Genomic DNA, 57,671 nt, shown 5'->3' on the forward strand with positions numbered 1-57,671 from the left:
TAAGCGTTTTTGGACCATTGTCCAGTTCACCTATGTTTTTGCGATGTACCTTAGAAAGGCTGCCTTTAACCTAGCCATTCAGTGCATAAGAAAACAAAAAATCGGCAGTATCATTGAGTTTGTGTATCGTGAAACCACAAATGGAACGTCACTTGAGCAAATTAAAAATGAGCTCCAAGTGGCATAGGGTACCTATCATTTCTAATCGAATGGAAATATTTGTATCGGAAAATGCTCATTATCAGTAAAATATGAGGACTTCATATAAAAATATCATCTTTTAGAACATACTTAAAGAAATCCGATAAAAAGGGTTGCTATTTTGAAAAAATTAGTGTTTAATGAACATAGAACGAAAAGGAAATGATTTCATAAAGTTAAGATTGTAAGCGATTTCAGTTTGGTTTGTATAAAGTTGTTTGGGGAGATGACTTTATACAATAATAGCGCGTTTTGAGGTTTATAAAGGGGAGAATAAGCCTTAAACTAATGGTCAAAAAAGGGTTTTCCATTATAAAGATGCAATCATTTTATCCTTTTCATAAAATGGGCGATGAACGCAAAATTCATCGTCTTTTTTATGTCATTTTTTACTGAGCTGTATACCCGCCGTCCATTACAATGGCTTTGGCTTGTCACTCCTTTCGCTTTATCGCTTGCTAGGAAAAGTGCATAATCAGCAATTTCATCAACTGTTAGCAAACGCTGATGTGGAACGAGGGGGTAGATTACTTGTTCTAATACTTTCTCAAGTGAGATGTTACGTGTTTTAGCTAAGTCTTGAAGTTGGTTACGAACAAGTGGCGTATCTACATAACCAGGACAAAGCGCATTTACTGTAATGACATCCTTCTCCAGTCATAAAAAGATGGTAGTATATTACCTGGGGGAATTGAGATATGTATTTATTTCAATAAATGAAAATGAAGCACGCCCACAGGGCGTGCTTCATTACAGGGAAGACTAACTATTTCTAACATTGTACACTTATATATTTCAAATCTAGGGAAGTTAATTCTAAACATAACGTTTAAACTTGTCAAGGGTTATAAGTTTAAATGTTAAAAAATCCCGCTTATGCCCATGTGAACTGAATAAGGAAATATATGCAATATCGTATAACATGATTTTTAAAGAAAAGGAGTGAGCTGTGGTTCACTTCTTTTCCTGTTTTAAAGGAAAAAAGAATAAAAAAAGCGAATATCATACATGACGTCAGAAAAAGTCGAATAAGGGGGAACTTCTATGAAACACATAGTTGGTTTTTTTAATGGGATTATGCAAAGGTATTTACCAGATCCATTTTTATTTGTCATTATCCTAACATTTGCAGTGTTTGGATTTGGACTTATCTTTACAGATAGTACCCCAATAAATCTAGTGCAGTACTGGGGAGAAGGTTTCTGGGGGTTATTAGCTTTTTCTATGCAAATGATTCTAGTATTAGTTACGGGGCACGTATTAGCAAGCAGTCCTTTATGTAAAAAAGGATTAACGCGCCTTGCTAGCTTGCCTTCGACTCCAGGACAAGCAGTGGTACTTGTATCGATTATCTCATTACTAGCAAGCTTTATAAACTGGGGATTTGGGCTGGTTGTAGGTGCGTTATTTTCAAAGGAATTAGCGAAACAAGTGAAGTATGTCGACTATCGTTTATTAATTGCGAGTGCATACAGCGGCTTTGTCATTTGGCATGGAGGACTTTCCGGTTCTGTTCCTTTAACGATTGCGACACCTGGTCATTTTGCAGAAGACATGATTGGACTTATTCCAACAAGTCAAACCATTTTTTCTACATTTAACTTAGTGATTGTAGCCGCCTTGTTTGTAGCCGTACCGATTGTGAATAGATTAATGATGCCACCAAAGGAAGAAGCATTTGTAGTAGATCCTGAGCTGTTAAAAGACTTTCAAGCAGCATCGGCTGAGGTTGAGCATATGACGCCCGCAGCACGTTTAGAGAATAGCCGAATTATTTCATTGACAATTGGGGCTGCGGGAATCGTATTTTTAGGTTATTACTTCGTGGAAAAAGGACTTTTATTAAATTTAGATATTGTCAATTTTCTGTTTCTGTTTCTGGGAATTTTATTTCATGGAACGCCTCGTAATTTTTTGAAAGCGGTAACAGAAGCTGTAAAAGGAACAAGTGGCATTATTATTCAATTTCCATTTTATGCAGGGCTGATGGGCATCATGGTATCTTCAGGGTTAGCAACTGTGATTTCAGAAGCATTTGTTTCGATTTCAACTGAAACAACGTTTGCGATGTTTGTTTTTTGGAGTGCTGGAATTGTTAACTTTTTTGTACCGTCCGGAGGAGGGCAGTGGGCAGTTCAGGCTCCGGTAGTTTTAGACGCAGCTCAAGCTTTAGATGTACCAACTGCAAAAGCTGCCATGGCAGTAGCCTGGGGAGATGCTTGGACGAATATGATTCAGCCATTTTGGGCGCTTCCAGCTCTTGCAATCGCTGGGTTAAAAGCAAAAGATATCATGGGATATTGCGTCATGATTTTGTTAGTAAGCGGCGTCATTATTTCATTAGGATTGCTTATTTTTTAATACAGCGATTAGTAAAAGATGTTATCGATAAGCATGCAAAAAATGCCGATACTATAAATGCAGTAGAAGTCGATACTGTAGAAAACGTAAAATTTCTCTTGCAACCGCCACGGATTTTGCTATAATAGCCACGGTGGCTTTTTTAGACACTGGGTGGGTGAGGGATATTGAGAAAAGAAGGAAGAAAATTTGAAAGCGTTATTAGAAAATTTGTTTCAATTGAAACATCATAACACAACGCTTGGAAAAGAAAGCGTTGCGGGCGTTATTTCCTTTTTATCAATTGTATATATCATTGCGATTAATTCAACTATTTTATCAGATGCAGGCATCCCATTAGAAGCAGGTATTTTTGCGACGGTGGCTGTATCGGTCATTGGTTGTTTACTGATGGCGTTTTGGGCAAACGCCCCGCTTATTTTGGTTCCAGGTATGGGAATCAACGCGTTGTTTACGTATACAATGGTACAGTCAATGGGATTAACGTGGCAAGAAGGACTAGCTGCCGTATTTATATCCGGCGTTTTGTTCACTTTACTTGCATTTTCAAGGCTATCTGCAAAGCTTGTGGCTGCGATTCCGCACTCTTTAAAAGAAGCAATTACCGTTGGAGTCGGGTTATTCTTAACATTTATTGGGCTTCAAAAAGGTGGATTGGTTATTCCAAGTGATACAACGTTTGTTGCATTAGGGAATCTATCAGATCCGTTTGTGCTTAGTACGTTGTTGACATTGATGATTACAATTGTGTTATTTATTCGAAATATACGCGGAAACTTTTTGCTCAGCATGATTGCTGGAACGCTTATTGCAATGCTGTTTGGTGTTCAAAATCAATCGAACGGCAGCACCTCTACAAGCTTTCAAGAATTTTTTGCAGGTTTCGGTGCCTTTTCGTTTACAGCGCTTGGACAAATTACGTTTTGGGCTGCGGTGTTCTCGCTAACCATGGTACTTGTATTCGAGAACATTGGATTAATTCATGGCCAATTAGGCATGATGGACCAACAGGAAAAGTTTTCAAAAGCTTTTCAAGCAAACGCTGTTTCTGCCTCTTTGGCAGGTCTCCTTGGCACGAGCCCAACTGTTGCTTCAGTTGAAGGAGCATCAGGTATTGCAGCAGGTGGAAGAACGGGACTTACGTCTTTAATTACAGGCGTGTTATTTTTAAGCTCACTGTTCTTTATTCCATTTATTAAGCTTATTCCAGATAGTGCAATTGCACCGATTTTGATTGTTATTGGTGGTTTGATGATTCAAAATATCAAGAACATCAACCTCCAAGATCTATCAGAAGGTTTCCCAGCGTTTTTAATTATCGCTCTAATTCCGCTCACGTACAGCATTGCTGATGGTATCGCTTTTGGTTTTATTGCATACCCGCTTTTAAAGCTTGCAATCGGCAGAATGCGTGAAGTATCCGCTTTTATGTACGTAATTGCGTTGTTATTTTTCTTGAACTTTGTTTTACATTATATTGCATAAAGTTAAGCAGCTGGATTGCCAGCTGCTTTTTTATTTGAATGGATGATTCTAAGCTCCTAAAAGAAGGAATAAGGTAGACAAAATTCATGCGTGGTTGCATAACTTAGGGCTTCCTATTATGATGATAGGATTATTTTTGATGACTATGCTTAATACGTAAAGCATGACGCTTATTATAGCAGTAGAAGCTACTTTAACAACAGTTGGGGTTTTACTGTTTGTTTATCATGTTTTGGCGCATTTAAAGTCGGAATAGAAGCAAAATATGTCGGCAATTAAAGGGAAAGAGATAAAGGAAAACGCAGTTATTTTATCGAATATCTAATAGTAAAATAACATAAGAAAAGCTTTTTTTATTTATCAAAAGCAGACTAGGCCTAATAAAAGGGGGAGCTCAGCGGTAAGAAGTCTAGTTACTTATTGCGCCTAAAGAGTGGGGTATAAGTTTCTTACTGCGGAAATACTATGAATGAACAGCAGCAGTTTGTACGTGTGAGGGAGTTAGCAAATGAGATTATTCGTTTTAAGCTTCAAGATCGTGCGGTCTATAACGAAGTTGAGCTGCGCAATAGCGTCGAGTTATTAGCTCGCTCCATTGTAGATTTGGCAAATGTTCATTTAAAAGAAGATGCCGACCCAGAAACATCTCTTAAAGCAACAGTGTGTAAGGTGAAGATGGTGTATAACCATATGAATCAAAAAGCAAAACAGCAAGGTTTTGAAGAGGCATATCAAGAAATTCAGGATTTAAAATCGTATGCAGAGAATGAATATGAACAGAAGAATCTTTTAGGATAAGCGATTCAACTAACTCCTTCCTTTGTACAAAAGAAAGGAGAGAGGTAAATTTGTCATCTTTAACAATGCCAGAAACCATTGTAGCATCATTATTAGCGCTATTTGTAATGGGAATTTCCATTCTATTTTTGATGACGCTGATCTTAATGATTGTTAGGAGAGAACGTATTCAGGCTCTTGTAAAAGCAGGCAAGACAGATAATGGTGCTCAGCACAGCCTAGGAGAATACCTCCGGGCAGTTTGGAAGAGACATTAAAAAAGTGCGAGGCAGACGCTTCGCACTTTTTCTTATTTAGTAGGGATGCTATTATTTCGTGCTAAAACAATTTCCGCTGCTTCACTGACGGATGAAACAACAGCAGAAGCGTGTTTTTTCACTTCTTCAGGAGCTGTGGCCATCGCAAAGCTATTCGGCGTTAAGTGAAACATTGGAATATCATTAAAGGAATCACCCACGCATGCTACTTCTTCAGGTTGTAAACCTAAATGATCTAGTAAGATTTGAATAGCATTTCCTTTGCTGATGTGCTTTGGCATGATATCCAAACAGTTTTTGGCAGAAATGTAGGCATCAATTTGCTCTTTAAACTGATGTGTTAAATCAGCTTGAAGAGCTACCAATTCTGAGTGGTCTCCAAGGATTGTAATTTTAGATGGCGAGAGGTTTAATCCAAAAGAGTCGAGCATATTTTCCTGCTCCTCAATTGGGAAAAACATATGCTTTTCAATTTCATTAATGACGTCGGTTTTCGTTTCTACATAGTTCGTATCGTTTGAACAAACTAAGACGACGTGGTTAGGATTTAGCGTTTGTTTGTATAGGCTGGAAGCTAACTCACTTTCAAATACCTTAGCGTGTAGTGAATGATTATCTCTTGTCCAAACAAACGCACCATTTTGACTAATTCGATGAAAGTTATTTTGAATATCAGACGAAATTTTTAGAATTTCACTATCCATTCGTCCTGATGCTAAACAAACATCAATATTGCTTTCTTGAAGCTTTACTAACGCTTCAATATTATGTGTTTCAACATATTTTTCCTGATGAAGCAACGTACCGTCAAGGTCGCTGACAAATAGTTTGATCAACTTAAAAAAGCTCCTTTCAATGAACCGGTCATATTCTTATAAATAGTAGTATACATGCGTATTTATTGTATCAAGAAAACGCTTGTATTTCATATAAAAAGGCTTCCTCGAATCGGAAGCCTTTTTATCATGCTACTTGTGTATTAATGTTTTGATTAGTATAAGTGCGAATCTGTTTAATATACCAACCGCCTACGAATAAAGTAAGAACTGTACCAATACCCATTGATAAACCATAATCTAACCCTAAACCTTCTGGAGCATAGAAGATATAGCAACAAACTACCGCCGTCATAAACATAGATGGAATTCCGCAAATCCAATGGTTTTTAGCATGTTGAAGCAAGTAAATGGTAGCTGTCCATAGCATGACAGTGGCAACGACTTGATTGGTCCAGCCAACGTATCTCCAAAGGAATGAATAATCAATTGTTGATAGATAAAAAGCTGGAACCGCAACGGATAATGTATAAATAAACGTTGCTTTTTTATTTCCTTTTTCTTCTTTATGGTTCTTACTAACAAGATCCTCTAAAATCATACGAGATGAACGTAATGCCGTATCCCCAGTTGTAATTGGTAGAATGATAACACCTAAAATAGCGAGAATGCCTCCTAATGTTCCAAGCCACGATGTTGAGATTTCATTTACTACCGCAGATGGTCCACCAGCAGCAAGTGCTTCTTGAAGGCCACCTGTTCCGTTGAAGAATGTCATTGCAGCTGCTGCCCAAATTAAGGTGATAACTCCTTCTCCAATCATCGCGCCGAAAAATACTTTGCGTCCGTCTTTTTCATTTTTTAGTGTACGAGCAACAATTGGACTTTGCGTACAGTGAAAGCCCGAAATAGCACCACATGAGATAGTTACCATTAATAGAGGCCAAATCGGCAGCTCTTGTGGATGAAGGTTTTCTAATGTTAAATTTGGTACAGATTCTTTTGAAATGAAAATAAGTGCAAATGCAATTGAGACAGCCATGAAAATCAATACTGCACCGAATAAAGGATAAATTCTTCCAATAATTTTATTAACGGGTAGGACCGTCGCTAAAATAAAGTAAGCAAAAATAATAATTAGCGATACGATAAAAGGTAAAGATGTAACGCTTGTAATTAACTGAGCTGGACCAGCTGTGAAAGCTGCCGCTACTAAAATCATAAGCACAAGAGAAACGACATTGATGATCTTTCTCATATTTGCTCCAAGATATTTACCAACTAGCGCTGGGTACTGTGCTCCACCATGGCGAAGAGATAGCATACCAGAGAAGTAATCATGTACAGCTCCTGCAAAGATACAGCCGATGACAATCCAGATGAACGCTACCGGTCCGTATAAAGCGCCCATAACGGCTCCGAAGATGGGGCCAAGACCTGCAATGTTTAAGAGTTGAATTAATGAACCTTTCCACCATTTCATCGGAACGTAGTCTAATGAATCAAACTTTTCATACGCTGGTGTTTGTTTGTTTGGATCTATAACGAAAATTCGCTCAACCACTTTTGAGTAAATGGCATATCCCCCGATTAAAAGGGCAATAGAAGCGAAAAAAGTAACCATGTGAACATCCTCCTAAAAAACAAAAGTTTTAATTATTTGAAAATTTAATATTCTTATCCTAACAAATGTCAGAGGAGGTGACAAGGTATTTTTTTAGAAAAGTTAATTTTTTTAGTTTTTTAATGTTTGAATAGGAAAAATCCACCGTTAGATAACGATGGATTTTTCTTTATTTATTATAGGACGTTAAAATATTTAGCTTCTGGATGAGCGAACACAAGAGCGGTAACGGAAGCCTCAGGCTCCATCATAAAGCCGTCCGTAAGTTGAATACCTATATCTTCAGGCTCAATCAACTTAAATAGCTTGGCTTGATCTTCTAAGTCTGGACATGCCGGGTAGCCAAAAGAGAAGCGTTGTCCTTGATACTTAGCTGAAAATCTTTCTGCCATAGTAAAATCTGGAGAGTCAGGGAAGCCCCAACGGTCTCGAATTTGTTGATGAACACGTTCTGCCAAGCCTTCTGCTAGTTCAAGTGCTAGCGCTTGGAAAACGTGACTCTTTAGAAACTCACCGTTTTCTTTAAACTGAGCGGCACGTTCGCGGATTCCTGTACCGGCTGTAACTGAGAAGAAGCAGACGTAATCCATTTCTTTCTCAACAGGCTTGGCAAAATCAGATAAGCACAAGAACTGTCCTTTCTCTTGACGCGGGAACGTGAAGCGCTCAATTTCTGTCTTCTGGTCAGAAGGGTCATAGATAATTAAATCATTTCCATCTGACTGCGCAGGGAAGAATTGATAGATAACAGCTGGCTTAATTAAGTTTTCCTTTAGAGCTAATTCCAGCAATTCATCTACCGTTTCTTTTAATTGAACGGCTCGTTCATCTTTTTCAGCAAGTAATTTATTAACTTTACCTTTAAGTCCTAGATGATGGCCTAAAAGCATTTGCCAGTTAATGTAGGGTAAAACTTGCGCCAAATCGTAATGCTTCACAACGTGACGTTTTAAATCAGATGGAATAAACACCGGAGCATCCGTTGATACAGCAGACCGTTGTAACACAGCTGTTGCAGTTGTGTTTTCCTGATGTTTTCGCTCTTTAAACGTGACTTTCTTTTCTTGACGAACTTTTAAATCTTCAAGAAGCTGTGTAATCTCTTCTTTGTCCTGAAGCTTATTGGCAAGCGATAAGCCATCCATTGCGTCTTTAGCATATAGAACAGCACCTTCGTATTCAGGTGCAATTTTAAAATCAGTAAACTTACGAGATAGCGCAGCGCCTCCTACCATAATAGGCACGTTGATCTTAGATTGCGTAAGATCCTGAGCTGTTAATACCATCTGCTGAGCTGATTTTACTAGTAGGCCGGATAAGCCAATGATATCAGGCTTTTCCTTTTGCACAGCTTCAATGAGCTGTTGAGGCGTTACTTTAATTCCTAAATCGATCACTTTAAATCCGTTGTTGCTTAAAATAATGTCGACTAAATTTTTACCGATATCATGTACATCACCTTTAACTGTAGCTAAAATCACTTTCCCTTTACCAGAATCGTTTTCTGACGCTTCCATATGCGGCTCTAAAAAGGCAACGGATGCTTTCATGACTTCAGCACTTTGGAGAACTTCGGCGACGATTAGCTGGTTATCATTAAACAAGCGCCCAACCTCTGCCATTCCATTCATTAATGGACCGTTAATAATATCCAATGGGTCATCATATTTAGCAAGCGCTTCTTGCAGATCCGGGAGCAGTCCTTCTTTTGTTCCTTCTACAATATACATAGCTAAACGTTCTTCAAGGTTTAAATTCGATACTTCGATTTTTGACTCTTTCTTTTTATCACGATAAAAGTCTGTAAACGAGCTTAACGTTTCATCGTTAGTAGTAAACAGTAACGCGTCTGCTAGCTTAATTTCTGCTTCAGGGATGGACGCATAGCGCTCTAACTTTTCAGTATTTACAATGGCATAGTCAAGACCAGCTTGCGTACAGTGATAGAGGTATACAGCGTTTAGCACTTCACGCCCAACAGGCGGTAAGCCAAACGATACGTTACTGACGCCGAGAATTGTTTGACAGTCAGGCAATGCTTCTTTAATCATTTTAATTCCTTTTACCGTTTCTTCCGCAGAGCCAATATACTGTTCGTCACCTGTACCAACAGGGAAAACAAGCGGATCAAAAATAATATCTTTAGGGTTGAATCCATGTTTTTGAACCAGTAAATCGTGTGAGCGCTTCGCAATTTCAAGCTTTCGCTCAGCGGTAACCGCCATACCTTCTTCATCAATTGTACCAACCACAAGAGCAGCACCGAATTTTTTTACAAGCGGTAAGATGGCATCGAACCGCTCTTCGCCATCTTCTAAGTTAATGGAGTTAATAATTGCTTTACCCTGTGAGTAGGTGAGGGCACGTTCAATTACGGCTTCGTCCGTTGAATCAATAACAAGAGGGACTTTGACTTTTTTCACAACCTCTTGGATAAACAGTTCCATATCTTCAATTTCATCGCGATCGGGATCGGCTAAGCAAATATCAATAACATGTGCACCATTTTTTACTTGAGCGCGCGCGATTTCAGAAGCTTCTTCAATCTTTCCTTCTGCAATAAGGCGCTTAAATTTACGTGAGCCGATAACGTTGGTACGTTCACCTACAAACAAAGGACGCATGGAGTCATCGTAAATTAATGACTCAATTCCAGAAACAGCATGGTTATGCTCAGGTCGATTTAATGGACGAGGAGAGACGTCTTTCACAGCTTCAGCCAACGCCTTAATGTGAGCAGGCGTAGTACCGCAACAGCCACCAACAAAATTCAACCAACCTTTGTCCGCAAAGCTTTTAATTTTTTGAGCAAGAAGTTCAGGTGATTCATGGTAGTTACCTTCTTCATCTGGAAGGCCAGCATTTGGGTAACAGCTAACAGCAGACGTTGCTAATTCAGATAAAGAGCGAATATGATCCGTCATAAACTCAGGGCCAGTAGCACAATTTAAGCCAACAGATAGAGGCTTGATATGCTCTAATGATAGATAGAAAGATTCAATATCTTGGCCCGCCAGCGTCGTTCCCATCGGTTCGATTGTTCCTGAAATCATAATAGGAAGCTCTTTGCCCGATGCTTCAAATGCAGCTGTAATTCCTAAAAAAGCGGCTTTTACGTTTAGCATATCTTGACACGTCTCCACCAGAAGGAGGTCAACGCCACCGTCTAATAATCCACGAACTTGTTCTTCGTACGACTCGACCAATTCTTGAAAGGTAACTCCGCCCGTTACCGACAATGTTTTTGTTGTAGGACCAATAGCTCCGGCTACAAACCTTGGCCACTCAGGCGTTGAAAACTTATCTCGTGCTGCCACCGCTAGCTTTACAGCTTCGATGTTTAGCTCGTAGGCAAGGTGACCTAAATCGTACTCATCTAATACAATGGAAGTAGAGCCAAACGTATTGGTTTCAATAATATCAGCACCTGCAGCGAAATATTCTTCGTGAATACGCTGAATAACGTGAGGAGCTGTTAGGGTTAAATACTCATTACAACCATCGTACTCTTCGCCACCAAAATCAGCAGCTGTTAAATTTGCGTCTTGAATCATGGTTCCCATTGCACCATCAATAATTAATATTCGCTTTTGTAATTGTTCTTGAATTAATGAGGTCATTTAGTTCTTCCTTTCTGTCGTTACAAGCTGTTTATCGTTGATATAACGAGTTAAAATCTCGGTCATTTCGTAGCGCAAAAACGGTGTAATCAAATAGATACCATTAAATAATTCATAGGCAGTATCGATTAAGTCTTTTGCAATTGCTAATCCTTCAACTTCACCTTTAATTCGATCTTCTCCAGTAGCATCCATGCGTGCTAAAATATCTTCCGACAATTTAATTCCGGGTACTTCATGATGAATGAAGCGAGCGTTACGAGCACTTGTTAGTGGCATGATGCCGATATAAATTGGAGCATCTAAATGTTTCGTTGCTTCGTACACTTCTTCAATTTGTTTTGTTGAGTATAGCGGCTGTGTAATAAAATAGTGAGCACCGTATGAAATTTTCTTTTCAAGTCTGACAACTGCACGGTCTAAATGTCGAACGTTTGGGTTAAATGCCGCTGCGATTGAAAAATTGGTTTTTTGTCCAAGTGGCTTTCCTGAATAGGATAATCCTTCATTAAATTGAGCAATTAAGCTAATTAAATCGAATGAAGAGGCATCATAAACGGATGTAGCTCCAGGGAAATCTCCAATCTTTGATGGATCTCCTGTAATGGCTAATACTTGGTTAATGCCAAGTGTATGAAGTCCCATTAAATGGGATTGAAGTCCGATTAAGTTACGGTCACGACACGTAATATGAACAAGCGGTCGAGCATCCGTTTGCTGCTGCATAAGCGATGCCATTGCTAAGTTGCTTACTCGAGGTGATGCCAGAGAATTATCTGCAAGGGTAACCGCATCAACACCAGCCTTATGAAGAGCTTTTGCACCATCTAAAAATTTTGTTGGTCCGAGCTGTTTTGGTGGATCAAGCTCAACGATAATTGAACGCCTTTCTTTCACAAGATCATGGAGGTGTGGTTCCTTTGTTTGTTCTTGTTCTTTGATTTCTACAACTGGTCTAATCTTTACTTTCTTTTGCGTAATAGGCTTTTCATGCTTCAATGCTTGTGACATCGCTTGAACATGAGCGGGCGTAGTACCGCAGCATCCACCTACTAAACGAACGCCTTGATTGCGAAAAGCTTTGGCGCTTTCAACGAAATACTCTTGATTTGTAGCGTACTCCACTTTTCCTTCTACATAAGCTGGTAAGCTTGCATTTGGATAAGCTGATAAGAAAGCACGATCTAAAAGCGGAACTTCTTCAAGCGATTGAATCATATGAGAAGGGCCTAAACGACAGTTCAGACCGACAACATCTGCACCTAAAGATTCTAACTCTTGAAACGCATCATAAAGGGATGTTCCATTTTGTAATACGCCAATATCATGGAGTGAAACATGCGTAATGATTGGTTTTGATGTCTCTTTTCTAGCCAAGGACAACACCGTTTTTAATTCTTCAAAATCGTAGTAGGTTTCAAATAGCAAGCCGTCAACGCCTTCATTTAACAGCCAAAATAGCTGCTCGCGAATGCTTCGCTTTACTTCTTCTGTTGAGATGGCGTTTTTTTGAAATGAGCGAATGCCCCCTAGTGTACCGACCACGTATGCATCTTTCTTAGCAGCTTGCTTTGCAATTCTGACGGCTGAAATGTTAATATCTTTGACAGCATCTTCTAAACCATATCGTGCAAGCTTTTGATAATTGGCAGCATATGTATTGGTTTGAATGACATCTGCACCTGCTTCTACATATGCACGATGAATGCGCTGAATCTCTTCTTTTTTTGTGATGTTTAGCTCTTCAAAGCAGCTATCAATTCCATGTGAATACAGAAGGGTACCAGTTGCACCATCTCCTATTAAAATGCGTGATTGTAAATCTTCAAGTAACCCCATTTGAAAACCTCCTTAAACGTTCTATTTCATCTGTTATCAGTTGTGTTCAAATAAAAAAAGAAAATGAATTAACAAAAAAAGCCTTCTGTAAGAAGAAGACTTTATTTCTTCTTCTTATCTTCCAAGCGATTTGCTTGCTGGATTTAGCACCATGTCATTTCGACTGGTTGCTGAGGTTTCAAAGGGCCAGTCCCTCCACCTCTCGTGATAAGAATCCATATATGATTATTATTTTAGTTCATTCTGCGATATGTTTACTTAAAAAGAAACGAACGATAAAGATGAAATTTAATCTTATTATCTAATTTATCTGATTTTTGTATATTATACAAGACAATTTCGAAAATTTCACTAATAAATCATAAGAAGAGGGTGGGCATAACAAAACAAATTTCCAAAAATACCAACACTCCCTTTTCTCACCTCTTTACGTTGTCAGAACACGTTCGTTCCATTGCGCTATGGCCACTCGCTTTCCGCGGGGAGGAACCTGAGCTTCCTCCCTGCGCTTTGGGATCTCAGTTTTCCCTCTCTTTCCCGCAGGAGTCGAGTGTCCTACGCTACGCTTCATTCCAGCCTATTTTCAACATTGTTTTCACAATCAATAAAAAACCTGAACGATTAAAAGTGAGGAACTCTCAACCGTTCAGGTTTATCATTGGCTGAATTACTTATTTCTCAGCCTCGGAGTGCATTGAATTAAATTGTTGAAATCTACGTGTTAGAAAAGAAATTATCTAAATAGGTTTAATCAACAGGTCGTCCTTTAGAAGCCTCTAAAATTTGGAACCACTGCATGCGATTCACCTTTAAGTCCAACGCTTGAATAGCTACATCAATGCGGTTCATTTTTCCAGACCCGACAATCGGCATAATAGTAGCTGGGTGAGCTAGTAACCAAGCATAGACAACTTGATCTAACGATTTCGCTCCAATTTCTTCACCGATTTCTGTTAGCTTGTTTCGAACGCGAATGGAACGCTCATCTTCAGCAGTGAAGATGGAGCCGCCACCTAGTGGTGACCAGGCCATCGGCGCTATCTTATGCTGCTGGCATTGTTCAATTGTGCCTTCTTCAAAATGGTTTAAATAAGTAGGCGAGACTTCAATTTGATTCGTAATAAGTGAAAAAGGTAAGAACGATTGAAGTAAATCAAACTGTGAACGTTTAAAGTTCGAGACTCCAAAGTAGCGTACTTTTCCTTCTTCTTTAAGCTGAATAAACGCATCTGCTACTTCTTGTGGATCCATAAAAGGATCTGGACGGTGGAGGAGTAAAACATCTATATAGTCCGTATTTAAATTCTTTAATGACTGGTTGGCGCTGTTGATGATATGTTCTTTGCTCGTATCATAAAAATTAATTTTACGCTCTGGATATTTATCAGACGTTAGCTTAATGCCACATTTTGTAACAAGTTGCATAGACTCGCGTAAAGAAGGCTTTTGCGCTAACGCTTGCCCAAATAACTTTTCACAGCTGTAGTTACCATAAATATCCGCATGGTCAAATGTAGTAATACCTCGATCTAAGCATTGTTCAATTAGAGTTTGCGTATCATTTGTTGATAAGTTCCAATCGGCTAAACGCCATAACCCATGAATAATTCTTGAAAACTTTAAATCTTCCGCTAGCTTTATGTATTGCATACCTTCAACCCTTTCAAAAGAACTAGATAGTAAATTCGCTTTGATTATAACAGATAGATAAAGCGATTACATTTTTAAAGATTCGTCATTTTTACTTTGCCTCTACATATAGTTTAGTACAAGCTGCTTTTCTGAGCGATAAGACATGTTGTCATAAAGAATAAAAAATAGTGAGTTCCAAGAAAATGAGGTGGAGAACTTGAGTAAATGGAAGCTGACGCTACAAGTAGCTGCTACCTATATCGGTACGGTAGTGGGGGCTGGGTTTGCAACGGGTAAAGAAATTGTTCAATTTTTTACTCAGTATGGCTCAATGGGTTTATTCGGAATTTTAATTAGCGGTTTGTTCTTTATTTGGTTAGGGTCAAAAATGATGCTTATTGCACAATCGATTGATGCAACGTCTTATCAAACGTTAAATACGCATCTATTCGGTACATTTATGGGGAAGCTGATTAATGGATTTACCATTATTATTTTGTTTGGAGTCACATCCGTTATGCTAGCGAGTACGGGAGCAATTGCAGCCGAACAGTTTGGACTTTGGCCACAGGTGGGTATGCTTCTTACAATTGGTTTAGCATACATATCAGTGTCCAAAGGAATTAATGGGTTACTATTTGTTAATTCACTTGTAGTGCCAATGATGCTTGCTTTTTCAATTTTAATCTTTATTCCACACGCTCCTGATTTTTCATTTTTACAAGTGTCAACGGTTCATTTTCAAGGGGATTGGAACTGGCTGATTAGTCCTTTTTTGTATGTGGCTCTTAATTTAGCATTAGCACAAGCCGTCCTTGTTCCTTTAGGAAGTGAAGTGAAAGATAGAAAAGTCATTAAAAACGGTGCGGTTTTAGGAGGAATTGGTTTAACATTTATGATGGTGGCAACGCATTTAGCTCTTTCAAACTTGCCGTATGCATACCATTTAGATATTCCAATGAGTGAAGTAGTAAAACATATTGGCCTTTTCGTTAATTGGCTCTTTTTACTAGTAGTTTTTGGAGAGATTTTCACCACACTAATTGGAAATGTATTTGGAATTGCTAGACAGATTCAATCCATATTGCCAATCTCAAATCAGCGAGCTTTTGCCTTTATCTTTGCGCTATGTTTTCTAGTTGCACAGGTTGGGTATGGAGAGTTGTTGAAGGTGCTGTATCCGATTTTCGGCTATATTGGATTAGCACTTTTAGTTATGCTCTGTATCAAAAAAGAAAAAAGTTAACTCTGTAAGTTAAGTGAAAATGTGTTAAAAAGTGTGACAACTGTTTAAAGCTTTGCTATAATAAGGTCAAATTCGACAGATATTGTCGACATAAATATCCTTCGGGGTCGGGTGTAAGTCCCAACCGGCGGTGATAAGGCAATGCCTTTAAGCCCGTGACCCGTTTTCGTATTTTTCGATAACGGTGGATCTAGTTAAAATCTAGAGCCGACAGTAAAAGTCTGGATGGGAGAAGGATCAGGAGCACAGTGGATGTGTAGCGATTACATAGGCGTAATGGCTTTTTTAGAAAACCGTTATATCCAACTGCTTATTTAGTATACCGCAAAGTGAGATGGCTATTAAGTGCTATCTTGTTTGTGGATGCTTTGTATACACTGATTCTAAAAACAACCCCCTTGGACACTTGTTTAAGGGGGCTTTTTGCGTACATTGTATGGGGAAAGAAGGTGAAAGAATGTTTACAGGAATTATTGAAGAAATTGGTCAAGTGAAACAAATTAACAAAGGAAAAGAAGCAATTGTATTAACCATTGAAGCACGTGTTGTCCTACAGGACGTGTCTCTAGGAGACAGTATTGCAGTTAATGGTGTGTGTCTGACAGTGACTTCATTTTCAACTAATCGATTTACCGTTGACGTGATGCCTGAAACAATCAAAGCGAGTACGCTCCAATTATTGACCGTGGGCTCAAAGGTTAATTTAGAGCGTGCGATGAGCGCAAATGGACGGTTTGGTGGTCATTTTGTGAGTGGGCATGTTGATGGTATCGGTACAATTGTGAATAAAGAGCGAAGAGGCAATGCTGTATATTATGAAATTAAGGTAGACCCTAGCCTTCGTCATTATATGATGTTAAAGGGCTCTGTTACTGTTGATGGGACAAGCTTAACGATATTTAATGTTACAGATCATTCTTTTACAATTTCTTTAATTCCGCATACTGCCAAAGAAACAATTATTGGAAGAAAAGAACGAGGAGATGTTGTTAACATTGAATGTGATATGTTAGCCAAATATATTAAAGAAATGATGATGAAACCTTCATCTGCTCCTGCACCGAAACCTTCCAATATGCAAAGTTTACTCGAAAAGCACGGGTTTACAAATTAAAAGAGAGGTGAGAAAAATGTTTCACACAGTAGAAGAAGCAATTGATGATTTAAAAAAAGGTAAAGTGGTTATTGTTTGTGATGATGAAGACCGCGAAAACGAAGGGGATTTTATTTCACTAGCTGAAACGACTACTCCCGAAATCGTTAACTTCATGGCAACGCATGGTCGAGGTTTGATTTGTACACCAATCACAGAAGAAGTTGCTGCTAAATTAGAGCTTAATCCTATGGTAACAACCAATACGGATATGCATGGTACAGCTTTTACTGTTAGTGTTGATCATGTATCAACAACAACGGGAATTAGTGCTCATGAGCGTTCGGCAACCATTCAAGCATTAATTGATGATAAAGCTAAAGCTACAGACTTTCGTAGACCGGGTCACGTATTTCCTTTAATTGCGAAAAAAGGAGGAGTATTACGACGTGCAGGTCATACAGAAGCTGCCGTTGACTTAGCACTTCTTGCTGGAGGTAAGCCTGCGGGTGTTATTTGTGAAATCATGAAAGAAGATGGAACTATGGCACGCGTGGCAGACCTTGCTGTGATCGCAGAGCAATTTGACTTAAAAATGATTACAATTAAAGATCTTATTGCATATCGTCGCAAGCATGATGAGCTTGTAAAGCGCGAGGTAGAAATTCAATTACCAACTGCTTTTGGTGACTTTAAGGCGATTGGATATACAAATAAAATTGATGATAAAGAACATGTAGCTATTGTAAAAGGTAAAATTAATCCCGAAGAACCTGTTCTTGTTCGTGTTCATTCTGAGTGTTTAACTGGCGATATTTTTGGATCCAAACGCTGCGATTGTGGACCACAGCTTCATGCAGCACTGTCAAAAATTGAAGAGGAACAATCGGGAATCCTTCTTTATATGCGTCAAGAAGGAAGAGGTATTGGGTTAATAAATAAATTAAAAGCATATGAACTGCAAGAGCAGGGATATGACACGGTTGAGGCTAATGAAAAATTAGGGTTTGCTGATGACCTTCGTGAATATGGGATTGGTGCGCAAATTTTAAAGGATTTAGGCGTGAAAAAGATGAAGCTTTTAACCAATAACCCGCGTAAAATTACCGGTTTAAAAGGTTATGATCTCGAGGTAGTTGAACGTCTTCCAATTGAAATGCCAAAGGAAGTCGAAAATGAGAAATATTTAAATACAAAAGCGACGAAACTAGGTCACTTATTACATTTTTAATTATTTAATTTACACATAAAACATAAAAAACTAGGAGGAATAGAAAATGAGTCATGTGTTTGAGGGGAATTTAGTTGGTACTGGATTAAAAGTTGCAATTGTAGTCGGGCGTTTTAATGAATTTATTACAAGCCGATTGCTAGGCGGAGCGCAAGACGCGCTAAAACGTCATGGTGTAGCAGAAGCAGATGTGGACATTGCTTGGGTACCTGGCGCATACGAAATTCCGTTAATTGCAAAAAAATTCGCAGAATCAAAAAAGTATGATGCGGTGATTACGTTAGGAACAGTTATTCGCGGCGCAACACCACACTTTGATTTTGTTTGTAACGAAGTAGCAAAAGGCGTTGCTTCACAGAGTCTACAAACGGGCGTACCAATTATCTTTGGTGTACTGACAACGGAAACAATTGAACAAGCGATTGAACGTGCAGGTACAAAAGCCGGTAACAAAGGATGGGAAGCAGCAGCTTCTGCTATTGAGATGGCAAATTTGTCTCGTTTAATTGAAGGGTAATAAAAGCGCTTGTTGCAGTCTAGAACTGTAGCAAGCGTTTTTTAAACTATTTACAAATGTATAATTTACAGGAAAGGTTTTACCCTATATAGTAACTAGTTTATGTTAAGGGAGACTTTCATGCCTCATTATATACCGTTTTTGGTTTTAATTATCATAAGTGTCCTAATCTTTGTTTTTGTTCTATGGAATACAAGGGATAAAAAACTGATTATCTTATTATTCTTTATGATTGGTTTAGCGTACGTGTTGGAGTACTTCATTCTTGTACTATTTAAAAGCTATCAATATAATCCGAATTTTGTACATAAAACAGACCTTGATAATATTTTGGGGTCGTTGGTATCACAAGCCTTTGCATTTCCAGTTATCGCTGTTTTAATTGGGGCTTATCAGCTGAAGTTTCGTTATATTGTACTTATATCGTTTATTTTTATGGGAATTGAAGAATTGTTTATCTCTTTAGGTGTGTATATACAGTATTGGTGGAAAACGATTTACACAGGTATTTTTATGACAATTGGGTTCGTCATTGCAAAGACATGGCATGCGTGGCTGTCTGATCGATTTGAGCGGTGGATTCATGTATTAAACTTATTCTTTAGCTTATTAGCAATTAACACAACCATCATGTTGTTTTTACTTGCCATGTTTAAAACCCACTCTATACATGTGGGGTGGTTTCAATCAGAGACACGGGATGTGCTTAGTTTTAATACACTTTATGTATGGCTTTTAACAGCCCTATATTCTTGGGGAATTTTAAAGCGTTCTCTAACCATGCTAGGCTGCTTTTTTCTTGGTTTTCGAATAGCTGATTTCGTTTTACTGTCTACAGATATATTGGTGTTACCTAAATGGAATTCGTTGGGGTTCTTTGCACTATTAGATGTTGTAGTAATTTTATTTACAGCTAAATATAACCAATTTATTGTCAATGCATGTTATGGAACCGACTCAAAAAAATTCATTGCGTTTATGAGAAATAAGCACTAAGATAGTACGTACAATAAATTATTTTGAAGCTAGTATAAAAAAAGTAAGCTTTTACTTATTAAACATTTAATGAAGGAAAATATTTACTTTCCCAAGAGATACTTCTTTCATGAGGTTATAAAGGTAAAAATGAAACAAAACAAAAGATTTGACGTTCTTTTGCCAGTTTTCGTACAATAAAAAAACGCGTAATTGAAGTCAAGTAGGGGAGTGAAGGATTCGTGAGAGAGTCCTTTTTTGTAAAAAAGGTACTAAATAATAATGTTTTAATTGCTACACACAATGCATACAAAGAGGTTGTTTTAATAGGAAAAGGAATTGGCTTTAATAAAAAGAAAAACGACGAAATAGATGCAGATGCTGTAGAAAAGATGTTTTTGCTTAAAAGCGAGGAAGAGCAGGAACAATATAAGCAGCTTTTACTACAGGTTGACGAAAATGTAATTGAGATGATGAATGATATCATTACACATATACAAGCACGTGTATCTAAACCTTTAAATGAGCACATTCATATCGGATTAACAGATCATATTGCATTTGCTGTAAAGCGTTTTCAACAAGGCCTTGATTTGAAAAATCCTTTTTTAATTGAAACAAAAGCTCTTTACCCAAAAGAATTTGAAATTGCTGAAGAGGTTGTAGCAATGATTCATGAAAAAGTTGGAGTGCAGCTACCGATAGGGGAAGTGGGGTTTATTGCACTGCATATTCACAGCGCGCTAACGGAAAAAAATATTTTAGAAGTAAATCAAGATTCGCAGCTTATTCAAACAATTATTAACGTCATTGAAGAGTCTTTAAACCTTGATGTGAACAAAGAATCTGTTCATTATATGAGGCTAATTCGCCACTTGCATTTTGCAATTGATCGGGTGAAGACAGGGGAAGTCATTGAAGAACCAAAAAAAATTGCTTTACTATTGAAAGAGGAATATCCTCTATGTTACAATGTCTCATGGAAAGTGATTAAAATTATGCAACAAGCTCTACACTTACCAGTTTATGAAGCAGAAGCCGTTTATTTAACGATGCATCTGCAGCGACTTATGACAAAATCGGATTTATAAAATCATTTCATACGTGTTACTGATACGATCAGGCATGAGTGAGAAATGAAACGCATGGACAGGGATAGGTCTATCCTTTTGTTGGTGTTTCAATTTTCACCATGCCTTTTTTGTTGTAAGAAAGCGTAATCATGAACAAACTAATGAAATACTCACTTAGATTCACGTACCCTTTTTTGTTAAAAAGAAAGCGTTTGAATTGAATGTGTATCAAAACATCATCTTGTTGCACAATACAAATATAAAAAGGGGGTAAAACGCCATGTTTAAAAAGCTTTTTGGCGTCTTACAAAAAGTCGGAAAAGCACTTATGTTGCCGGTTGCGATTTTACCGGCAGCAGGTATCCTACTTGGGTTTGGTACTGCTTTTCAAAATGAAACGTTACTTGAAAGATTACCGGCTTTAAATGCTGACTGGTTCCAGATGGTTGCTCATGTTATGTCCAACGCTGGAGACATTATTTTTGGTAACTTACCTTTACTATTTGCTGTAGGGGTAGCAGTTGGGTTAGCTGGAGGAGAAGGCGTAGCCGGACTTGCAGCAATCGTTGGTTATTTAATTATGAACGTAACGATGGGTACAGTAAAAGGGCTGGATGGTTTAAAACCAGCTGAATTTGCTAAGTTATTAGAAGATCCTGCATACGCAAGTGTGTTAGGAATTCCAACGTTACAAACAGGTGTGTTTGGTGGTATTATAATTGGGGTGCTAGCAGCGGCTATGTACAACCGTTTCTTTAACATCGAGCTACCTCCATACTTAGGTTTCTTTGCTGGTAAGCGCTTTGTTCCAATCGCAACAGCGGTATCATCAATTGTTATTGGTTTAATCATGGTAGCAATATGGCCAATCATTCAAAATGCACTAAATGCATTCTCAAACAATATGATTGATGCAAACTTAACGCTATCGGCATTTATCTTCGGGGTTATTGAGCGTTCATTAATTCCATTCGGTTTACACCATATTTTCTATTCACCATTCTGGTATGAGTTTGGGTCTTATGTGAATCAAGCTGGTGAAGTGTTCCGTGGAGACCAACGTATCTTCATGGCACAATTAGCAGATGGTGCTGAATTAACAGCAGGTACGTTCCAAGTTGGTAAATTCCCGTTCATGATGTTCGGTTTACCAGCAGCAGCGCTTGCTATTTATCACGAAGCTCGTCCTGAAAATAAGAAGTATGTAGCTGGTATCATGGGTTCAGCGGCTTTAACATCATTTTTAACAGGTATTACAGAACCACTTGAGTTCTCATTCTTATTCGTAGCACCAGTTTTATTCGCAATTCACGCAGTGTTTGCTGGTCTATCATTTATGATCATGGAGATTTTAAATGTTAAAATTGGTATGACATTCTCCGGTGGGGTTATTGACTATATCCTATTCGGTGTGTTACAAAATAGAACAGATTGGTGGTTAGTAATCCCAGTTGGTCTTGTTCTAGCAGTTATTTATTACTTTGGTTTCCGCTTTGCGATCCGTAAGTTTAATTTAAAAACACCAGGTCGTGAAGAGAAATCGGATGATGCAGATAGTGATAAGGTTGAAGCGGGTGAATTACCACGCAATATCCTAGAAGCATTAGGTGGTCAACCAAACATTACGCACTTAGACGCATGTATTACTCGTTTACGTGTATCAGTTGATGATGTTAAAAATGTTGATAAAGAGCGATTGAAAAAGTTAGGGGCTTCTGGTGTGTTAGAAGTAGGTAACAATATTCAAGCAATCTTTGGTCCTAAATCTGATACGTTAAAGAGTCAGATTAAAGACATTATGGATGGCAAAACGCCTGTTGCACCAAAAGAAGAACCAAAAGCTGTAGAAGAAGCATCGAAAGCTGCGGTAAGCACAAACGGTGGCGACATTGTTTCACCAATTGAAGGAGAATTAGTTCCGTTATCAGAAGTACCGGACCAAGTATTCTCACAAAAATTAATGGGTGACGGTTTTGCGATTATTCCGAAAACAGGCACAGTAGTTGCGCCAGTGGATGGAAAGATAGTAAACTTATTCCCGACGAAGCATGCTTTAGGAATTGAATCAACGACTGGGCAAGAAATTCTAATTCACTTTGGAATTGACACAGTTAACTTAAAAGGTGAAGGTTTTGATGCACTTGTTGCTCAAGGTGACGAAGTGAAGCAAGGCCAACCATTATTACAAGTTGACTTGGATTTTGTAAAATCAAATGCACCATCTACGATTACACCTGTCATCTTTACAAACCTACAAGCAGATGAAAAGGTAAAAATCTTAAAGCAAGGCGAAGTTTCATTGCAAGAACAAAATATTATTACTATTTCAAAGTAAAAAGGAGATTGATTTAACATGGCACAAAAAACATTTACAGTAACAGCAGACTCAGGAATTCACGCACGTCCAGCAACAACATTAGTACAAGCAGCTAGCAAATTTGATTCTGATATCAACTTAGAGTTCAACGGTAAAACTGTAAACTTAAAATCAATCATGGGCGTTATGTCTTTAGGTATCCAAAAAGGAGCTACAATCACAATTTCTGCTGAAGGTTCAGACGAAGCTGATGCAATTGCAGCTCTTGAAGATACAATGAAAAAAGAAGGATTAGGCGAATAATGACAGTGGAAATTCAAGGCATTGCCGCTTCTAGCGGCATTGCTATTGCTAAAGCATTCCGTCTAGAAAATCCAGAGTTAACCGTTGAAAAGAAATCCGTTTCAGACGTTGAAGCTGAAGTAGCTCGTCTAGAAGAAGCACTTGCAACATCTAGATCAGAACTTGAAACGATTAAAGAACATGCGCGTAAAGAACTTGGCGAAGATAAAGCTGAAATCTTTGCAGCACATTTATTAGTATTAAGCGATCCGGAATTAATCAATCCGATTAAAGATAAAATTACTGGTGAAAACGTGAATGCAGAAGTCGCACTAGACGAAGTTGCAGCGATGTTCATCAACATGTTTGAGTCAATGGATAACGAATACATGAAAGAGCGTGCAGCAGATATTCGTGACGTAACGAAGCGTGTATTAGCACATCTTTTAGGTGTAAACGTTTCAAACCCAAGCATGATTTCTGAAGAAGTTGTCATTATTGCAGAAGACTTAACGCCATCTGACACAGCTCAGTTAAATCGTAAATTTGTAAAAGGGTTTACAACTGATATCGGAGGCCGTACTTCTCACTCTGCAATTATGGCCCGTTCAATGGAAATTCCAGCTGTTGTTGGAACAAAAACAGTTATGGAAGACATTGAAAACGATACACTTGTAATCGTTGATGGTCTTGATGGAAACGTTATTGTTAACCCATCAGAAGAAACGATTAAAGCGTATGAGAAAAAGGCAGAAGAATATGCAGCACAAAAAGCTGAATGGGCAAAGCTTGTAAACGAAAAAACAGTTTCAGCGGATGATCACCACGTAGAACTTGCTGCTAATATTGGAACGCCTGAAGATGTTAAAGGTGTATTAGAAAACGGTGGTGAAGGCGTTGGTCTTTACCGTACAGAGTTCTTATATATGGGTCGTGAAGAACTTCCAACAGAGGAAGAACAATTCACATCATACAAAACAGTTTTAGAGCGTATGGAAGGCAAGCCTGTTGTTGTTCGTACTTTAGATATCGGTGGAGATAAAGAGCTTCCTTATCTAAACCTACCTAAAGAAATGAATCCATTCTTAGGTTTCCGTGCAATCCGTCTATGCTTAGAAATGCAAGATATGTTCCGTACACAGCTTCGTGCGTTATTACGTGCTAGCGTATATGGAAACTTAAAAATCATGTTCCCAATGATTGCAACAGTTGACGAGTTCCGCCAAGCAAAAGCCATTCTTTTAGAAGAAAAAGCAAAGCTTGAAGCAGAGGGCGTTAGCGTTTCTGATAACATTGAAGTAGGTATGATGGTTGAAATTCCTTCTTCAGCAGTTATTGCAGATTTATTTGCAAAAGAAGTAGACTTCTTCTCAATTGGAACAAACGATTTAATTCAATACACGCTTGCGGCTGACCGCATGAATGAGCGCGTATCTTACTTATATCAACCGTATAACCCGGCAATCTTACGCTTAGTAAACATGGTTATTAAAGCGGCTCATAAAGAAGGCAAATGGGTTGGTATGTGTGGAGAAATGGCTGGAGATGAAATTGCGATTCCAATTCTTTTAGGCTTAGGCTTAGATGAATTCTCAATGAGCGCAACATCTATCTTAAAAGCACGTTCTCAAATCCGTCAATTATCAAAAGCGGATATTGAACCACACTTAGATGAGATTTTATCAATGTCTTCTACTGAAGAAGTAATTGAATTTGTAAAATCAAAATTCCATATCTAATAAAAGAGGCTGGGACATAAGTAATTCAGCTAATGATAAACCTGAACGATTGAGAGTTTCTCACTTTTAATCGTTCAGGTTTTTTGTTGATTGTGAAAACAATGTTGGAAACAGGGTGGAATGGAGCGTAGGACACTCGACTCCTGCGGGAGATAGAGGAAAGGTTGAGACCCCGCAAGCGCAGCGGGGAGGCTCAGATTCCTCCTCGCGGAAAGCGAGTGTCCGTAGCGCAATGGAACGAACTTGTTGCTATAAATTAACTATTGTAGAAACGTTATGATTCGTCTTTGAGAAGGGAGCATTTCGTTATGTCCCAACCTTGTGTTGTTTAAAAGAGCAAAGGTAAAAAGATATTAGCAAACACCATCGTTAAAAGTGCTGCTACAATCATTCCTAAGCTTGAGAATGTCCCTTCAATTTTACCAAACTCGAATGCACGAGCCGTACCTGTACCGTGTGACGCCACTCCTAAAAGCAAGCCCTTAGCTAGTGAAGAGTGAAGAGCAAGGTATTTGATAAGGGTAGGTGCAATAAACGTTCCAATAATGCCTGACAGCACAACGAATAAAATTGTAATATTCGGGTCTCCTCCAAGCGTTTCTGATACGTTAATGGCAATAGGAATAGTCACAGAACGTGGAATAATACTTTGTACAAGCGTGGCTTTCATATGGAAAAGACCCGCTAAAATCATTGAAGATACCATCGCTACAAGAGTTCCAGTTGCTACGCTTACGGCAATCTCTACACGATGTTTTTTTAGAAGATGAAAATACTTATACATCGGCACAGCAAATGCTACCGTAGCGGGTCCGAGCATGTAGCTAATAAAGTCTGCTCCTTGCTTATACTGATCGTATGAACCATGTGAGAATAATAAAAATATGATGAGCAAGCAGGGAGCTAGTAAAATAGGCGAAACCAAAATGGTTTTATATTTTTTATAAAGCCATTTTGAAAGCGTATAGACAACGAGTGTAAGTGGAAATGCTACAGCTGTTAACCAAGTCATTCGTTTGACACCTCCTTGCGTTTAGAAATAGATTCAGCCATCATTCCGGTAATCGCCATAACTACAATGGTACTTATCGTAACAACAATTAAAATTTGAAGTCCAAATGATTTAAGAACGTCTCCATAATTAATTAGACCTACAACGGCTGGAATAAAAAAGAGTAATAGTTCACCAACAAGCAAATTGCCAGCTCGCTCTACCCAATTTAATTTAATGACCTTCAAATGAAGCAACAAAAACAGCAAACCAAATCCAACAATGCTTCCTGGAATAGGAAGGTTCAGCGCTTGAGAAATCTGTTGACCAACAAAAAAGATTAATATGAAAAAAAGAATTTGAACAAATAATGTTAAAACCTTCATTATGATGTTCCTCCTTTAGCTTATTCATAATAATAGAGCCGCCTAATCGGCGACTCTATTGGGGGAAAAAGAAAGTATTTTTGGCTTATACCGATGAGGTATAAATTGAGAAGATGAATGCTACAAACTTATCTTACCTAAATTTAGCTATAACGTAAAATATATAATAACTATAATTACTATGCCTTTTAACTATAGCTAAAGTGGAATGAAAAAAGCCACCATCTTATAAAAGAGGTGGCTTTTTTGCTATTCTAAATTAGCATGTTTACCGTACATTTTGTGCGTGTCTAAACCTTTCTTTTCCATAAAGCGCAGAATAAGCGCATCGTAAAAAAGCAAGAGCGTTTGTTCAAATAGAGACCCCATTGGCTGTACAGTTTGATAGTCACTATTTGTTTGGTCTTTTTTTGCACCTGGAAGTTTGACAGTAAAATCAGCTAACGTTCCAAGCGTCGATTTAGGAGAGATGGTAACAACGCTAACTTTACCACCAATTTCTTTTGCTTTTTCCACAACTGGAATAAGCATTTTTGTTTCACCAGATCCAGATCCTAAGATAAGCAGGTCATCTTTGGTAAATGTTGAGGTAACGGTTTCGCCGATAACATAAGCATCAATACCCATATGCATCATTCTCATGGCAAATGATTTTCCCATGAAGCCTGAACGACCAGAGCCTGTTACGAAAACGCGCTTTGCTTCAATGATGGCATTAACAAGCTGCTCAGCTTCACTAGATGAAACACGCTCTGTAGTCTGTGTCAGTTCGTCTACAATTTGACGTAAATGGCTGTTAATATTCACGATTCGTTCCTCAGTTTGAAATAAGTTCTTTCATTTTAGCAGCTGTCGCTTTTTTATCGTCTTGACCTGTAATACCGCCACCAACAATAACAAGGTCTGGCTGAGCTTTTACTACTTCTGGTAACGTTTCTAACTTAATGCCACCAGCAACAGCGGTTTTTGCATTTTTAACAACGCTTTTGATCGTTACTAAGTCTTCAAATGAGTTTTGGCCAACAGCTTGTAAATCGTAACCAGTATGAACACAAATATAATCAACGCCAAGCTCATCTAATTCTTGAGCACGACCTTTAATATCTTTAACACCAATCATATCAACAAGGATTTTTTTGTTTTGTTTTTTTGCTTCTTCCACAGCACCTTTAATTGACATATCTTCAGCAACACCTAAAATCGTCACAATGTCAGCGCCAGCTTTTGATGCTTGCTGTACTTCGTAACCGGCAGCATCCATAATTTTAAGGTCAGCTAATACTTTTAAGTTTGGAAATGCTTCTTTAACCTCTTTTACAGCACGCAAGCCTTCGTTAATGACAACGGGCGTCCCGATTTCTACGATATCAATATGATCTTCAACTTCTTTAATAACCTCTTTTGCTTCAGCGATGTTTACTAAATCTAATGCTAATTGTAGTTCCATGCTTTCTTCACTCCTTAGAAATTCTATCTATTCACTGTTATGTAACAAAGCAACAGGTGTAAAAGTAGTATACCCAGTTTTATTTGCTGCTAAAAGTACGCACTTTGTAAACAACTACTATAGAATTTGATAGTATACTAGAGTATACTTTTGGTGATAACAGCTATGTAATCGCTTTATTTACTTGGGAAAATAGAGATGATGCATAATGCATCATCTCTAAAAAAATTTATTTCACAATTCTTATTTGGTGATTGCTTCACTTTTTTCTTGATTTACTAGTACAGTTTCACGGTAACTTTGTCCCCAGCTATACATAGCAGTTAAGACTGGTATCAGGCTTTGACCATGTTTAGTTAGCGAATACTCAACCTTTGGAGGAACGACAGGGTATACCTCTCGGTGGACGATTACATCATCTTCTAGCTCTCGTAGCTGATTTGCCAGCATGCGAGGCGTGATGTCAGGGATTAAGGCTTTTAATTCACCAAAGCGCTTTGTCCCTTCATGACCTAAATGCCATAGAATGAGCATTTTCCACTTTCCGCCGATGATAGCGAGCGTCAATTCTTTCTCACAATTAAATTCTTTATTTAGCTGACTCAATTGGTTCACCTCATTTTTGTTCCATTACTCAGTACCTTTTATTATACTTCTTATATTTCTATTTTTTCAAAAGTTTAGCTTGCAGCGCGTGCGATTATACAGTTTGTTTAATATGATCAATAAATGCTTGAGTGGCGTATGAAATATAGCGATCTTGTTTTGTAATAAGAGCTAGTTCCCAAGGAATCCCGTTTTCTAACTCAACAACTGTGAGCTGTTCTAAATCAATTTTTTCACACAAAGAATAAGGAAACAGCGCAATTCCTAAGTTAGCGGCGACCATTTCGCTAATAAAATCCCACTGTGAGCTTTTATAGCCAATAGTAGGCTCAAAGCCGCTTTTTAAACACTCATTGTAAACCATCTCATACATCGTAAAGTCTTCGTGAAACGAAATAAAGGTCTCATTTTTTAATTCTTGCAACGAAATGCTTTTATGACGAGCAAGAGGGTGGTTTTTATGAACAATGAGCTGCAAGGTTTCTTTTGCTAATGGGGTAAAGGAAAACATGTCCTCGTTTACTGGCAGTAGCACAACTCCTACGTCTACGTCTCCTTGTTCTACGATTTTCTCCATCTTTTTTGCTCCGTACTCAATCATTTGAATTTGAACGTCAGGATATTGCTCTCGAAATGATTTAATAATACGTGGGAAAAACAATGTACCGATAATGGGAGGAATGCCAATCTTAATGATTCCTCGTTTTAAATGCATTAAGTCATATAAAGAATTAGATAGGTCGCGTAAAGAAGCGATGATGCTTTCAGCTTGTTCATACACAATGGCTCCCGCATCAGTTAGTTCTACTTTTTTAAAGGAACGATCTAATAGTGGAGTTCCAAGCTCTTCCTCTAAAGACTTCACCATCTTACTTAGTGAAGGTTGTGAGATATGTAAAGCTTCTGAAGCACGCGTGAAATTTTTATGCTTAGCAACCTCAGTAAAATAATGTAGATGACGTACATCCATGAAAGCATTCACTCCAATTAAAATTTGTTTTTAGACTATGGAATATTGTAGCATCATATTCGGGAATTTTTAATGATTAAAATGGAAAGTTCTCAGAAAAATTACTGCATATATATATTTACACCTTCTTTATTTTAGAGATATAATAAATGAATTGAAGGAACGTATTTACTCTTTGAAATGAATTGGTAAGGTGGTTAGGAAGGTTGAGTAAAGCAGAAGGAATGAAAGATGTCGTTTATATAAATGGAAATGTAAATGAGAAGTGCTTTGTCACGCATGGCATTACGTTTAAAGAGTTCTATCAGTCATTGCGTAATCCTCTCACGAACCTTTTGTTATTAAAACATCAATTTGAAGATAGCGATTACCATTACTCTACTCATATGGACTATCTTGAAGAGGAACAGGTTTCTTTATTAGTAGACGAAGAGGTATCAGATTACGGTGATTTTTGTTGGATAGATGTAGATGATGTGTCTTCACTTGATTTATTGGAGCCACAAGATGTTGCTTCTCTCTTGTATTTAGGGCACATGAAAAAGCCCTTACATTCACCTTTTGTGAATAAATTAAGCAATCAGTTTGTTTATTTAGCTGGTGAAGATGGCTATTATAATAAAACGTATTATCGAGATGTATACGATATTAAGCATATGATAAGTCGTGTGATTCCGTTGAAAGCATCTTCTTTGAAGCAAAAAGGTTTTGGGTTTCGACGAAAAAAATCTGAATATCCTGCTTTACCACTTGTAGTAGCTAATACGCTTTTAATGTTGACGCAGGACGGCTTGCTCTTTGATTTTGAACAACAGGCTCAGTCACGTAAAGATCTGCATATTCCAGTCTATACGATCGGTCGATTTACGGATATGGAGGATATGTATAACGAGCGTTTTAATAATCAAGAAGAGAGTAAATTAAGAGCTTATTTGATTTTTAACAAAAAAGAAGCAGAGTGGACCCTAGAAGAAGTTTAGGAAAAGAGCATTGAAGAGATGCTCTTTTTTTATTTGAGTCATATCTGGATTTTGTGATACTATTAAAAAGATTCAGATAGTTAATAGACGATAGGCGGTGTCAAAGTGGAGTTGAATTTAAAGGAGAAAACAGCTTTAGTTTTTGCAGCGAGTCAAGGGCTTGGCAAAGCAATTGCAACACAGTTTGCTAAAGAAGGAGCGAATGTTGTAATAGCTAGTCGTTCTGAAGACAAGCTTCAAAGAGTAGTAAGCGAATTGAACAAAATAGAATTACATAATGTACGTTATATCAAAGCTGATGTAGCAAGCCTACAAGATATTGAACAAGCCGTTCGGTTTACGGAAGAAGAGTTTGGCACAATCGACATTTTAGTAAACAACGCGGGGGGACCAAAGGCAGGTAACTTTCTAGAGATGACTGATGAAGACTGGTATACGGCGTTTGAAAATAACTTAATGAGCTGTATTCGAATGACTCGGACTGTCGTTCCGATTATGAAGAAAAGCGGTGGCAAAATAATTAATATTGCCTCGTCTTCTATTAAAGAGCCAATACCTGGTCTTGTTCTGTCAAATACGTTTCGAACAGGAATTGTTGGCTTAACTAAAACGCTTGCTGAAGAGTTAGCAGCTTATGGTATTTTAATTAATACCGTTGCTCCAGGAAGAATTGCAACGGATCGAGTAGGAGAATTAGATTCAATTCGGGCTAATAAGTTAGGGATAACGAAAGAAGAAGTACAAACAGAAATGGCAAGTCAGATTGCTCTCGGACGCTATGGGAATCCTGAGGAGTTTGCTAAAGTCGTCACGTTTGTTGCTTCAGGAGCAAATTCGTATATGACGGGGCAGTCCTTTTTAGTAGATGGAGGCTTAGTGAAGTCTATTTAATAGAAAACACGCAAACGATGTGTTTGCGTGTTTTCTATTATTAGATCCATGTTGTTACTTGGTCTAATGGTAAACGATCACTAGCATGAGCAGGTTTTGCAGCTTTTCCAACAGAGATTAACATTACTGGGATGTAGCGATCTTCAATTTTAAATTCTTCAACAAATTTTTGAGCGTTAAAGCCACCCATTGAGCATGTATCATATCCTTTTGCTTTAGCAGCTAGCATGAACGTCATGGCAGCTAAAGAAGCGTTTGTAAATGCTGCATCACGTGCAAACGTTGCATTTTTATAAGCACCGTTAATTTGACCAGCTAAAATGTCTTTTACTTCCGCAGTCATGTGACCAGTGTCAACTAATGGGTTATATACAGCATCTGTGTTTTTGTTTGCTTCTAAGTCACCTAAGATTGCGATGACTGCACCTGCTTCAACAATCTGTTTTTGATTGTATGCAATTGGAAGCAAGCGTTCTTTTGCAGCTTCGTCTGTAATGACAACGAAGTGCCAGTGCTGTAAGTTCCATGCAGAAGGTGATTTCACTGTTGCGTCTAGTAGCTCAGTTAATTCTTCTTTACTTAATTTTACAGATGTGTCATAGTGGCGAATTGATGTACGCTCGCTTACAACATCAAAAAAATTTTTAGACATACTAAAAAACCTCCAATAAATAAATGTGAAAATGATGGAATTGATGCACATTCTATCCTGTTTATAGGATGAACGTCAAGATATATGCTTTAGTATGCCTAAGGGGTTGTCATCACAAACATTGAGCTTGAAAAGAAAAGAGGAGACTTTATGAAAATTGGATTTATCGGTAGCGGTGTTATGGGAAGCAGCATGATTATGCATTTACTAAAGGCAGGTTATTCTGTGAATGTATATACGCGTACAAAAGAAAAAGCAAAAGAGGTTATTGCTAAAGGAGCTATGTGGAACGATAGTCCAGCGACCGTAGCAAGCGAATCTGACATCATTATTACCATGGTAGGTTATCCAGCTGATGTGAGAGAAATTTATTTTGGGAAAGAGGGAATTTTACATAATGCGAAGGCTGGTTCATATGTTATTGACATGACCACTTCGGAGCCAAGCTTAGCTGTTGAAATATACCAACAAGCGAAAGAGTTAAGGATTCATGCGTTAGATGCTCCCGTATCAGGTGGAGATGTAGGGGCTAAAAATGGAACATTAACAATTATGGTCGGAGGAGACAAGAAAGCATTTGAAGCGTGTAAAGATGTCTTTTCGCTCTTAGGAACAAACGTTATTTTACAAGGTGATGCAGGAGCTGGTCAACACACAAAAATGTGTAACCAAATTACGATTGCTTCCAATATGATGGGCGTTGCTGAAGCACTTGTTTATGCTGAGAAAGCAGGCCTTGATCCGGAGAAGGTATTAAGCTCAATTTCTGCAGGAGCGGCGGGAAGTTGGTCGCTGAGCAATTTAGCTCCGCGTATGATAAAAGAAGATTTCGAACCTGGCTTTTATATTAAGCATTTTATAAAAGACATGCAGATTGCTTTAAAGGAAGCAAAAGAGCTAGGAATGGAAACACCAGGGTTAGCTCTTGCGAATCATCTATATGAACAGTTAGCTGCAGAAGGAGAACAAGATAGCGGAACTCAGGCTTTATATAAGCTATATAAAAAAGAATAAAGTTCTAGTTAAGGTTGTAAAAAAGTACATTAATAAAAAAGCGTGAGTTTCCATGAGAACTCACGCTTTTTTATTAATATATCATTAGTAGGAGGTTAGATAGGATACGTATAGAAATCATAGCTAAACAAAGCTCGTTAAGTCATTTTTAGCCTTTTTTTGTTTGCAAATAGGATTCCATACGGTCCATTGCTTCAACCAACGTCTCCATTGCATAAGCATAAGAAAGTCTAACATAGCCTTCACCTAGGTCTGAAAATGCACTACCGGGAACAAGAGCTACGCCTGCTTCTTTTACTAACTCAAGTGCAAAGTCAAACGACGACATGTTAAGTGATTGAATCGATGGGAAAATATAAAAAGCACCGTTAGGCTTTTCCACATCAAAGCCCATCTTAACAAGACGCTCGTAAACATAATTCAATCGTCTTTCGTATTCTTTTTTCATGTCTACAGCATCATTTTTACCTGCTGTTAAAGCGTTAAGAGCCGCAGCTTGCGAAATGGATGATGCGCAGCTGACGTTGTATTGATGCACTTTTAAAATATGCTTTGTTAAGTATGCTGGCGCAAATAATAACCCGATGCGCCAACCTGTCATCGAATGAGACTTAGATACGCCGTTTACCACAATGGCTTTATCACGCATTGAAGGAATGGCTGCAATCGAATGATGGTTACCTTCAAATACAAGTTCACTATAAATTTCGTCAGATAAGACAAAAACCTCTTTATCCTTTAACAAGTCAGCAATCTCTTGAAGCTCTTCTTTGGACAGCGTTACGCCGGTTGGATTTGAAGGGTAAGGTAAGATAACACATCTTGTTTTATCCGTTAGGTGCTGCTCAATTAAATCAGCAGTTAAACGAAATCCAGTTTGTGTTGTATCAATATGTACAGGAATAGCACCGTTTAATTTAATGAGCGGTTCGTATCCAGGATAGACTGGACCTGGTAAAAGTACCTCTGAGCCTTCTTCTAAAATTGTTCGCATCGCAATATCAATGGCTTGACTCGCTCCAATCGTAACAATGATCTCAGATGATGGATCGTAGGATAATTGATACTTTGTATGTACAAACTCAGCGGCTGCTTTTCTTAGCTCAATTGTTCCTGCATTATGTGTGTAAGACGTAGCGTTTTCATCAATAGCCGTTTTAGCAGCTTCTTTCACATGAGGCGGCGTTAGAAAATCAGGTTGTCCAATTGTTAATGACAATACGTTATCATACTGAGCTACCATATTATAAAATTTGCGAATACCCGACAGTTCAATGCCTTTTACTCGTTTGTTAATTAAATGTTCCATACTAGTCGTTCCATCCTTCCACAGTGTTTCACTCATTTTATCATAATGTATACATGTAAAAAACCACTATCTTCTCAATGCAGATTGAGAAGATAGTGGTTTTAATCATTCACTTTATAAAAGGTGAGAATAGCGAGCTATTAATTTGTAAAAAAGTTCTTCATCTCTGTTATCAAGCGCTTCGTCAATTAATTCTCTTACATGCTTTTTGTTAAAATCCGTTGATAACTTTTTCAACAATAGACTTGCTTCTTTTGAATAGTATGGTTGGACAGGTCTAAATGAAGTAGATGTGGCGAAATTTTTATTTTTTCGATAATCGTTCATCACTCAACAACCCCTTTAATTATACTTACTAATCTATACCCTCTTATGGCGCATGTAACCCTCCGTTTTCTAAAAATCATAAATAGACACTGTGTTTTTATGATTTTATTGCTAAACGAGAGGGGGAGTTTTATTTAAATGTATGTATTTAGTTGAAATACAGTGAGAGGTAGTCTACTTAAAATTATTATGTATGTAACAGCTTCGTAAGGGTAGTGGAAATCACGCCAATCGAAGAACAGAAGCTAGTGTTAACCCCCTCATAGTTACACACAAAAAAGAGTTTGGGACATAACAAAATGATTGCTTCTAAGAGACGAACAATAGCTGTTCCAATCTTTTTGGTTTGTCTGAACACGTTCGTTCCATTGCGCTACGGCCACTCGCTTTCCGCGGGGAGGAACCTGAGCTTCCTCGCTGCGCTGCGGGATCTCCGTTTTCCCTCTCTTTCCCGCAGGAGTCGAGTGACCTACGCTCCATTCCACCCTGTTTCCAACATTGTTTTCACAATCAACCAAAAAACCTGAACGATTAAAAGTTATGAACTCTCAATCGTTCAGGTTTATCATTGGCTGAATTACTTATGTCCCAGCCTCTTTCAAAGCAATTATGCATTATGTTTATAGTTAGAATCAGTCAGTGTGTATGTTTCCTTCGCGCCAGTACACAGGAGATACATGACCGAAGTCCACCGTTTGGTTGTCTAATGTCACGATACAGTGATCTGTGCCAGCTTGCTCTTTAATATTCTCGTAAATCTCTTCTTCTACATCTTCAATAATAGTCATTTCATTTTCATCATTAAAAAGAATGACGGAACCTTTCATTAAACATACACCTTCTTTAAGTAATTGTGGTTTATCATGTGTAGTATAAAGGGTTTCAATTCAATCGTCCACAGGTATTACAAAGATTTTCGTTAACATTTTGTGAACGAGTTATATCCTAGAAGATAAGAATTTGTTATTAAACCTCTCGCACTTTCAGCCGATAATTACTAATACAGAGATGAAAACGTTTTATGTTAAAAACATTTATTTTTTAGGTGGTTTTACTTTACGACTATAAAGTTTCATTACTATAATAAAGGACGACCACTACATAAGTACACTTTACTATGGAAGGGCGAAAATTTATGCAGCACGATAAAGGAATCCTATTAGAAAGCGGAACAAATGAGCTAGAAATTGTTGAATTCTCAGTCGATACTATTCGTTTTGGAATCAATGTTATTAAAGTTCGAGAAATCATTAACCCAGTAACCATTACACCGGTTCCTAATTCCCATTCTTACATAGAAGGAATCATTGAGCTGAGAGGAGAAGTTCTGCCTGTTGTTGACGTTGCGAAGGCACTAAAGCGCCCAGCATCGAATCAACCTGCTAAGGATAAATTTATTGTCACAGAATTTAATCAACAAAAAATTGTTTTTCACGTTCATCAAGTCACGCAAATTCATCGCATATCGTGGATGGAAATTGAAAAGCCTTCAGATTTATACCAAGGGCTAGAAACTCAAATCACGGGTGTAGTAAAAGATGAAAGCGATATGATTTTATTACTGGACTTTGAAAAACTTGTCACCGACGTTAATCCTGAAGCTGGAATTGATCAGTCTAAAATTAAGCGATTAGGTCAGCGTCAGCGATCAAGCAAGCGATTAGTAGTTGCTGAAGACTCACCGTTATTACGCAAAATGATTTCAGATACATTGGAAACAGCAGGCTATGCCAATACAGAGTTTTTTGAAAACGGGTATGATGCGTTACTTTATCTACAATCACTCGTAGAGTCAGGCCATGCCATTGAAGATGAGGTACAACTAGTTATTACAGATATTGAAATGCCACAAATGGATGGACATCATCTTACCAAGAAAATAAAAGAAGATGATCGTTTATCTGCACTCCCTGTTATTATTTTTTCATCTCTAATCACAGAAGATTTACGTCATAAAGGAAAAATGGTTGGTGCACAAGCACAAGTAAGTAAACCGCAAATTGGTGAACTAGTGCAAATGATTGATGAATTTATTTTATAAAGTAGTTGTGAGCAATATCAAGTTAATGAAAAAAGTGCCTCAATTGTTTCTTTGAGGCACTTTTTTATTTACTTACCAATAGCTTTTACCTAGTGGCTTAAAAACAGGCGCCTGCCGTTTGCGAACATTAGAAGGCTGAACAGGGTTAGGTGCTGATAATAAAAAGCCAGTATATTTGGATAATAATCGTTTTGCATAAGATAGTGACATTGTCGTTTTGGGATTTCGATATTGATGGTTTAAGTGACCGAGGTGTGTTAGTTCTTTGAAGTCCTCTTTTTTAGGAGGCATATGGAAAAAGTAATCTCCAACGGATACCAGCACATCTGATTTTTGCTGACTTTTACCTGGGTTAGGTGAAAAATGAAGTCCTTCTTTTTTTGCTTTTCCTTCTGAAATCAGTTGCTCAAGCGCAAGCTTTTTTAACGTATAAAGCTGCTTCGGATCAGGGGCTGCTTTAGCGTGCCTGTTTACCGTGAAAATAGCTTGTGCAATCTCAGCAGTAGATGGATTGAACGTTTCTTGGTTGGTTGAATGAGGCATAAATAAATTCACTCCCTTTCATTAGTCGCTTCATGAAGCAAATGCTGTTTCATAAGGCTTAGTTCTTTTATTATAGCGTGTCTTGTCCAATTTGAAAATAATTACACAGAGATTGGATAAATTCAAAAATATTTTTCTTTTAGGTTTCGTTTAAAAATGAGAGGTTATACAAATAATACAACAAAAGTTTGAAAGCATAAGAAGGTGTTGAATGAAGTGGATATTTTAATTGCATTAATTCCCGCTGTCATGTGGGGGAGTATTTTACTTGTAAGTTCGAAGCTCGGAGGCAAAGCTTATAGCCAAACAATTGGTTTAACTGGAGGAGCGCTTTTATTCTCGATTGTAGCATTTTTTATTGTCTCACCTGAACTTACATGGAAAATCTTTATTGTAGGTTTTGTTTCAGGTTTATTCTGGTCAGTTGGTCAAATGAACCAATTCTCAGCCGTTGAATATTTAGGTGTATCAAAAACACAGCCTATTTCCACAGGTATGCAGCTAGTCGGGACATCGTTATTTGGTGTCTTACTGTTTGGTGAATGGTCAACTCAAACAAAGCTACTAATTGGAATTGCTGCTCTTGCGTTTATTATTGTAGGTGTAGTGTTTACGTCATTAAATGATAAAAATAACAAAGAAGCTGATGGGAAAAGTCAATTTGGTAAAGGGATGTTTACACTTTTCATTTCAACATTAGGTTACATAGGTTATTTTATCGTCGTTCAATGGTTTGGAGTAGAAGGCTGGTCTGCGATTTTACCACAGTCTTTGGGTATGCTATCAGGTGCATTGCTTCTTACTTTCCGTCATAAGCCATTTAACAAATATGCTACACGCAACATCTTAACAGGATTTGTTTGGGCAACAGGTAATATTGGTCTATTAGTAGCAGCTCCTCGTGTCGGAGTAGCAACAAGTTTTTCATTCTCACAAATGGGAATTATTATCTCAACGTTAGGTGGTATTTTCCTACTTGGTGAAAAGAAATCGAAAAAACAAATTACGTTTGTCATCATCGGCTGTATTCTAATCATCGTAGGTGGGGTACTGCTTGGATTTACGAAAAAATAAATAAAACTCTCATAAAAAACGAAACCAGAAAAAAAAGGAGCGATTACTGTGTATAAAGATTTAGAAGGAAAAGTAGCAATCGTGACAGGAGCGGCAACTGGACTTGGAAAATCAATTGCAATAAGATTTGGACAAGAAAAAATGAAAGTGGTTGTGAACTATCGTTCAAAAAGTGAAGATGCTCAAAAAGTAGTGGAAGAAATTAAGCAAAATGGTGGAGAGGCAATCGCTGTACAAGCTGATGTATCAAAAGAAGAAGATGTGAAGCGATTGATTGAATCAGCTCATACGACATTTGGATCGCTAGATGTCATGATGAATAATGCTGGAGTTCAAAAAGAAATTCCCTCTCATGAAATGTCGCTTGAAGAATGGAACAAAGTCATTTCTGTTAACTTATCAGGGACGTTTATGGGGTGTAGAGAAGCAATTAATTACATGCTTGAACATAATATCAAAGGTACGGTCATCAACATGTCAAGCGTACACGATATTATCCCGTGGCCACATTTTGTTCATTATGCATCAAGTAAAGGCGGCATTAAAATGATGACAGAAACGTTAGCATTAGAATATGCGCCAAGAGGAATTCGCGTAAATTCAATTGGTCCAGGTGCGATTAATACGCCAATCAATGCTGAAAAATTCTCAGATCCATCAACCAAAGCCGATGTGGAAAAGCTGATTCCAATGGCTAAGATTGGAGAACCAGAAGAAATTGCAAGCGTCGCGGCATGGTTAGCATCGAACGAAGCTAGATATGTTACGGGCATCACGCTGTATGCTGATGGTGGAATGACCCTATATCCAAGTTTTCAAGCAGGAAAAGGTTAATTCATTCTTCTAGAAGGACGAATATACACACCGGTACCATTTGGCACAATGGAAGCAAGTTCGTTTACTTGTTCGTTTTTCATTCGAATACAGCCTTTTGAAACGGCTTTTCCAATCGAACTAGGGTCATTTGTTCCATGAATGCCATAGGATTGTTTTGAAAGGCTTAGCCACATTGTACCAAATGGTCCACCGGGATTTGGCTCTCTATTCACAATGACAAAGTCTCCAACAGGTGTTGTGCTAAGCATCTGCCCAACAGCAATTGGGTAAGTTGCTTTCACAACATTATTTTCTCTTAGCTCCAACTCTCTCTCCGCGATAAAGACATGAATGGAATATGGAATGGTTGTTTTATCTGGTAGGTCAGGAATAAGAATTACTTGCCCTGGTACGATGATGTTTGGGTTTAACCCTGGATTGGCTGCAAGAATCATACTGAAAGGCCTTCGATAATCAAGTGAAATTTGATACAATGTTTCACCTTGTTTCACAACATGGAGCATGACTTTCCCTCCTTAATCATAAATCTTTTTAAAATTAACAGAATTTTTCGTTATTATATAAATCTATAGGATTATTTGTTACTATATGAACAGCGTGAGGAGAAAGTGAGCAATAGAGTAAAGGTTTCATATATACGAAATTAGAAGGTGTTGAACAAAAATGAAAATGAAGCACGGAATGATTGACATTGGGTCGAATACAATGCGACTAGTGATTTATGAAAATAGAGAACGGAAAGGCTTCAAGCAAATTGAAAACCTCAAAGTAGTAGCCAGATTACGTAATTATTTAGATAATGACAGTTTGTTAAACGAAGAAGGCATTCATGTTTTGCTTCAAACGCTACAAACGTTTCAAATTATTACGCGTCATCACGAATTAACACACGTTAGCTGCATAGCGACTGCTACGGTTAGACAAGCTAAAAATAAAGAGTACATTGTCCAGCTGGTTAAAGAAAACACTGACTTCTCAATGAAGATCTTATCGGAATATGAAGAGGCCTTTTATGGTTTTTTTGCCGTGACGAATTCAACTTCAATAGAAGAAGCTGTAACAATTGACATAGGAGGAGGGAGCACAGAACTTACTTACTTTCGAAATAGAGAACTTGTTGAATATCATAGCTTTCCTTTTGGTGCGCTCTCCTTACGTTTGCAGTATGTGAAAGACCATGTACCGACCAATGAAGAAAGAGGCAAAATCCGTGATTTTGTACGAAGTGAATTTCAAACGCTATCTTGGCTTAAAAAACGCTATGTACCAATTGTAGCAATCGGTGGAAGTGCGAGAAATCTTGTACAGCTCCATCAAAGTTTTATTCAGTATCCGCTTGCTGGGGTGCATCAATATAAAATGGCACCTAGGGACATTGCACAAGTGAAAACAATTATTACCCCCTACTCCTACGCTGAACTTCAAAAATTAGAAGGGCTATCCAAAGATCGAGCAGACACCATTATGCCTGCTATTGAAGTGTTTCAAGCCCTGTGTGAGGTCGTAAACGCGCCTTCATTTATTCTCAGTCGTAAAGGGCTTAGAGAAGGAGTGCTATATAAAGAAGCACATGAGCAAAGCCAGGGAACAATGTATCCCGACGTAGTGGAACGTAGTTTTCAAGAACTTGTCGATGACTTTGAAATTAATCCAATTTACGTTCAACAAGTAACGCGTACCGCTACAATGCTGTTTCAGCACCTGCGAGTGAATGCTTTACCAACCTTAACAGATGATGACCTCGAATTGTTAAGAAAAGGGGCTCAAGTGTTTCATTTGGGAGAATATATTGATTCAGAATCCAGCAGTCAGCATACGTTTTATTTATTAGCAAATCGTACAATTGACGGGTTAACGCATTTAGAACGCCTAAAGTTAGCATTAGTTGCTTCTTATAAAGGGAAATCTACGTTTAGACAATATATTGAGCCGTTTCGTGAATGGATTTCAAAAGAAGAACAGAGAAAACTCTTATTAGTAGGAGCTCTATTAAAATTGGCAACAAGCTTAAATGCAACTAAGCGAAATGTGGTAACACATATAGAAGTCAAGATTACGGATGCAATGTTAACTTTTACGCTCGTGTGTAATGGTAATTATAAAGCGGAAGAATACCAAGCTGAAAAACAAAAAAAGCATTTAGAAAAAGTGTTGAAAAAACCTATTGCGTTGAATTTTAAATACATTACGAATTAAAAGGTAATACTATTCCTGTACAAAATAAGAAATAAAAAATATACATGTCGTTCATCTTATCTTTATAATTAGTTCATAATTAGATATTAATTAAAAAAGGAGAGCATTTGGGGGGAAATGTAGATGGTGGATGTGGATAAAATATATAGACTGGATAAAGAAAATGAACTGACAAACCCTTCTTATTATAATAACCGGGAACTAAGCTGGTTGGCATTTAATCAGCGCGTACTAGAAGAGGCGATTGATAAACGGAATGCTCTTTTAGAACGATTAAAATTTCTAGCGATTTTCAGCTCTAATTTAGACGAATTTTTTATGGTAAGAGTAGCAGGAATAAAAGATCAAGTAAAAGCAGGATTTAATAAGCCTGAGAATAAAGCGGGACTGACCCCAAAACAGCAGCTTTCAGCAATCGCGATTAAAAATCATGAGCTCATTAAAGTTCAATCTGAAACCTATATGCATACTTTATTGCCATTGTTAAAACAAGAACAAATCAACTTTGTTTCAATCAAGGAATTAACGACGCATCAGAAAGAGTTTTTAAAATCTTATTTTATAGATCAAGTGTTTCCTGTTTTAACTCCAATGGCAGTTGATGCATACCGACCGTTTCCGATACTTCTCAATAAAAGTTTAAATTTAGCTGTGGTATTAAAAGAAGATAACGAAGAGCAGCAAGTTATGGGGATAAAAGGAAGACTTGCCATTGTGCAGGTGCCTGCGGTTTTAGAACGGTATATTGAACTCCCAACGGATTCATTGGAACGCTCATTCGTTTTATTAGAAGAAGTGATTGCCCACTTTATTCAGCAATTGTTTAGCGGTTATGAAGTAACATCTGTGACGCAGTTTCGCATTACGCGAAATGCGGATATGACCATTCATGAAGAAGGAGCTCGAGACCTTTTAAAAGAAATTGAGAAAGAGCTGAAAAAACGAAAATGGGGCGCTGCTGTGCGTTTAGAAGTAAAAGCCTCTTATTATGATGAACAGGTTCTAGTCTATTTAAAAAGAGTGTTGGATATCCACACGAAAGATGTGTACGTAGTTGACTCACCTCTTGATTTAACCATGCTGTTTTCGTTTTGTGACAAGATTAAAGTGACGCATGAGCATTTAGGTGTTGAAATGTTTATCCCGCAGCCTCCGCAAGATTTAGCATCGGATGAAGATATCTTTGAAAAATTGTTAGAGCAGGATTTGTTGTTTCATCATCCCTACGAGTCGTTTGAGCCGGTTGTTGACTTTGTAGCCGATGCTGCAGAAGATCCTGATGTATTAGCCATTAAACAAACTTTATATCGTGTAAGCGGAGATTCACCCGTCATAAAAGCGCTGCAAAGAGCTGCTGAAAATGGAAAACAGGTTACCGTATTGGTTGAATTAAAAGCACGGTTTGATGAAGAGAAGAACGTTCAATGGGCAAAAAAATTAGAAAAAGCGGGTTGTCACGTTATCTATGGGATGACACACTTAAAAACGCATAGCAAAATTACGCTTGTTGTCAGGAAGCGCCACAATCGAATTGAGCGATTTGTTCATCTTGGCACAGGCAATTATAATGACGCAACGGCTAAAATCTATACGGATATTAGTTACTTAACATCAAAGCGCCAGTTTGGTATTGATGCAACTAATTTCTTTAATTACTTAAGTGGTTATACGCAAAAGCCAGCTTATCACCACTTATCAGTTGCGCCGTTTGATATTCGAGATGATTTCCTTGCGTTAATTGATAAAGAAATAGCATGTCATAAAAAACACGGCAATGGCCGAATTATTGCTAAGATGAATTCCCTGACAGATAAGGCATTAATTATGAAGTTATATGAAGCTTCGCAGGCTGGTGTGTCCATTGATTTAATTGTCCGCGGTACGTGTTGTCTGCGTCCCAAAGTGGAAGGGATTAGCGAACATATTCGAGTGAGGAGTATTATAGGGAGGTTTTTAGAGCATAGTCGCATCTATACATTTCATCACAATGGAGAAAAAAAGGTGTATTTCTCATCTGCTGATATGATGACAAGAAATATGGTAAAGCGCGTTGAAATTCTATTTCCAATTCTCGAAAAATCGTTAAAAAACAGAACGCTAAAATGGTTAAACCTTATGCTTGAAGATAACATAAAAGCTAGAGAGCAGGATGCGAGCGGAAATTACTATTACCTGCCGCAGGGGCAACAAGAAGCTGTTGATAGCCAAAAAGTTTTTAGGCAACTAGCATATCAAGTCATGGAAGATGAAGAGTAAACAAAAAAGCCGATAGAAATCGGCTTTTGCACTTGTTATCGAGGAATGGGGCCAAATCCTGGTGTGCCTGGAGCTCCATAGAAAGTGTTGTAAACATGTGGACCTCCATAGTATGGAGTAGGTGGATATGGGTAGAACGGAGGGCAACAAACCGGGCGTCCACCGAATCCGCTCACTGCTAGTCCTCCAAGTAAGCCACCAGCTAGGCCAGCTACGAATGGCAAAGCAAAAAAGCGCTGTTCACCGTTAGGAGCGGTACGATATACGCCATACGGATAATATTGATGATACATAATTCAACCTCCTTCAATGTTGTCTATGTAGTGTATGGTGGTAGGTTTCATTATGAGTCTGTCTTACTATATGTTTCTAGTGTAATCACAAAAAAACGTCTAACTAGACGTTTTCTTCAGTGTGAATAATGTAATTTCAGGTGTAGCTAAAAATCTAAAAGGAATGCGCGTTGTGCCGATGCCGCGGTTCACATATAGCTGCATTTTGCTTTCTCCAACCTCGTAAAATCCTTCTGGATAAACTGTACCAAAAGGAGGAGTGATTAACGGCCCGAAAAATGGAAGCTGAATTTGTCCTCCGTGACTATGCCCTGATAGCTGTAAATCAACGGGAAATGCCGCAGCTTTAACTGCTACGTCAGGTTCATGAATCATAGCGATTGAAAAAGTAGAAGGCTCTAATCGACTAAGTGTTTGTTCATATTGAGGATCTCCTAACATCACATCATCTAACCCACAAATCTGGATATATTCGCCGCTATCAAGTGTAATGGTGCGTACGTCATTGACTAGAAGTTGGAAGTTTGATTCTTGAATTACATCTTGATAAAGCGTCGTACCATATCCTCCATGATCATGATTTCCGTAAATTGCGTACTTTCCAAGAGGCGACTTTAATCGGTGTAAAATAGGAGGAATTCGATGCGGATAAGCATATTCATTCGGTGCATCCATTAAATCTCCTGTAAACAAAATGACATCAGGTTTGAGGCTGTTAATCTTACTAACAAGCTCTTCTAGCTGCTGAAGATTATAAGAAAGCCCAAGGTGAGTATCACTAAATTGTAAAATTGTCCGATTGTGAAAGCCGGTTGGAATATTGTTTGAAAAGATGTTTTTACGCGTTATCTGGAGTCGCCTTGGCTCAATATACTTCGCATATGTATAACCAAAGGAAGTCGTTAATACAGTTCCTAACGATAAAGAAAGTAAACCTTTTAAAAAAGAGCGTCGTGTATACGTCTTTTTCATTTTAAAATCAACCTATTCTCTTTCATATTGCCATTCTACTTATAATGGCTAAAGTTTAATTATAGCACCTCTGAAAAAAGGATAAAACTTAAAACCCTTATTTACCTAAATAACTAGTAAAAAAAACTTATTTTCGAGAAAAGTGAATAACTATTCATTTCTCTTTTAGATAAAAAAAGGTAGAATAAAAGAGTAAGAGTTTTAATAAAAGGGGGATAACAGAATGAAGGAGAAAGTAGTGATTGTAACAGGTGGTTCAAGTGGGATGGGCAAACATATGGCGAAGCGTTTTGCTAGCGACGGAGCGTATGTCGTAATTACTGGAAGGTCTCTAGAGAGGTTAGAAGAAACGAAGGCGGAGATTGAAACATTTGAAAATCAAGTATTACCTGTGCAGATGGATGTACGAAACCCTGAAGATGTAAAGCGGATGGTAAGTGAAACTGATAAGCAGTTTGGGCGAATCGACTACCTTATTAACAATGCCGCAGGGAATTTTATATGCCCTGCAGAAGAGCTTTCAGTAAACGGTTGGAAAAGTGTTATTGATATTGTGTTAAACGGTACATTTTACTGTAGCTCCGAAGTAGGAAAGTATTGGATTGACCACAAGATTAAAGGAGCCATTACGAATATTGTAGCTACATATGCCTGGAATGCAGGTGCTGGAGTTATTCATTCAGCTTCAGCTAAAGCTGGCGTGTTAACAATGACAAGAACATTAGCTGTTGAATGGGCAAGTAAATATGGTATTCGAGTGAATGCAATCGCTCCTGGACCAATTGAGCGTACTGGTGGAGCAGATAAATTATTTCAATCTGAAAAGATGAAAGCGCGTACACTTAATTCGGTACCACTTAGACGATTTGGTACACCAGAAGAAATTGCAGGACTAGCTGCATTCTTATTTTCGGATGAAGCCTCTTATATTAATGGTGAATGCATAACAATGGATGGAGGTCAATGGTTAAACCAATATCCTTTTTAAATGAAGGAAAAAAGCAGACAGTCGAATGTCTGCTTTTTTGAACTTTATGAAAGCGTTACTTCATTGCAAAGACTAGCAAAAACAGGATTTTCATATTATACTTACTAAAAATGTATATATAGTAATTGAGCACATTGAATGCTACAAAAAAGCTTGAATATTCATTGCGCTTACGTAAACCAATGAAAGTAGATCAAAAGGTCTGGAAAGAGGATTGAATTGAATCTATATGATAAGGGGGAACGTCATGGATCCTTTAGATGTGTTAACAAACATAGAGAACACCCTTCCATATTATCAAGCAATTTTTAGTGCGGATGAACACAAGATTGTTGGGTATGAAGTGTTAGCAAGGATTAAACAAGATGACGAGATTGAAAGTTTAGGAGCTTTTTTTCACGATGATGCGATTCCGGATGAATATCGAATTGAAGTGGATTATGCCGTTTTAACAAAAGCATTGAATCACATTTTAGAGCAGAAAGAAGAGTTTTTAATCTTTATTAATCAAAATCCCAATTTATTGATGAATGACCATGGAGAATCACTGTTAGAACTATTGCAGTATTTTGAAACAAAGGGGTTATCACTTAATCGAGTTGTTTTAGAAATTACTGAGCACAATTTTAATGGTGATATTGAATCTCTTCAGCATTTGTTGAAATATTATCAAACGTATGGCATTAAGGTGGCAATTGATAATATCGGTAAAGAAAGCAGTAACTTAGATCGTATTGGTTTGCTTTCACCAGATATCTTAAAAGTAGATTTGCATATTTTACGACAAACCGCTATGACGCAGTCTTATCAAGACGTTTTGTACTCGTTATCATTGCTAGCGCGTAAAATGGGAGCTACCCTGCTGTATGAAGACATTGAGGCTTCTTACCAGCTGCAATATGCATGGCGTAACGGTGGGAGGTACTTTCAAGGTTTCTATTTACATAAACCATCAGCTGAGTTGGTTGACCCGTTTCTGTTAAAAGATAAATTGAAAAATCAATTTGAAATGTTTATTGCTCATGAAAAGAAAAAATTACAGGCTATTTATGAATTAACGGAGAGTTTCGAAGTGAAAATGCAGCAGTTAATGAGTCAATGTCGCAAGATGGAAGGCTATGACGAGATGCTTCAGTATATTGCGAGTGAGCTTTCAATCGCATGCTTTCGAGTATATATATGCGACGAGAATGGGTTTCAGCGCTCATCAAACTTCTTAAAGAAAGAACATGAATGGATTGCTGAGCCAGATTACCTTCACAAAAACTGGAGCTGGCGTCCGTATTTTCTCGAAAATATCATCCGAATGAATCATGAGCAACGTGGGATTTTATCGGACTTATATAACGATATTGAAACAGGAGAGAACATCCGAACCTTTTCGTACCCAATTGAAAACGGTCATTATCTATTTATTGATATTTCATACGCCTTTTTATATGAGAAAGACGCATTATAAAAAAACATGCCCACTCTTAGTTGGGGGCATGCTTTTTTTTATTTCTAAAAATGAAAGAATATGGGGTTAAAAAGAAGGAAAGCTATTACTAATTAAAACGAAAGGGATGATCGTTTATGAAAAAAGTAGTAGCATCCATAATCATATTTTTATGTGTAGTGTGTTTGTATACGCCCGCCCAGGCTGAAGTCGACGGAGATACGCGCAATGAAATCTTTACTGCGCTACATGAAGCATTTCAAGCACAGCTTCGTTTAACGAACGAGCATTATTCAAAGGAAAAAGCAATGAATACACTGCTTCCATATTTTGAAAAAAGTTATGCAGAGAAATTTCTAGATGACAATATGGTTCAAGAAGCTCAGGGGTATACCGTATACGGTTCTGATTTTGCTCTTCATTATATCCCGTATTTTTCATATGATGAACAGACAAAGGTAGCGGTTCATCCATCTATGCAAAAAGCTTACGTCTTCGAATATTTTCCGGCTGTAAAAGATGGCCCCGTATCTTACGTTGGGCATTATGAGATGCTGACGTTGACTCGCCATGAAGGAAAATGGAAAGTGTCAGGATTTACATATAGTAATCAAAAGCCGAGCTAACCTTTTCTCATAAAGTGTTTAACTTAAGAAAGATCTAAAAGTTTTTCTAGTGTTTGTAAATCAAAACCTTTTACCACATCATTATTGACTTTAACAGTTGGTGTTGAATACGATTGAAATACGTCAATCATACGATTTCTAGCTGCTATATCTTTGGAAACGTCATATTCTTTATATGAAATATTATTGTGTTTTAAAAACAGTTTAACAATTTCACACGGTGGACAAGCTGGTTGTGTATATAACTCTACGTTTTTCATCTTAAAACTCCTTATTGTATAATATGATATTATAATCAAAAACGACAAACTGCGCCATAATAAGCCAATTTCTTACGAAAATTCATGTAAAGTACTTGTGTTTTTTCTGTATGTGGCATATAGTGAAATGGTGTCTTTTATGCATGAGGATTCATGCTGAAGAAATGAGAATGAATAAACAAGCCTTAAATAGGGTAAGTAATGATGTAATCGTTGAAAGGAGAGATTATATGTCACAATTACAAGGTATTTTAACTCGTCTTGTGAATCTCCGTGAGCAAGCAAGTGGAAGTGAAGCACCACAACGCTTCTTCGAAGTAGATGGAAAACGAATTTGTAGCGTGAAATATCATGCGAAAACTGAAACGTTTGAACTTGAAGTATATCAAGATGGCGAGAAGCCAAGCGTTTATCAATTTGATAATATTGACATGATTGCAATTGAGATTTTTGAATTAATTCATTAATGAAGCCATTAATCAGCTTAGATCTGTAAATTGTCGATGATTCGAATTAAAGCCTTGGGTGCACATTTACGTGTATCCAAGGCTTTTTATATGTCAAAAATAACTGATATACTAAACGTCCTTCATTTTATATAAAAAGTTAAAAAGAATCTTGACAATAAATAACTTTTGTCTATCTTTCTGAAGCATTTTTTTATATGATTAGAAGGTGAAAAAGTAAAACAATGTGTTGAGAGGAATAGCAAAATGCAATTAGTAGAATGTCGCATGCTTGTCGTATTGGCCCAAGAATTAAATATGAGAAAAGCAGCTGAGCGCTTATTTGTATCGCAGCCAGCTTTATCACAGCGCCTGCAAACAATTGAGCGGGCATGGGATACTCAAATCTTTATCCGTTCCCAAAAAGGTCTTTCTTTAACACCAGCTGGTGAAAAAATTGTGCAGTTTGCAAAGGAAGTTGTTGAAAAAGAAGACCAAGTAAAAGAAGATCTTCATCATTTAGACACCGAAGTATACGGTACGTTAAAGCTCGCTGTAGCCTCCATTATCGGCCAGCATTGGCTGCCAGCGGTTTTAAAAAAGTATATGGATAAATACCCCCATGCAAAGATTTCCCTTGTAACGGGATGGAGCAGCGAAATGCTTCGCTATATTTACGAAGATGAAGTTCATATCGGAATTATTCGAGGAAATCCCGAATGGAAAGGTGTAAAGGAACATCTCTTTACCGACCCTTTATATTTAGTAGATACTGAAATTGAAGATGCCTCTGAGGTACCAAATAATGATCGACCGTTTATTCAATTTAAAAGTGATTCCACCTATTATCAAGAAATACTCGATTGGTGGCACAGGGAGTTTCATACAACTCCAAAGCGAACGATTGTTGTAGACCAAATTGAGACGTGTAAACAAATGGCTTTAAACGGTCTGGGTTTTGCCATTTTACCGTCAATTGCTGTGAAAGATGCGCAGCACTTACATCGCATTCCACTATTAAAAGAAAATAAAGAGCCGATTACTAGAGATACTTGGTTAGTAGGATATGAGTCAGCGTTTAAGCTGAAACAAGTGCGTGCATTTATGGAAATTGTCAAAGAGTATATCAAAGAACAGCAAGAAAAAGAGCTATCATAATACATCTACGCATTATGTGAAAAAATGAGAAAATTACGTGACTTCTAACTTGTCATGTGGAACTCATTTTGTTACATTAGTAAAATGAAGCAAATGCTAACTTAGGAGGAATACATAATATGAAAATGATGGATGCAAACGAAATTATTTCATTTATTCAAAACAGCACAAAATCAACACCTGTAAAAGTATATGTAAAAGGTGATTTAGAAGGAATCGACTTCGGCGCTTCTTCTAAAACATTCGTAACTGGCAACACAGGTGTTGTATTCGGTGAATGGAAAGAAATTCAAGCTGTAATTGAAGCAAACGAAGGAAAAGTAGAAGATTACGTTATCGAAAACGATCGTCGTAACTCTGCAATTCCGCTTTTAGATATGAAAAATATCAAAGCGCGCATTGAGCCAGGTGCAATCATTCGTGATCAAGTTGAAATTGGAGACAATGCTGTTATTATGATGGGTGCTTCAATCAACATCGGTTCTGTAATCGGTGAAGGTACAATGATCGATATGAACGTTGTAATGGGTGGACGTGCAACAGTAGGTAAAAACTGTCACATCGGTGCAGGTTCAGTATTAGCTGGCGTAATTGAGCCACCTTCTGCAAAACCAGTTGTTGTTGAAGACGATGTTGTAATTGGTGCAAACGCAGTTGTTCTAGAAGGTGTAACAGTAGGTAAAGGTGCAGTTGTTGCCGCTGGTGCAATCGTAGTTGAAGATGTACCACCATATACGGTAGTAGCAGGTACACCAGCTCGTGTTATTAAAGAAATTGACGAAAAAACAAAATCAAAAACTGAAATCAAACAAGAGCTTCGTCAACTAAACGACTAATAAGCGAAAGACACAGAAAGCGTGGGCAACCACGCTTTCTTAACTATAAGGAGGATTTTTGGTACGTGGACATTTCTCAATTTGCTGCTTTGCGCAGAGAATTACATAAAATACCTGAGCTAGGCTTTCAAGAAGTAAAAACGCAAGCGTTTTTACTACGCTATATTGAAAGTCTTCCTCAAGAACACCTTGAAATTAAAACGTGGAAAACCGGCATCTTTGTGAAAGTGAAAGGGAAAAAACCAACGAAAACAATCGGCTATCGAGCTGACATTGATGGTCTCCCAATTACGGAAGAAACTGAGTATGAGTTTTCGTCCACTCATGAAGGTTTAATGCATGCTTGTGGTCATGATTTTCACATGAGTATTGGTTTAGGCATTCTAACACACTTTGCAAACCATCCAATTGATGATAACTTGCTGTTTATCTTTCAACCCGCTGAAGAGGGGCCGGGGGGAGCTCAGCCAATGCTTGAAAGCGAGATTATGGAAGAGTGGAAGCCTGATCAAATTGTTGCGCTACACATTGCTCCTGAATATCCAGTAGGATCAATTGCGGTGAAAGAAGGCATTTTATTTGCGAACACATCTGAACTGTTTATTGATTTAAAAGGAAAAGGAGGACATGCAGCATACCCACATAACACAAATGATATGGTGGTAGCCGCTTGTCAATTGGTTTCACAGCTACAAACAATCGTTGCTAGAAACGTTGATCCATTAGATAGTGCTGTTATTACCGTTGGCAAAATTACTGCTGGAACGGTTCAAAATATTATTGCTGAGCGCGCTCGCATTGAAGGAACCATTCGTACGCTATCTCCTGAGTCAATGGCACGTGTTAAAGAGCGGATTGAGGCTATTGTAAAAGGTGTGGAAGTAGGTTATCAGTGTGAGACAGTCATTGATTATGGTTGTATGTATCATCAAGTTTACAACAATCATGATATGACAAAGGAATTTATGACATTTGCTAGAGCTCAAGAAGAAGTTGAGGTTATTGAGTGTCAAAAAGCGATGACGGGAGAGGATTTTGGTTACATGTTAAAAGAGATTCCTGGCTTTATGTTTTGGCTTGGAGTAAATTCTCCTTATGGTCTTCATCATTCAAAGCTTCAGCCTGATGAGAAGGCAATTGAGGTAGCCATTTCTCTTATTACTCGCTATTTCGAAATGAAAGGCATTGCATAAGAAAACCCCGGAAGCTAAACTTCCAGGGTTTTTTCGTTATCCGTTATCTTTAGCGGGCTGTGGTGATTCACCAGTCGGCTTTTCAACGTATACTTGGTGTGGGAAAGGAATTTCAATTCCATGCGCGTCAAATGCTTCTTTAAACGCTTTACGAAGCTTACGTTCTACTCCCCATTGCTCGCCATTTTTCGTTTTTCCAACTACTCGTAGTACAACGTCTGATGCACCTAGCCCCTGAACACCAAGAACGTTTGGTCCATCTACAATGTTTTCATCTTCTTGTGCAATACGATCACATACTTCTTGTAAAATAGAAACTGCGCGATCAATATCGTCATCATATGAGATGCCAATGTCTACAAGCGCACGCATATTTCCACGAGAGTGGTTGCTTAGGCTTGTAATCTCACGATTTGGCACATAGTGCAATGTTCCGTCAAATCCGCGAATTTGAGTTGTACGAAGTCCTACAGATTCAACAATGCCTGAAAAGCTCCCTGTTGTTACATAATCGTCCACATCAATTTGTTTCTCAAGTAGTAAGAAAAATCCTGTAACAATATCGCTCACAAGTCCTTGCGCGCCAAAACCAATTGCTAATCCCACGACTCCAGCACCGGCAAGAAGCGCTGTTGCCTGCACACCAACAGTTTCAAGTAACATTACAATAACAATAAAGATAAGAACGTATGAAAATACATTTACCATTAAGCTTTTAAGCGTAAGTGCTCTACCTTTTGACACGCTATCACGTTCCATCATACGGTTGAAAGAACGATCAATAATACGAGTTCCAATGGAACGTACGATTAAGAAACCAATTAAGATGAGGATAAGTTTTAACGCAACTACCCCTGCAACTGTCAGAAGTTGTTCCCAATTGACTTCTGAAAAATTCAACATAAAAAATTCATCCTTTCTAAACATAAATCCTTAACTGGAAATAAGTGAAGAAGATAACCATATGTAATGTAAAAACTTGCTTAGTTTCTGGCTCTTTCAGTACATTAATTTATTCCCGCTATTAGACATGCTAAACTTAATTTGTCCCTTTTTGCAAGTCATTAACGTTATTTTTTCTAGAAATGAGCAAAAAAAGTTCGTTTATCTTAGATAAAAATAGGGCATAACATGTATATCGTCCTATTTCATGTAGTTTGTAACGAATTAATAGGTATAATTTACTATATTTAAATGAAGAGCAGAATAAACCTGAGTTTATTATTATGTTGGAGGGATGATTCATGCCAGAACGCATGGTAGCCAAGCAGGCCCCACGCTTTGAAATGGAAGCAGTATTGCCGAATAAAGAGTTTGGAAAAGTAAGCTTAGAAGAAAATATGAAACAAGATAAATGGACAGTTCTGTTCTTTTATCCTATGGATTTTACAAAAGTGTGTCCAACTGAGATTACGGCTTTATCAGATCGATACGATGAGTTTAAAAAGTTAGAGGCAGAAGTAATTGGCGTCTCAACAGATACTATTCATACGCATTTAGCTTGGATTAAATCAGATCGACGAGACAACGGATTAGGACCAGTTAACTATCCTTTAGCTGCAGATACAAATCATATTGTTTCACGTGAATATGGCGTTTTAATTGAAGAAAAAGGCGTAGCTTTACGTGGCTTATTTATTATTAATCCTCAAGGAGAACTGATGTACGCTGTTGTCAACCATAATAACATTGGCCGAGATGTAGATGAAACGCTGCGCGTATTACACGCTTTACAAACTGGGGAGCTTTGTCCTGCAAACTGGAAATCAGGACAAGCTACGTTATAAAAAAGCTTAGGGCAAAGATAAAAGCTTTCTTACAGCTAAAGTTCGGCTGAAGAATTAGTTAAAGCCAAGTGAAAATATATAAATGCTGGTGTTTCTAAAAAGTAGACATCAGTGTTTTTTATGTTTTGTTTAGAAAGTAGAAAATACGTTTGAAGATGACGAATTTATATCATACTAACGATAATTTAGTATTGAAGGAGGAATTTATATGCAAATTGGAATGATTGGTCTGGGAAAAATGGGAGCGAACCTTTCGCTAAACTTGATGGAACACAACCATGCAGTTGTAGCATTTGACGTGAATAAAGAAGCGGTTAAAACGTTGGAAGAACAAGGAGCTGTAGGGGCTCACTCAATAGAAGAATTAGTTAAAAAATTAGAAAAGCCAAAAGTAGCTTGGGTGATGGTACCGGCGGGAGATCTTACAGAAAAGGTAATAAATGAGCTTCAAGGCCTGCTTGATGAAGGAGATATTATTATAGATGGTGGAAACTCAAAGTACCAAGATTCTGTTCGTCGTGCTGAAAAAGCTCATCAAAAGGGGATTCACTTTTTTGATGTCGGAACCAGCGGTGGAATGGAAGGAGCACGAAATGGAGCCTGCATGATGATTGGTGGAGATAAGGAAGCTTTCGCTCACATTGAACCTATTTTTAAAGATATAAATGTGGAAAAAGGCTATCTGTATGCAGGAGATGCAGGAAGCGGCCACTTCTTGAAAATGGTACATAATGGAATTGAATATGGTATGATGCAAGCAATTGCAGAAGGGTTTGATGTGTTGGAAAAAAGTCAGTTTGATTATGACTATGAAGCTGTTGCGAGAGTATGGAACAATGGTTCTGTTATCCGCTCGTGGTTAATTGAGCTGATGGAACGTGCCTTTTCAAAAGATCCTCGTTTGGATGATATCCGTGGCGTGATGCATTCTTCTGGAGAGGGAAAATGGACGGTTGAATCAGCTTTAGACTTACAAGTTCCAACACCGGTTATTGCGCTTTCACTAATGATGCGCTATCGTTCATTAGAAGATGATACCTTTACCGGGAAAGTTGTAGCTGCTCTTCGAAATGAATTCGGTGGTCATGCTGTAGAGAAAAAGTAAAGGGAAATCTAAAAGCTGTGGAAATCCGCAGCTTTTTTTCTGCAAGCTGACATGTATAGAGAAAAGAAGTCTTACATTATGGTAAAATAAAGTAGTATATGGACTTCACTTGTTACTATATGGAGGATTTTTCATGAAAAAGGAATTTGCAGTAGTTGGATTAGGGAGATTTGGCGGTAGCATTTGTAAAACATTAAGTGATCAAGGTATGGAAGTACTGGCTATTGATACGGATGAAGAGAAAGTAAATGAGTATGCGAGCGTTGCCTCACATGCCGTAGTGGGAGACTCTACGGATGAAGGTGTACTAAAAAGTTTAGGCATTCGTAACTTTGATCATGTCATAGTAGCTATTGGTGATAATATTCAAGCAAGCATTTTAACCACGCTGATTTTAAAGGAGCTAGGCGTAAAGAAAATTACGGTAAAAGCGCAAAATGATTATCATGCTAAGGTATTATCGAAAATTGGAGCTAACTTTATTGTGCATCCAGAACGTGATATGGGAAGAAGAATTGCCAATAGTATGATTTCCAATAGCGTACTTGACTATCTAGAGCTATCTGATGAGCACAGTATTGTTGAGCTAGTTGCGAGTAAAAAAATGGCGGGAAATACGCTTATCGACTTAAATATTCGTGCTAAATATGGTATTAATATTGTTGCAATTAAGAGAAGCCAAGATATTATTGTCTCTCCACAAGCATCAGAGTCAATCAAACAGGGTGACATTTTAATTGTTATTGGTGCAGATGTAAATATTAATCGATTTGAGAATAAATTCGCAGATATGTAATGAAAACCTGCTTTCAGCATTGGAAGCAGGTTTTTGCTATGTATTTATAGAAAATATGGATTTTATTGGTGGTTTGCTAGTACAATAGTAAGCGGAGGAATGCAAGATGAAAACTTTTTTAGTGCAAACTACTATGTTTTTAGCGATATGGATTGCCCTTTTTTTTTCAATGTATCAAAGCGTAAATACTCTTGGATTACTTTTTTTAAGTTTTCTGTCCATGCTTATTTATTTTACAAAACCACTGTGGAGGCAGAAGCTAGGAAATCAAATGTGTCAAGTGTTGGTGCTGACAAGCTTAGGGTTCTTCTTATCGTTCTCCCCACTTTTAATGGCTCTTTTTCTGTATGTTAGTGTTGAAGCAACCAGTGAAGTGAAGGGACTTTCTTTTCGAATTTATGCTGGATGTACACTGATTGCTTTTTTACTTTTAACCTGGATTAAGTTAGAGGCCTTATTACTACCAACCATTATCATAACTGTGCTAATTGGGGTTGTTTTGTATCAATTAGGTGTAAGCAGGGAAGAAAAGCAACAAAAACAGCTTTTATATGATGAGCTTAGAGGTGAATATCGCTCTCTTAAACGAATGAGTTTGGAGGCAGATAAAGCGGCTCGAAATGAAGAAAGAACAAGAATTGCTCGAGATATTCACGATTCTGTTGGCCATAAATTAACGGCGTTATTACTAAATATTCAAGTGTTAAAGATGAGTCAAGAGTTAGAAAATGTACAGCTAGACCAATTAAAACGGTTAGCAGAAGAAAGCTTAGCCGAAACACGTCATGCTGTAAAGGAGTTGGATAAATCAACCTTACAGGGAGTAGCATCCATTGTTCATTTAATTAAAAAGTTAGAATCAGAGAGTCATATGAATGTTTCGTTTACAGTGAAGCAGCGAGTATTATCACTGACGCTGTCCAATACTCAAAGCGTCGCGTTATATCGCGCTATTCAAGAGGGATTTACAAACGCAATGCGTCACGGTAGTTCAAGAGAATTAGCAATTACTCTAATGCTATCACCAGTAGGAGATTTATCTTTCCAAATAAAAAACAGCATTGCACCTGATGCACCTCCTTTTCAAGAAGGGTTTGGGTTAAAGGCATTAAAGCAGCGGATTGAAAGTATCCGAGGACAAGTAAGCTACTTGCAAACACCTGAACATTTTTCTATAGAAGGCATCATTAAACTAAATTAAGGGATACAAAGAAGGTGAGTTTACTTGATTCATATTTTACTTGTGGAAGATCAAAGCATTGTTCGTTCAGGAATTAAAATGATGATTGAACAAGATGCTGCTCTGTGCGTGCGAGCAGAAGCGAGTAATGGAAAAGAAGCGTTAGAGCAGCTGGAGCGTCATATGATTGATCTTGTGATTATGGACGTATCAATGCCAATTATGAACGGAATTGAATCGACCCAGAAGATAAAAGCGCAGTGGCCAACAATACGGGTATTAATGCTAACGACCTTTAATGATGAAGAGTATGCTATGCAGGCTCTTCAATATGGAGCAAATGGGTTTATGCTAAAAACGGCTGACCCCGAGCATCTCATTCAATCCATTCATAGTTGTATGAACGGTGGTTTAAGTATTCATGATCACGTAACGGCTAAAATTATGCCAAGGTTATTAAGAAAAGAAGCAGCAGACCCTATACAGATTGAACTAACAAAAAGAGAAAGAGAGTTAGTCAAACTTGTAGGAGAAGGGAAAACGAACAAGGAAATTGCAGCAGAGCTTTATTTATCAATTGGAACGGTTAAAAATCATCTTACGCAAATTCTACATAAGCTAGAGCTGCGTGACCGCACGCAGCTGGCTATTTATGCTGTGAAAAATCACTTAGCGTGAAGAAATCTTCTGACAAGAGGTCAGAAGATTTTTTGTCATGTGACGGAGGTCATAGTTTGGAATAGAAGAAGTGACGGAAGTAAGTGGTGAAGGAAGTGTTGAATTTATAAGATGAAGTAAGAAAGAAAATAAAGGAGTGAAGCCTTATGCTAGAAGTCATCGAACTAAGTAAAGCATACAAAAAAGCGAAAGTAGTAAATAACATCAGCTTGTTTTTAGAACGTGGAGAAACAATTGGATTATTAGGGCCAAACGGTGCAGGAAAGTCAACGACCATTTCTTTGATTTCTTCTCTTATTAAACCGTCAAGCGGTGACATACGTATCAAC

General features: G+C 37.9%; 55 protein-coding genes, 2 pseudogenes and 2 riboswitches (1 of these 59 running past the window's edge). Of the genes and pseudogenes, 35 read left to right on the forward strand and 22 right to left on the reverse strand.

Annotated elements, in window-relative coordinates; all coding sequences use genetic code 11:
- A pseudogene (locus A2U94_RS21550) lies at nt 1-187 on the forward strand (IS701-like element ISPlan1 family transposase); the annotation flags it as partial.
- Nucleotides 188-590: 403 nt separating this feature from the next.
- On the opposite strand, the pseudogene A2U94_RS20655 reads toward A2U94_RS21550, so the two are convergent.
- A pseudogene (locus tag A2U94_RS20655) lies at nt 591-843 on the reverse strand (SDR family oxidoreductase); the annotation flags it as partial.
- A 402-nt stretch (nt 844-1,245) separates the two neighbouring features.
- Here A2U94_RS20655 and A2U94_RS11310 point away from each other — a divergent pair.
- The 4 genes from A2U94_RS11310 to A2U94_RS11325 all read left to right on the forward strand — a co-directional run bounded on the left by A2U94_RS11310 (nt 1,246) and on the right by A2U94_RS11325 (nt 5,102).
- Entirely contained in the window at nt 1,246-2,562 is a 1,317-nt protein-coding gene (locus tag A2U94_RS11310) for a short-chain fatty acid transporter (RefSeq protein WP_025909170.1), read from the forward strand.
- A 189-nt stretch (nt 2,563-2,751) separates the two neighbouring features.
- Nucleotides 2,752-4,047 carry an NCS2 family permease gene (locus A2U94_RS11315; protein WP_025909171.1) on the forward strand — a complete coding sequence of 432 codons (1,296 nt, stop codon included), beginning with the start codon at nt 2,752-2,754 and terminating at the stop codon, nt 4,045-4,047.
- A gap of 465 nt (nt 4,048-4,512) precedes the next feature.
- Nucleotides 4,513-4,845, forward strand: coding sequence for a hypothetical protein (locus A2U94_RS11320; protein ID WP_025909172.1), 333 nt, complete (start codon nt 4,513-4,515; stop codon nt 4,843-4,845).
- A 50-nt stretch (nt 4,846-4,895) separates the two neighbouring features.
- Nucleotides 4,896-5,102: a hypothetical protein gene (locus A2U94_RS11325; RefSeq protein ID WP_025909173.1), complete on the forward strand. Its 207-nt coding sequence runs from the start codon at nt 4,896-4,898 to the stop codon at nt 5,100-5,102.
- A 32-nt stretch (nt 5,103-5,134) separates the two neighbouring features.
- Here A2U94_RS11325 and A2U94_RS11330 read toward each other — a convergent pair whose 3' ends face one another.
- The 5 genes from A2U94_RS11330 to A2U94_RS11350 form a co-directional block, all read right to left on the reverse strand.
- Entirely contained in the window at nt 5,135-5,938 is an 804-nt protein-coding gene (locus A2U94_RS11330; RefSeq protein WP_025909174.1) for a Cof-type HAD-IIB family hydrolase, read from the reverse strand.
- 127 nt (nt 5,939-6,065) lie between these two features.
- The gene (locus A2U94_RS11335) at nt 6,066-7,502 is read right to left on the reverse strand and encodes a carbon starvation CstA family protein (RefSeq protein ID WP_025909175.1); all 1,437 of its coding nucleotides are present in this window, start codon (nt 7,500-7,502) and stop codon (nt 6,066-6,068) included.
- Between the two features lie 176 nt (nt 7,503-7,678).
- On the reverse strand, nt 7,679-11,122 hold the full coding sequence (gene metH, locus A2U94_RS11340; RefSeq protein ID WP_025909176.1) for a methionine synthase: 3,444 nt from the start codon (nt 11,120-11,122) through the stop codon (nt 7,679-7,681).
- Nucleotides 11,123-12,961 (reverse strand): bifunctional homocysteine S-methyltransferase/methylenetetrahydrofolate reductase, encoded by a 1,839-nt coding sequence (locus A2U94_RS11345; RefSeq protein ID WP_025909177.1) that lies wholly within the window; start codon nt 12,959-12,961, stop codon nt 11,123-11,125. It lies immediately after the preceding gene.
- A gap of 111 nt (nt 12,962-13,072) precedes the next feature.
- Nucleotides 13,073-13,175: riboswitch (SAM riboswitch) on the reverse strand.
- A 533-nt stretch (nt 13,176-13,708) separates the two neighbouring features.
- Nucleotides 13,709-14,611 (reverse strand): aldo/keto reductase, encoded by a 903-nt coding sequence (locus A2U94_RS11350; protein ID WP_025909178.1) that lies wholly within the window; start codon nt 14,609-14,611, stop codon nt 13,709-13,711.
- Nucleotides 14,612-14,810: 199 nt separating this feature from the next.
- On the opposite strand from A2U94_RS11350, the gene A2U94_RS11355 reads away from it, so the two are divergent.
- The 9 genes from A2U94_RS11355 to ptsP all read left to right on the forward strand — a co-directional run bounded on the left by A2U94_RS11355 (nt 14,811) and on the right by ptsP (nt 25,066).
- On the forward strand, nt 14,811-15,839 hold the full coding sequence (locus A2U94_RS11355; protein ID WP_025909179.1) for a YkvI family membrane protein: 1,029 nt from the start codon (nt 14,811-14,813) through the stop codon (nt 15,837-15,839).
- Between the two features lie 93 nt (nt 15,840-15,932).
- A riboswitch (FMN riboswitch) is annotated at nt 15,933-16,080 on the forward strand.
- A 216-nt stretch (nt 16,081-16,296) separates the two neighbouring features.
- Nucleotides 16,297-16,953 (forward strand): riboflavin synthase, encoded by a 657-nt coding sequence (ribE, locus tag A2U94_RS11360; RefSeq protein ID WP_025909180.1) that lies wholly within the window; start codon nt 16,297-16,299, stop codon nt 16,951-16,953.
- Between the two features lie 16 nt (nt 16,954-16,969).
- Nucleotides 16,970-18,163 (forward strand): bifunctional 3,4-dihydroxy-2-butanone-4-phosphate synthase/GTP cyclohydrolase II, encoded by a 1,194-nt coding sequence (locus tag A2U94_RS11365; protein WP_062687213.1) that lies wholly within the window; start codon nt 16,970-16,972, stop codon nt 18,161-18,163.
- A gap of 46 nt (nt 18,164-18,209) precedes the next feature.
- Nucleotides 18,210-18,680: a 6,7-dimethyl-8-ribityllumazine synthase gene (ribH, locus tag A2U94_RS11370; RefSeq protein ID WP_025909182.1), complete on the forward strand. Its 471-nt coding sequence runs from the start codon at nt 18,210-18,212 to the stop codon at nt 18,678-18,680.
- Nucleotides 18,681-18,800: 120 nt separating this feature from the next.
- Nucleotides 18,801-19,676, forward strand: coding sequence for a hypothetical protein (locus A2U94_RS11375; protein WP_025909183.1), 876 nt, complete (start codon nt 18,801-18,803; stop codon nt 19,674-19,676).
- Nucleotides 19,677-19,897: 221 nt separating this feature from the next.
- Entirely contained in the window at nt 19,898-20,746 is an 849-nt protein-coding gene (gene glcT / locus A2U94_RS11380; protein WP_025909184.1) for a glucose PTS transporter transcription antiterminator GlcT, read from the forward strand.
- Nucleotides 20,747-21,008: 262 nt separating this feature from the next.
- Nucleotides 21,009-23,063, forward strand: a complete 2,055-nt coding sequence (gene ptsG / locus A2U94_RS11385; protein WP_025909185.1) for a glucose-specific PTS transporter subunit IIBC — start codon at nt 21,009-21,011, stop codon at nt 23,061-23,063.
- Nucleotides 23,064-23,081: 18 nt separating this feature from the next.
- On the forward strand, nt 23,082-23,348 hold the full coding sequence (locus A2U94_RS11390) for a phosphocarrier protein HPr (protein WP_025909186.1): 267 nt from the start codon (nt 23,082-23,084) through the stop codon (nt 23,346-23,348).
- Nucleotides 23,348-25,066: a phosphoenolpyruvate--protein phosphotransferase gene (gene ptsP / locus A2U94_RS11395; RefSeq protein ID WP_025909187.1), complete on the forward strand. Its 1,719-nt coding sequence runs from the start codon at nt 23,348-23,350 to the stop codon at nt 25,064-25,066. Before A2U94_RS11390 ends, ptsP begins: the two co-directional genes overlap by 1 nt.
- Nucleotides 25,067-25,394: 328 nt before the next feature.
- Here ptsP and A2U94_RS11400 read toward each other — a convergent pair whose 3' ends face one another.
- The 6 genes from A2U94_RS11400 to A2U94_RS11425 all read right to left on the reverse strand — a co-directional run bounded on the left by A2U94_RS11400 (nt 25,395) and on the right by A2U94_RS11425 (nt 29,466).
- Nucleotides 25,395-26,078, reverse strand: a complete 684-nt coding sequence (locus A2U94_RS11400; RefSeq protein WP_025909188.1) for an LrgB family protein — start codon at nt 26,076-26,078, stop codon at nt 25,395-25,397.
- Nucleotides 26,075-26,443 carry a CidA/LrgA family protein gene (locus A2U94_RS11405; RefSeq protein WP_035320391.1) on the reverse strand — a complete coding sequence of 123 codons (369 nt, stop codon included), beginning with the start codon at nt 26,441-26,443 and terminating at the stop codon, nt 26,075-26,077. The genes A2U94_RS11400 and A2U94_RS11405 overlap by 4 nt, the downstream gene beginning before the upstream one ends.
- A gap of 249 nt (nt 26,444-26,692) precedes the next feature.
- Entirely contained in the window at nt 26,693-27,244 is a 552-nt protein-coding gene (gene hxlB / locus A2U94_RS11410; protein WP_373688707.1) for a 6-phospho-3-hexuloisomerase, read from the reverse strand.
- 16 nt (nt 27,245-27,260) lie between these two features.
- Nucleotides 27,261-27,890 (reverse strand): 3-hexulose-6-phosphate synthase, encoded by a 630-nt coding sequence (gene hxlA / locus A2U94_RS11415; protein WP_025909191.1) that lies wholly within the window; start codon nt 27,888-27,890, stop codon nt 27,261-27,263.
- A 243-nt stretch (nt 27,891-28,133) separates the two neighbouring features.
- A complete protein-coding gene (hxlR, locus tag A2U94_RS11420; RefSeq protein ID WP_025909192.1) occupies nt 28,134-28,496 on the reverse strand; it encodes a transcriptional activator HxlR in 363 nt (120 codons plus the stop codon).
- Between the two features lie 94 nt (nt 28,497-28,590).
- Nucleotides 28,591-29,466, reverse strand: a complete 876-nt coding sequence (locus tag A2U94_RS11425; RefSeq protein ID WP_025909193.1) for a LysR substrate-binding domain-containing protein — start codon at nt 29,464-29,466, stop codon at nt 28,591-28,593.
- A gap of 206 nt (nt 29,467-29,672) precedes the next feature.
- Between A2U94_RS11425 and A2U94_RS11430 the strand changes: the two genes are divergently transcribed.
- Together A2U94_RS11430 and A2U94_RS11435 are read left to right on the forward strand one after the other, a co-directional pair.
- Nucleotides 29,673-30,446 (forward strand): hypothetical protein, encoded by a 774-nt coding sequence (locus A2U94_RS11430; RefSeq protein ID WP_025909194.1) that lies wholly within the window; start codon nt 29,673-29,675, stop codon nt 30,444-30,446.
- A gap of 105 nt (nt 30,447-30,551) precedes the next feature.
- The gene (locus tag A2U94_RS11435; protein WP_035320403.1) at nt 30,552-31,337 is read left to right on the forward strand and encodes an SDR family oxidoreductase; all 786 of its coding nucleotides are present in this window, start codon (nt 30,552-30,554) and stop codon (nt 31,335-31,337) included.
- 40 nt (nt 31,338-31,377) lie between these two features.
- On the opposite strand, the gene A2U94_RS11440 is transcribed toward A2U94_RS11435, so the two are convergent.
- A complete protein-coding gene (locus tag A2U94_RS11440; RefSeq protein WP_025909196.1) occupies nt 31,378-31,989 on the reverse strand; it encodes a nitroreductase family protein in 612 nt (203 codons plus the stop codon).
- 150 nt (nt 31,990-32,139) lie between these two features.
- Between A2U94_RS11440 and A2U94_RS11445 the strand changes: the two genes are divergently transcribed.
- Nucleotides 32,140-33,003, forward strand: coding sequence for an NAD(P)-dependent oxidoreductase (locus A2U94_RS11445; RefSeq protein ID WP_025909197.1), 864 nt, complete (start codon nt 32,140-32,142; stop codon nt 33,001-33,003).
- A gap of 148 nt (nt 33,004-33,151) precedes the next feature.
- On the opposite strand, the gene A2U94_RS11450 is transcribed toward A2U94_RS11445, so the two are convergent.
- The 3 genes from A2U94_RS11450 to A2U94_RS11460 all read right to left on the reverse strand — a co-directional run bounded on the left by A2U94_RS11450 (nt 33,152) and on the right by A2U94_RS11460 (nt 35,466).
- The gene (locus A2U94_RS11450; protein WP_025909198.1) at nt 33,152-34,312 is read right to left on the reverse strand and encodes an aminotransferase A; all 1,161 of its coding nucleotides are present in this window, start codon (nt 34,310-34,312) and stop codon (nt 33,152-33,154) included.
- A gap of 114 nt (nt 34,313-34,426) precedes the next feature.
- Nucleotides 34,427-34,639, reverse strand: a complete 213-nt coding sequence (locus tag A2U94_RS11455; protein WP_025909199.1) for an IDEAL domain-containing protein — start codon at nt 34,637-34,639, stop codon at nt 34,427-34,429.
- A gap of 632 nt (nt 34,640-35,271) precedes the next feature.
- On the reverse strand, nt 35,272-35,466 hold the full coding sequence (locus A2U94_RS11460; RefSeq protein WP_025909200.1) for a protein YkzT: 195 nt from the start codon (nt 35,464-35,466) through the stop codon (nt 35,272-35,274).
- A gap of 308 nt (nt 35,467-35,774) precedes the next feature.
- On the opposite strand from A2U94_RS11460, the gene A2U94_RS11465 reads away from it, so the two are divergent.
- Nucleotides 35,775-36,680: a chemotaxis protein gene (locus A2U94_RS11465; protein WP_025909201.1), complete on the forward strand. Its 906-nt coding sequence runs from the start codon at nt 35,775-35,777 to the stop codon at nt 36,678-36,680.
- Nucleotides 36,681-36,752: 72 nt separating this feature from the next.
- On the opposite strand, the gene A2U94_RS11470 is transcribed toward A2U94_RS11465, so the two are convergent.
- Complete coding sequence (locus A2U94_RS11470; protein WP_025909202.1) at nt 36,753-37,223, reverse strand: YkyB family protein; 471 nt, start codon at nt 37,221-37,223, stop codon at nt 36,753-36,755.
- A gap of 216 nt (nt 37,224-37,439) precedes the next feature.
- Here A2U94_RS11470 and A2U94_RS11475 point away from each other — a divergent pair, with 216 nt between their 5' ends.
- Complete coding sequence (locus A2U94_RS11475; RefSeq protein ID WP_025909203.1) at nt 37,440-38,297, forward strand: GRP family sugar transporter; 858 nt, start codon at nt 37,440-37,442, stop codon at nt 38,295-38,297.
- 48 nt (nt 38,298-38,345) lie between these two features.
- Nucleotides 38,346-39,131, forward strand: coding sequence for a glucose-1-dehydrogenase (locus A2U94_RS11480; protein ID WP_025909204.1), 786 nt, complete (start codon nt 38,346-38,348; stop codon nt 39,129-39,131).
- Here A2U94_RS11480 and A2U94_RS11485 read toward each other — a convergent pair.
- Nucleotides 39,128-39,637, reverse strand: a complete 510-nt coding sequence (locus A2U94_RS11485) for a L,D-transpeptidase family protein (RefSeq protein ID WP_025909205.1) — start codon at nt 39,635-39,637, stop codon at nt 39,128-39,130. The genes A2U94_RS11480 and A2U94_RS11485 overlap by 4 nt on opposite strands.
- 160 nt (nt 39,638-39,797) lie before the next feature.
- Here A2U94_RS11485 and A2U94_RS11490 point away from each other — a divergent pair, with 160 nt between their 5' ends.
- Together A2U94_RS11490 and A2U94_RS11495 are read left to right on the forward strand one after the other, a co-directional pair.
- The gene (locus A2U94_RS11490) at nt 39,798-41,330 is read left to right on the forward strand and encodes a Ppx/GppA family phosphatase (RefSeq protein ID WP_035320394.1); all 1,533 of its coding nucleotides are present in this window, start codon (nt 39,798-39,800) and stop codon (nt 41,328-41,330) included.
- Between the two features lie 123 nt (nt 41,331-41,453).
- The gene (locus tag A2U94_RS11495; protein ID WP_025909207.1) at nt 41,454-43,586 is read left to right on the forward strand and encodes an RNA degradosome polyphosphate kinase; all 2,133 of its coding nucleotides are present in this window, start codon (nt 41,454-41,456) and stop codon (nt 43,584-43,586) included.
- Between the two features lie 35 nt (nt 43,587-43,621).
- Here A2U94_RS11495 and A2U94_RS11500 read toward each other — a convergent pair whose 3' ends face one another.
- Entirely contained in the window at nt 43,622-43,879 is a 258-nt protein-coding gene (locus A2U94_RS11500; protein ID WP_025909152.1) for a hypothetical protein, read from the reverse strand.
- Between the two features lie 99 nt (nt 43,880-43,978).
- On the reverse strand, nt 43,979-44,851 hold the full coding sequence (locus tag A2U94_RS11505; protein ID WP_025909151.1) for a metallophosphoesterase: 873 nt from the start codon (nt 44,849-44,851) through the stop codon (nt 43,979-43,981).
- Between the two features lie 223 nt (nt 44,852-45,074).
- On the opposite strand from A2U94_RS11505, the gene fadH reads away from it, so the two are divergent.
- From fadH to A2U94_RS11520, 3 genes are all read left to right on the forward strand, one after another.
- A complete protein-coding gene (gene fadH, locus A2U94_RS11510; protein WP_025909150.1) occupies nt 45,075-45,839 on the forward strand; it encodes a 2,4-dienoyl-CoA reductase in 765 nt (254 codons plus the stop codon).
- 247 nt (nt 45,840-46,086) lie between these two features.
- Nucleotides 46,087-47,298, forward strand: coding sequence for an EAL domain-containing protein (locus tag A2U94_RS11515; protein WP_025909149.1), 1,212 nt, complete (start codon nt 46,087-46,089; stop codon nt 47,296-47,298).
- A gap of 116 nt (nt 47,299-47,414) precedes the next feature.
- On the forward strand, nt 47,415-47,903 hold the full coding sequence (locus A2U94_RS11520) for a DUF3993 domain-containing protein (protein ID WP_025909148.1): 489 nt from the start codon (nt 47,415-47,417) through the stop codon (nt 47,901-47,903).
- Between the two features lie 23 nt (nt 47,904-47,926).
- Here A2U94_RS11520 and A2U94_RS11525 read toward each other — a convergent pair whose 3' ends face one another.
- The gene (locus tag A2U94_RS11525) at nt 47,927-48,163 is read right to left on the reverse strand and encodes a glutaredoxin domain-containing protein (protein ID WP_025909147.1); all 237 of its coding nucleotides are present in this window, start codon (nt 48,161-48,163) and stop codon (nt 47,927-47,929) included.
- A 230-nt stretch (nt 48,164-48,393) separates the two neighbouring features.
- On the opposite strand from A2U94_RS11525, the gene A2U94_RS11530 reads away from it, so the two are divergent.
- From A2U94_RS11530 to A2U94_RS11545, 4 genes are all read left to right on the forward strand, one after another.
- Entirely contained in the window at nt 48,394-48,630 is a 237-nt protein-coding gene (locus tag A2U94_RS11530) for a YkuJ family protein (protein WP_025909146.1), read from the forward strand.
- A 246-nt stretch (nt 48,631-48,876) separates the two neighbouring features.
- Entirely contained in the window at nt 48,877-49,767 is an 891-nt protein-coding gene (ccpC, locus tag A2U94_RS11535; protein WP_025909145.1) for a transcriptional regulator CcpC, read from the forward strand.
- Nucleotides 49,768-49,886: 119 nt separating this feature from the next.
- The gene (dapD, locus tag A2U94_RS11540) at nt 49,887-50,603 is read left to right on the forward strand and encodes a 2,3,4,5-tetrahydropyridine-2,6-dicarboxylate N-acetyltransferase (protein WP_025909144.1); all 717 of its coding nucleotides are present in this window, start codon (nt 49,887-49,889) and stop codon (nt 50,601-50,603) included.
- A gap of 65 nt (nt 50,604-50,668) precedes the next feature.
- On the forward strand, nt 50,669-51,796 hold the full coding sequence (locus tag A2U94_RS11545; RefSeq protein WP_025909143.1) for an N-acetyldiaminopimelate deacetylase: 1,128 nt from the start codon (nt 50,669-50,671) through the stop codon (nt 51,794-51,796).
- Between the two features lie 36 nt (nt 51,797-51,832).
- Here A2U94_RS11545 and A2U94_RS11550 read toward each other — a convergent pair whose 3' ends face one another.
- Nucleotides 51,833-52,699, reverse strand: a complete 867-nt coding sequence (locus A2U94_RS11550; protein ID WP_025909142.1) for a mechanosensitive ion channel family protein — start codon at nt 52,697-52,699, stop codon at nt 51,833-51,835.
- A 341-nt stretch (nt 52,700-53,040) separates the two neighbouring features.
- On the opposite strand from A2U94_RS11550, the gene A2U94_RS11555 reads away from it, so the two are divergent.
- The 6 genes from A2U94_RS11555 to A2U94_RS11580 form a co-directional block, all read left to right on the forward strand.
- Entirely contained in the window at nt 53,041-53,583 is a 543-nt protein-coding gene (locus tag A2U94_RS11555; RefSeq protein ID WP_025909141.1) for a peroxiredoxin, read from the forward strand.
- A 208-nt stretch (nt 53,584-53,791) separates the two neighbouring features.
- Nucleotides 53,792-54,688 carry a phosphogluconate dehydrogenase (NAD(+)-dependent, decarboxylating) gene (gene gnd, locus A2U94_RS11560; protein WP_025909140.1) on the forward strand — a complete coding sequence of 299 codons (897 nt, stop codon included), beginning with the start codon at nt 53,792-53,794 and terminating at the stop codon, nt 54,686-54,688.
- A 133-nt stretch (nt 54,689-54,821) separates the two neighbouring features.
- Nucleotides 54,822-55,484 carry a potassium channel family protein gene (locus tag A2U94_RS11565; RefSeq protein WP_062954523.1) on the forward strand — a complete coding sequence of 221 codons (663 nt, stop codon included), beginning with the start codon at nt 54,822-54,824 and terminating at the stop codon, nt 55,482-55,484.
- A 106-nt stretch (nt 55,485-55,590) separates the two neighbouring features.
- Nucleotides 55,591-56,685, forward strand: coding sequence for a sensor histidine kinase (locus A2U94_RS11570; protein WP_025909138.1), 1,095 nt, complete (start codon nt 55,591-55,593; stop codon nt 56,683-56,685).
- Nucleotides 56,686-56,709: 24 nt separating this feature from the next.
- A complete protein-coding gene (locus A2U94_RS11575) occupies nt 56,710-57,342 on the forward strand; it encodes a response regulator (protein ID WP_025909137.1) in 633 nt (210 codons plus the stop codon).
- 146 nt (nt 57,343-57,488) lie between these two features.
- On the forward strand, nt 57,489-57,671 hold the 5' end (the start) of the coding sequence (locus A2U94_RS11580; protein WP_025909136.1) for an ABC transporter ATP-binding protein. It continues 750 nt past the right edge of the window; the window shows 183 of its 933 coding nt (coding positions 1-183); it begins with the start codon at nt 57,489-57,491; its stop codon lies beyond the right edge, outside the window.

Source organism: Bacillus sp. VT 712, assembly GCF_001614195.1.
GTDB lineage: Bacteria > Bacillota > Bacilli > Bacillales > Bacillaceae_H > Priestia > Priestia flexa.

Excerpts from the sequence above, each read along its gene's own strand:
- A2U94_RS11555 (WP_025909141.1), top strand. The coding sequence starts at position 53,041 with ATGCCAGAACGCATGGTAGCCAAGCAGGCCCCACGCTTTGAAATGGAA.
- A2U94_RS11445 (WP_025909197.1), top strand. The coding sequence starts at position 32,140 with ATGAAAATTGGATTTATCGGTAGCGGTGTTATGGGAAGCAGCATGATT.
- A2U94_RS11320 (WP_025909172.1), top strand. The coding sequence starts at position 4,513 with ATGAATGAACAGCAGCAGTTTGTACGTGTGAGGGAGTTAGCAAATGAG.
- A2U94_RS11515 (WP_025909149.1), top strand. The coding sequence starts at position 46,087 with ATGGATCCTTTAGATGTGTTAACAAACATAGAGAACACCCTTCCATAT.
- A2U94_RS11390 (WP_025909186.1), top strand. The coding sequence starts at position 23,082 with ATGGCACAAAAAACATTTACAGTAACAGCAGACTCAGGAATTCACGCA.
- A2U94_RS11440 (WP_025909196.1), bottom strand. The coding sequence starts at position 31,989 with ATGTCTAAAAATTTTTTTGATGTTGTAAGCGAGCGTACATCAATTCGC.
- A2U94_RS11495 (WP_025909207.1), top strand. The coding sequence starts at position 41,454 with ATGGTGGATGTGGATAAAATATATAGACTGGATAAAGAAAATGAACTG.
- A2U94_RS11570 (WP_025909138.1), top strand. The coding sequence starts at position 55,591 with ATGAAAACTTTTTTAGTGCAAACTACTATGTTTTTAGCGATATGGATT.
- A2U94_RS11365 (WP_062687213.1), top strand. The coding sequence starts at position 16,970 with ATGTTTCACACAGTAGAAGAAGCAATTGATGATTTAAAAAAAGGTAAA.
- ribH (WP_025909182.1), top strand. The coding sequence starts at position 18,210 with ATGAGTCATGTGTTTGAGGGGAATTTAGTTGGTACTGGATTAAAAGTT.
- A2U94_RS11490 (WP_035320394.1), top strand. The coding sequence starts at position 39,798 with ATGAAAATGAAGCACGGAATGATTGACATTGGGTCGAATACAATGCGA.
- gnd (WP_025909140.1), top strand. The coding sequence starts at position 53,792 with ATGCAAATTGGAATGATTGGTCTGGGAAAAATGGGAGCGAACCTTTCG.
- A2U94_RS11460 (WP_025909200.1), bottom strand. The coding sequence starts at position 35,466 with ATGAAAGGTTCCGTCATTCTTTTTAATGATGAAAATGAAATGACTATT.
- A2U94_RS11465 (WP_025909201.1), top strand. The coding sequence starts at position 35,775 with ATGCAGCACGATAAAGGAATCCTATTAGAAAGCGGAACAAATGAGCTA.
- A2U94_RS11520 (WP_025909148.1), top strand. The coding sequence starts at position 47,415 with ATGAAAAAAGTAGTAGCATCCATAATCATATTTTTATGTGTAGTGTGT.
- A2U94_RS11525 (WP_025909147.1), bottom strand. The coding sequence starts at position 48,163 with ATGAAAAACGTAGAGTTATATACACAACCAGCTTGTCCACCGTGTGAA.
- A2U94_RS11405 (WP_035320391.1), bottom strand. The coding sequence starts at position 26,443 with ATGAAGGTTTTAACATTATTTGTTCAAATTCTTTTTTTCATATTAATC.
- ptsP (WP_025909187.1), top strand. The coding sequence starts at position 23,348 with ATGACAGTGGAAATTCAAGGCATTGCCGCTTCTAGCGGCATTGCTATT.
- A2U94_RS11470 (WP_025909202.1), bottom strand. The coding sequence starts at position 37,223 with ATGCCTCATTCAACCAACCAAGAAACGTTCAATCCATCTACTGCTGAG.
- A2U94_RS11500 (WP_025909152.1), bottom strand. The coding sequence starts at position 43,879 with ATGTATCATCAATATTATCCGTATGGCGTATATCGTACCGCTCCTAAC.
- A2U94_RS11400 (WP_025909188.1), bottom strand. The coding sequence starts at position 26,078 with ATGACTTGGTTAACAGCTGTAGCATTTCCACTTACACTCGTTGTCTAT.
- A2U94_RS11450 (WP_025909198.1), bottom strand. The coding sequence starts at position 34,312 with ATGGAACATTTAATTAACAAACGAGTAAAAGGCATTGAACTGTCGGGT.
- A2U94_RS11485 (WP_025909205.1), bottom strand. The coding sequence starts at position 39,637 with ATGCTCCATGTTGTGAAACAAGGTGAAACATTGTATCAAATTTCACTT.
- fadH (WP_025909150.1), top strand. The coding sequence starts at position 45,075 with ATGAAGGAGAAAGTAGTGATTGTAACAGGTGGTTCAAGTGGGATGGGC.
- A2U94_RS11335 (WP_025909175.1), bottom strand. The coding sequence starts at position 7,502 with ATGGTTACTTTTTTCGCTTCTATTGCCCTTTTAATCGGGGGATATGCC.
- A2U94_RS11350 (WP_025909178.1), bottom strand. The coding sequence starts at position 14,611 with ATGCAATACATAAAGCTAGCGGAAGATTTAAAGTTTTCAAGAATTATT.
- A2U94_RS11425 (WP_025909193.1), bottom strand. The coding sequence starts at position 29,466 with ATGGATGTACGTCATCTACATTATTTTACTGAGGTTGCTAAGCATAAA.
- dapD (WP_025909144.1), top strand. The coding sequence starts at position 49,887 with ATGAAAATGATGGATGCAAACGAAATTATTTCATTTATTCAAAACAGC.
- ptsG (WP_025909185.1), top strand. The coding sequence starts at position 21,009 with ATGTTTAAAAAGCTTTTTGGCGTCTTACAAAAAGTCGGAAAAGCACTT.
- A2U94_RS11375 (WP_025909183.1), top strand. The coding sequence starts at position 18,801 with ATGCCTCATTATATACCGTTTTTGGTTTTAATTATCATAAGTGTCCTA.
- A2U94_RS11455 (WP_025909199.1), bottom strand. The coding sequence starts at position 34,639 with ATGAACGATTATCGAAAAAATAAAAATTTCGCCACATCTACTTCATTT.
- A2U94_RS11310 (WP_025909170.1), top strand. The coding sequence starts at position 1,246 with ATGAAACACATAGTTGGTTTTTTTAATGGGATTATGCAAAGGTATTTA.
- A2U94_RS11530 (WP_025909146.1), top strand. The coding sequence starts at position 48,394 with ATGTCACAATTACAAGGTATTTTAACTCGTCTTGTGAATCTCCGTGAG.
- A2U94_RS11565 (WP_062954523.1), top strand. The coding sequence starts at position 54,822 with ATGAAAAAGGAATTTGCAGTAGTTGGATTAGGGAGATTTGGCGGTAGC.
- hxlA (WP_025909191.1), bottom strand. The coding sequence starts at position 27,890 with ATGGAACTACAATTAGCATTAGATTTAGTAAACATCGCTGAAGCAAAA.
- A2U94_RS11345 (WP_025909177.1), bottom strand. The coding sequence starts at position 12,961 with ATGGGGTTACTTGAAGATTTACAATCACGCATTTTAATAGGAGATGGT.
- ccpC (WP_025909145.1), top strand. The coding sequence starts at position 48,877 with ATGCAATTAGTAGAATGTCGCATGCTTGTCGTATTGGCCCAAGAATTA.
- ribE (WP_025909180.1), top strand. The coding sequence starts at position 16,297 with ATGTTTACAGGAATTATTGAAGAAATTGGTCAAGTGAAACAAATTAAC.
- A2U94_RS11505 (WP_025909151.1), bottom strand. The coding sequence starts at position 44,851 with ATGAAAAAGACGTATACACGACGCTCTTTTTTAAAAGGTTTACTTTCT.
- A2U94_RS11550 (WP_025909142.1), bottom strand. The coding sequence starts at position 52,699 with ATGTTGAATTTTTCAGAAGTCAATTGGGAACAACTTCTGACAGTTGCA.
- metH (WP_025909176.1), bottom strand. The coding sequence starts at position 11,122 with ATGACCTCATTAATTCAAGAACAATTACAAAAGCGAATATTAATTATT.